General features: G+C 45.3%; 40 protein-coding genes. 28 read left to right on the top strand and 12 right to left on the bottom strand.

Annotated elements, in window-relative coordinates:
• Positions 1-196: 196 nt before the first annotated feature.
• Positions 197-1,888, bottom strand: a complete 1,692-nt coding sequence (locus tag NXS07_RS02100; protein WP_258086074.1) for a cholesterol oxidase substrate-binding domain-containing protein — start codon at positions 1,886-1,888, stop codon at positions 197-199.
• An 829-nt stretch (positions 1,889-2,717) separates the two neighbouring features.
• On the opposite strand from NXS07_RS02100, the gene NXS07_RS02095 reads away from it, so the two are divergent.
• From NXS07_RS02095 to NXS07_RS02070, 6 genes are all read left to right on the top strand, one after another.
• A complete protein-coding gene (locus NXS07_RS02095; RefSeq protein WP_258086104.1) occupies positions 2,718-4,505 on the top strand; it encodes a trypsin-like serine peptidase in 1,788 nt (595 codons plus the stop codon).
• A 24-nt stretch (positions 4,506-4,529) separates the two neighbouring features.
• Complete coding sequence (locus tag NXS07_RS02090; RefSeq protein WP_155271802.1) at positions 4,530-4,739, top strand: hypothetical protein; 210 nt, start codon at positions 4,530-4,532, stop codon at positions 4,737-4,739.
• Between the two features lie 91 nt (positions 4,740-4,830).
• Positions 4,831-5,382, top strand: coding sequence for a SecY-interacting protein (gene syd, locus NXS07_RS02085; RefSeq protein WP_258086073.1), 552 nt, complete (start codon positions 4,831-4,833; stop codon positions 5,380-5,382).
• A 578-nt stretch (positions 5,383-5,960) separates the two neighbouring features.
• Positions 5,961-6,287 carry a YqcC family protein gene (locus tag NXS07_RS02080; protein ID WP_046337552.1) on the top strand — a complete coding sequence of 109 codons (327 nt, stop codon included), beginning with the start codon at positions 5,961-5,963 and terminating at the stop codon, positions 6,285-6,287.
• Position 6,288: 1 nt separating this feature from the next.
• Positions 6,289-7,041: a tRNA pseudouridine(65) synthase TruC gene (truC, locus tag NXS07_RS02075; RefSeq protein ID WP_258086072.1), complete on the top strand. Its 753-nt coding sequence runs from the start codon at positions 6,289-6,291 to the stop codon at positions 7,039-7,041.
• 34 nt (positions 7,042-7,075) lie between these two features.
• On the top strand, positions 7,076-7,528 hold the full coding sequence (locus tag NXS07_RS02070) for a flavodoxin (protein ID WP_038195310.1): 453 nt from the start codon (positions 7,076-7,078) through the stop codon (positions 7,526-7,528).
• 56 nt (positions 7,529-7,584) lie between these two features.
• On the opposite strand, the gene NXS07_RS02065 is transcribed toward NXS07_RS02070, so the two are convergent.
• From NXS07_RS02065 to map, 4 genes are all read right to left on the bottom strand, one after another.
• The gene (locus tag NXS07_RS02065; protein WP_038195309.1) at positions 7,585-7,971 is read right to left on the bottom strand and encodes a DUF3461 family protein; all 387 of its coding nucleotides are present in this window, start codon (positions 7,969-7,971) and stop codon (positions 7,585-7,587) included.
• Between the two features lie 79 nt (positions 7,972-8,050).
• A complete protein-coding gene (gene dapD, locus NXS07_RS02060) occupies positions 8,051-8,893 on the bottom strand; it encodes a 2,3,4,5-tetrahydropyridine-2,6-dicarboxylate N-succinyltransferase (RefSeq protein ID WP_038185217.1) in 843 nt (280 codons plus the stop codon).
• Positions 8,894-8,934: 41 nt separating this feature from the next.
• Entirely contained in the window at positions 8,935-11,589 is a 2,655-nt protein-coding gene (gene glnD / locus NXS07_RS02055) for a bifunctional uridylyltransferase/uridylyl-removing protein GlnD (RefSeq protein WP_258086071.1), read from the bottom strand.
• Between the two features lie 157 nt (positions 11,590-11,746).
• Complete coding sequence (map, locus tag NXS07_RS02050) at positions 11,747-12,544, bottom strand: type I methionyl aminopeptidase (RefSeq protein ID WP_038185212.1); 798 nt, start codon at positions 12,542-12,544, stop codon at positions 11,747-11,749.
• Positions 12,545-12,926: 382 nt separating this feature from the next.
• Here map and rpsB point away from each other — a divergent pair, with 382 nt between their 5' ends.
• From rpsB to NXS07_RS22520, 20 genes are all read left to right on the top strand, one after another.
• A complete protein-coding gene (gene rpsB / locus NXS07_RS02045; RefSeq protein WP_038195305.1) occupies positions 12,927-13,652 on the top strand; it encodes a 30S ribosomal protein S2 in 726 nt (241 codons plus the stop codon).
• 147 nt (positions 13,653-13,799) lie between these two features.
• On the top strand, positions 13,800-14,657 hold the full coding sequence (gene tsf / locus NXS07_RS02040; protein WP_038195304.1) for a translation elongation factor Ts: 858 nt from the start codon (positions 13,800-13,802) through the stop codon (positions 14,655-14,657).
• Between the two features lie 130 nt (positions 14,658-14,787).
• Complete coding sequence (gene pyrH, locus NXS07_RS02035) at positions 14,788-15,516, top strand: UMP kinase (protein ID WP_012987189.1); 729 nt, start codon at positions 14,788-14,790, stop codon at positions 15,514-15,516.
• Positions 15,517-15,648: 132 nt separating this feature from the next.
• On the top strand, positions 15,649-16,206 hold the full coding sequence (gene frr, locus NXS07_RS02030; RefSeq protein WP_038195303.1) for a ribosome recycling factor: 558 nt from the start codon (positions 15,649-15,651) through the stop codon (positions 16,204-16,206).
• Between the two features lie 140 nt (positions 16,207-16,346).
• A complete protein-coding gene (gene ispC / locus NXS07_RS02025) occupies positions 16,347-17,543 on the top strand; it encodes a 1-deoxy-D-xylulose-5-phosphate reductoisomerase (RefSeq protein WP_258086070.1) in 1,197 nt (398 codons plus the stop codon).
• A 308-nt stretch (positions 17,544-17,851) separates the two neighbouring features.
• Positions 17,852-18,547 carry a (2E,6E)-farnesyl-diphosphate-specific ditrans,polycis-undecaprenyl-diphosphate synthase gene (gene ispU / locus NXS07_RS02020; protein ID WP_230578377.1) on the top strand — a complete coding sequence of 232 codons (696 nt, stop codon included), beginning with the start codon at positions 17,852-17,854 and terminating at the stop codon, positions 18,545-18,547.
• A gap of 9 nt (positions 18,548-18,556) precedes the next feature.
• Positions 18,557-19,420: a phosphatidate cytidylyltransferase gene (gene cdsA, locus NXS07_RS02015; RefSeq protein WP_258086069.1), complete on the top strand. Its 864-nt coding sequence runs from the start codon at positions 18,557-18,559 to the stop codon at positions 19,418-19,420.
• Between the two features lie 9 nt (positions 19,421-19,429).
• Positions 19,430-20,782, top strand: coding sequence for a sigma E protease regulator RseP (rseP, locus tag NXS07_RS02010; RefSeq protein ID WP_038207891.1), 1,353 nt, complete (start codon positions 19,430-19,432; stop codon positions 20,780-20,782).
• 34 nt (positions 20,783-20,816) lie between these two features.
• Positions 20,817-23,198 (top strand): outer membrane protein assembly factor BamA, encoded by a 2,382-nt coding sequence (bamA, locus tag NXS07_RS02005; protein WP_038207889.1) that lies wholly within the window; start codon positions 20,817-20,819, stop codon positions 23,196-23,198.
• A gap of 98 nt (positions 23,199-23,296) precedes the next feature.
• A complete protein-coding gene (gene skp / locus NXS07_RS02000) occupies positions 23,297-23,794 on the top strand; it encodes a molecular chaperone Skp (protein WP_038207887.1) in 498 nt (165 codons plus the stop codon).
• 4 nt (positions 23,795-23,798) lie between these two features.
• Positions 23,799-24,827 carry a UDP-3-O-(3-hydroxymyristoyl)glucosamine N-acyltransferase gene (gene lpxD / locus NXS07_RS01995; protein ID WP_038195293.1) on the top strand — a complete coding sequence of 343 codons (1,029 nt, stop codon included), beginning with the start codon at positions 23,799-23,801 and terminating at the stop codon, positions 24,825-24,827.
• A 122-nt stretch (positions 24,828-24,949) separates the two neighbouring features.
• The gene (gene fabZ, locus NXS07_RS01990; RefSeq protein ID WP_038185194.1) at positions 24,950-25,402 is read left to right on the top strand and encodes a 3-hydroxyacyl-ACP dehydratase FabZ; all 453 of its coding nucleotides are present in this window, start codon (positions 24,950-24,952) and stop codon (positions 25,400-25,402) included.
• Between the two features lie 3 nt (positions 25,403-25,405).
• Positions 25,406-26,203 (top strand): acyl-ACP--UDP-N-acetylglucosamine O-acyltransferase, encoded by a 798-nt coding sequence (lpxA, locus tag NXS07_RS01985; protein WP_258086068.1) that lies wholly within the window; start codon positions 25,406-25,408, stop codon positions 26,201-26,203.
• Positions 26,204-26,207: 4 nt separating this feature from the next.
• A complete protein-coding gene (gene lpxB, locus NXS07_RS01980) occupies positions 26,208-27,392 on the top strand; it encodes a lipid-A-disaccharide synthase (RefSeq protein WP_258086067.1) in 1,185 nt (394 codons plus the stop codon).
• The gene (gene rnhB, locus NXS07_RS01975; RefSeq protein WP_038195288.1) at positions 27,392-27,982 is read left to right on the top strand and encodes a ribonuclease HII; all 591 of its coding nucleotides are present in this window, start codon (positions 27,392-27,394) and stop codon (positions 27,980-27,982) included. Before lpxB ends, rnhB begins: the two co-directional genes overlap by 1 nt.
• 16 nt (positions 27,983-27,998) lie before the next feature.
• On the top strand, positions 27,999-31,481 hold the full coding sequence (dnaE, locus tag NXS07_RS01970; RefSeq protein WP_258086066.1) for a DNA polymerase III subunit alpha: 3,483 nt from the start codon (positions 27,999-28,001) through the stop codon (positions 31,479-31,481).
• 12 nt (positions 31,482-31,493) lie between these two features.
• Positions 31,494-32,453 carry an acetyl-CoA carboxylase carboxyl transferase subunit alpha gene (accA, locus tag NXS07_RS01965; RefSeq protein WP_038207879.1) on the top strand — a complete coding sequence of 320 codons (960 nt, stop codon included), beginning with the start codon at positions 31,494-31,496 and terminating at the stop codon, positions 32,451-32,453.
• Between the two features lie 226 nt (positions 32,454-32,679).
• Entirely contained in the window at positions 32,680-33,597 is a 918-nt protein-coding gene (locus NXS07_RS01960; protein ID WP_238125501.1) for a DMT family transporter, read from the top strand.
• A 32-nt stretch (positions 33,598-33,629) separates the two neighbouring features.
• The gene (gene tilS / locus NXS07_RS01955; protein ID WP_238125500.1) at positions 33,630-34,976 is read left to right on the top strand and encodes a tRNA lysidine(34) synthetase TilS; all 1,347 of its coding nucleotides are present in this window, start codon (positions 33,630-33,632) and stop codon (positions 34,974-34,976) included.
• 844 nt (positions 34,977-35,820) lie between these two features.
• Complete coding sequence (locus NXS07_RS22520) at positions 35,821-36,009, top strand: VapA/VapB family virulence-associated protein (RefSeq protein WP_491631007.1); 189 nt, start codon at positions 35,821-35,823, stop codon at positions 36,007-36,009.
• Between the two features lie 323 nt (positions 36,010-36,332).
• Here the strand turns inward: NXS07_RS22520 and rof are convergent, their stop codons facing one another.
• Positions 36,333-36,590, bottom strand: coding sequence for a Rho-binding antiterminator (gene rof, locus NXS07_RS01950; protein WP_038213873.1), 258 nt, complete (start codon positions 36,588-36,590; stop codon positions 36,333-36,335).
• A 314-nt stretch (positions 36,591-36,904) separates the two neighbouring features.
• Here rof and nlpE point away from each other — a divergent pair, with 314 nt between their 5' ends.
• Entirely contained in the window at positions 36,905-37,615 is a 711-nt protein-coding gene (gene nlpE, locus NXS07_RS01945; RefSeq protein ID WP_308686588.1) for an envelope stress response activation lipoprotein NlpE, read from the top strand.
• An 86-nt stretch (positions 37,616-37,701) separates the two neighbouring features.
• Here nlpE and proS read toward each other — a convergent pair whose 3' ends face one another.
• The 6 genes from proS to metN all read right to left on the bottom strand — a co-directional run bounded on the left by proS (position 37,702) and on the right by metN (position 43,431).
• Positions 37,702-39,423 carry a proline--tRNA ligase gene (gene proS / locus NXS07_RS01940; protein ID WP_258086065.1) on the bottom strand — a complete coding sequence of 574 codons (1,722 nt, stop codon included), beginning with the start codon at positions 39,421-39,423 and terminating at the stop codon, positions 37,702-37,704.
• 115 nt (positions 39,424-39,538) lie between these two features.
• The gene (tsaA, locus tag NXS07_RS01935) at positions 39,539-40,246 is read right to left on the bottom strand and encodes a tRNA (N6-threonylcarbamoyladenosine(37)-N6)-methyltransferase TrmO (protein ID WP_038207865.1); all 708 of its coding nucleotides are present in this window, start codon (positions 40,244-40,246) and stop codon (positions 39,539-39,541) included.
• Positions 40,247-40,265: 19 nt separating this feature from the next.
• Positions 40,266-40,658: an envelope stress sensor lipoprotein RcsF gene (gene rcsF, locus NXS07_RS01930; RefSeq protein ID WP_038213866.1), complete on the bottom strand. Its 393-nt coding sequence runs from the start codon at positions 40,656-40,658 to the stop codon at positions 40,266-40,268.
• 156 nt (positions 40,659-40,814) lie between these two features.
• Positions 40,815-41,630, bottom strand: a complete 816-nt coding sequence (locus NXS07_RS01925; RefSeq protein WP_046337540.1) for a MetQ/NlpA family lipoprotein — start codon at positions 41,628-41,630, stop codon at positions 40,815-40,817.
• Positions 41,631-41,753: 123 nt separating this feature from the next.
• Entirely contained in the window at positions 41,754-42,407 is a 654-nt protein-coding gene (locus NXS07_RS01920; protein WP_038195275.1) for a methionine ABC transporter permease MetI, read from the bottom strand.
• Positions 42,400-43,431: a methionine ABC transporter ATP-binding protein MetN gene (gene metN / locus NXS07_RS01915; protein WP_038222228.1), complete on the bottom strand. Its 1,032-nt coding sequence runs from the start codon at positions 43,429-43,431 to the stop codon at positions 42,400-42,402. The genes NXS07_RS01920 and metN overlap by 8 nt, the downstream gene beginning before the upstream one ends.
• Positions 43,432-43,610: 179 nt before the next feature.
• On the opposite strand from metN, the gene gmhB reads away from it, so the two are divergent.
• The gene (gmhB, locus tag NXS07_RS01910) at positions 43,611-44,177 is read left to right on the top strand and encodes a D-glycero-beta-D-manno-heptose 1,7-bisphosphate 7-phosphatase (protein WP_038222225.1); all 567 of its coding nucleotides are present in this window, start codon (positions 43,611-43,613) and stop codon (positions 44,175-44,177) included.
• The last annotated feature ends 341 nt before the right edge of the window (positions 44,178-44,518 follow it).

Here is a 44,518-nt window from a genome sequence, read left to right as displayed (position 1 = left end):
GGATAATAAGCGGATAATAAGCGGATAATAAGCGGATAATAAGCGGATAATAAGCGGATAATAAGCGGATAATAAGCGGATAATAAGCATATAATAAGCATATAATAAGCATATAATAAGCATATAATAATTAATATTTTTTGGATTTAATAAATAGCAGATATGATTTTATATCTACTATTTATTGACGTAATAATTAACCAGAAATTAATTTTTCCAATAAGGGTGATCTGAATAGATGATGAGGATCATATTGTTGCAATGCTGCAACGGATGAAGCCCAATGATTATCAGCAGGCAAGCCATCATTAAATGAAGCCGGGATTGTTTTGGTCAGTGTATCATTATCTTCCCACGCGGCATTTGGGCTATAGGCCCAGCCTTTACTCCATTCAACACGGGCTAAAGCGTACGAGCCATCGAATTCTTTAAATAGCCATTGTTCAAACTTGCGACAAAACTCAATGGCATACGGGGTTCCGGGAAAGGTTAAAACATCGAGCCAAACAGCGACATCCCAATGAGGTTGATCCAAACGTGGGCGTATGGCAGACAAACTTGGCACGACAGCGGCTTCCTGCATAACGTCTTCAGGCGTGTCTAATCCGGTTACCCTGACTTCAAGAGGGCCATTTATTGGGTATTGATTTTTATATTGAAACTCTTTCATCAAGGATTGCCATTCAGAATAAAACTCATGCAGCACTCGCTGAATATCTGCCCGGCGCGTTAATACTGCATAACCATTTGCTGTCACCCGTAATGTCGTGGGTTTCACATATAGCAACAGGTTTTTACTCCAGCCCCAGATATCTTTTCCATTCTTTGGCAGAGTGGTATTCACCAAGGTATATTGCAGAGCGCCTATAGACGGCGTTAGCTGAGGAATACCAGAAAGCATCTCGTTGACAAGTTGAGATAACGAAGATGAGATATTATCGGAAAATGGATAGTTATAAGGTTCTGTCACTTCAACGCTGGAAGCCGGTTTCTCTGGTGCAACACTCCAGACCTTTAACCAGGGCTTATTGGTAAATGGAAATAAGATAACTTCTGCCCGACCACTTTTATCAAGAAAGTGGCTAAGAGTCCTCTGAGTATTTTTGCTTTGCACAGGGGAAAACAACTCAGCAGCAGGGATGTGAGTAAAACTTTCACACCGGAGGCGTTGATTCTGGCCTGCCTGAAGCTGGACTTCCAAAACCATTGAACACCCCAAATGGGTTAACAGAGAAGCGCAGCTGGGTTCATGTCGCTCAAAACGCTTAATGATATATTGCTGGCTTTCTGTATCCCATATGACGGCAGATAAGGCCAATATTGTGTTGCTGAGGGAACCGTAAGTGTACCCAGGCAGGCATGTTTCATTGAGTGCTTTGATTGCGGTTCCATGCCCATTTATTGCCAGAACGGCACCCAGCGTTAAATCTCCGGGGGCAGGGGTTGCGGTAAAGCCTAGCCCGTGTTTCTCCATTTCAGCCATTAGCGTTTCCATCAATATGCCAGTCTGTGCCGTAACGATAGAGAACTGCGAGCGGTGTTCGATGCTTACCTGAGTAAAATACTGGCTGAGATCCATTAACATAACCCGGGATTCAGGCCGCTGTTTTTGCGGAAGTATCAGCGGCGACCAATTATGAGATTGCCCAACGGGTCTCAGCTTATAATTTTCCTTCCAGGCCCAGTTAACGACGGCAAGAATTTCTTCAACAGAGCGTGGTATGCAACAGGGAATGTTATGTTGCTCAATTTCACCTGACCAATTCTTAAAATGCCTATTTTCCCATTTTATCCCGTTGGGAAAGCTGATTAAGTTATATTCTGGTTTAACATGGGGACATTCACTAGCTAAAATATTCTCTTTTCTCATTATATTTGATGAGTTCATATTTTTTATAACCTTAATAATGAAATTATTAGTTTGGATTCTTTTTCGGGTGTAAATAAAAAAAGAATTTTTTTCTAACGGGGTGTAATATATTTTTTGTGAAAGAGGTTCGATGTTACTCGATTAATATTAACAGGATAATTCCGCTTTTATTATCTTATTTGTTTTTTATATTAATTATGGTCGTGATTAATTTATTTGAATTAATTTATGAGATTATGGCATCATTTTCCGGGAGAGCACAAAATCTATGGTTCCCCCAGTTTTTGCAATACTCATTTTGATGTATGGTTGGCTTGCGTAAATCTATCCGGCATCACTCTAGGCAAGGATGCCTGCGCCTTGATGGGTTCCGTGTCTGATGTACCTAAAAATCTGTTCGGCTTCAAAGAGCCATTTTTTATGTTAGGTTTGTCATCAAGCCGTTCATGTCATCAATAATCAGTCTTCGCAAAACCAGATGGTAACTATTTAAATCAACGATAAAGTTGCTGATTAGGGTAACTTTATCGTTATCTTTCAAATACGGTTTGACGGGTTGTTATGGCCTAGGCTATCCGAGCTAACTTGTTTGCCAATGCACATGCGACAACGCAGAAATGCTTTTTCGTCAGCTGATTTCTGACCCAATCCGCTCATCGCATTATTTTTTGGATCATTTTATGAATGGCAACTATTATTTATAGTGATCATATTATATTGTAATTATTATGGCGGTAACTGTTATGAATAGTAACTATAATGACATGGGCTTGCCATCAAGCCGAAATAACCCTGTTGAAAAAGCAAGTCCGGGTGTGTTTGTGTTCAGGGGACCTGATGCCCCCATATCCCGTGGGTCGTAAAAATTATTAGGCAAGAACGTGATGAGCACGGTGCAGTGTGTCCTGATTACGTGCACTCTAGCACTGGCTTTTTGGTATCGGATATGTGGCTTTTGACCGCCCGCCATGCTGTCGAGCAAGGGGGGAGGCCTGTCAGGCCAGAAGACGTGTCCGTTAGGGGCTTTTACAGGACTCAAGAACCCGGCACACCCGTCTCTCAAGTTATGCTGCAAATCGATGCGATTGAATTTTCGCCAAACGGCGGAGATATCGCCGCGCTTCGATTGACTGCGCCCTACAGACTGAACGACTATGCGCCTGTTAATCTACTGCATTCTGCTCAAGGCATGATCGGCATACGTGTCCGTCTGTACGCGTATGCTGATGCAAACAATTACCGTTTGGGAACCGCATTCGGAACGGTATCTCGCGTATATCCAGATCCACAATATCCCCCAACGCAGCAATTATTAGTTCACTATGATGTGGGACAGGGCAGTGGAGTTTCAGAGGCAGGGGATTCCGGCGGGCCGGTGCTCTTGGGTTACCCGATCGACATCGGCCCACGTTCCTATGAAATGGTTGTTGGTCTGCATGTAGGTGGGGAGCCTCTTCAGGCTGAGGGAGATTTTGTGCTACTATCGGATCATCGAGATTTTATTGAGCCTCTCTTGATGCCACAGCTGATAGCCAGCATCTCGGAGTCAAACTATCAACTAGTAACTGCGCTTCATCTGTTAAATAATTGTAGTTATTTTGAACGTCTCGCAAGAGAGCCGTTCAGCCGCGAGGCCGTGCTGTCAGATGATGGGGGTACGACCCCCACTTCCTGTAATGCATTTGATTCGTACCGTTTCTTCTATAAAAAAGCGAGTGACGGTGACAGTTGGGACAACGCGACTGCGTATGAAGTCGACATTTCCGGTCAGTATCAAATATACGAACTTCCGATGGATCCTCCGTTTAAAGCGCACCTGCACAGCGATAGCGAGCTGTGGGATATTACGGCGCTCCCGGTCGGCCCTGGCGGGTGGAATGGGAAAGTATTTGGAGCGGGGAAAAATGGCAAGCCACTGCCAGGAGCCCAAAGTAACTTCTTTGTCAGAACAACCCCGACGGTTTCCCTGCCGACTAATCTGACGGTTAGTGAACAGCCGGGTATGCCCGGAATGGTTAAAGTTTCATGGAAGAATTCTGAATCCCCCATTTCCGGAACGATCAAAGGTTATACGCTATTCTCTATGCCTGCTGACCAGATCCCTTCCTCTTGGGCGGGATGTGAGGGCATTTCTGTTGCTCCGACCTCTTACGAAACGACCTCGGTGGTCATCCCCGTATCGACATCAAGTAACTATGCTTTGCTGGTTTTACCCGCTGTGGGTGATGGGGTTGTGGGTACGCAAGAGAATGGTACGCCTTACTCCGGAACGTATAGTGGTGATCAGGTTACGCTGATTGGCCCACCTGTCGTGCGATATCAAATTCCGAAGGGGGGTGAAAACATGCACATCGATCTCAATAGTCATGGCTATGGGATCATGGCCAATGTCAGCTTCGATGATCAGAATGATTACGAATGGGTTTGGTGCAAAGACAAGCCGGACGGTAATTACTCATCGGGAGGCGACTGGAGCTTCACCAGTGGGAAAAAATCCTCGATCCTCATCTTTGGTTCGCCCGAGAAACCCGCCAGATCAGCAGATTCCGGCTGGTATAAACTGAAGGTGGAAAATGCATTTGGTGTAGTGGAAACGAAGCCGGTTTTCGTCAGAATCGAACCGCCGCCCATGTAGGATAACCTTCATGTCGGAAGCCGCGTGCTGATCAGTAAGATCACCATGAAGTCACGGGAGAAGTCGGCTAGTCTGGCTTCTCCTTTTTTGGCGAAGCGAATGCACTGTTCGCGTACCGAATATCCATTTATGATCTCATTTTCCGGTTGTTATTTTGCTGAAAACTATATACACCCAATGGATTTTAAGATGCAGCGCGACGGCAAGGGAACGAATCCCCAAGCGCATAGATAACTATGTGATTGGGGTGAGTGAACGTAGCCAACAAAGCGGCAACTTGTAAGACGACAGGTATAAACCTAAAAATGATGGATGAAAGAACTCTATGACCTTCAATGTGGCAGAAGCACTTACTGATTTTACCCGACGTTATGTTGAATTGTGGCAGGAGGAGACAGGGCTGCCGCCAGCCAGCAGTGACCTTTATGGTATCCCTTCTTCGTGTATTGAGCGGACAGGGGATGGTGTGGTGTACTGGTTGCCCAAGCTGTTTTCTGTTCACGAAAAACTCAGCAAAGTGGAAACCGCGCTGGACATTCGCTTGCAGGATTCGATTCATGATTACTATGTTACGCAGCTCGCCGGTGACATGCCCGCCAGTTTTGAGGGGCAGAATCTCAGCCTGATTCAGGTATGGAGTGACGATGATTTTATCCGTTTGCAGGAAAACCTGATTGGGCATCTCGTGACACAGAAACGGCTTAAGCTTTCCCCGACGGCATTTATTGCGACGATTGATTCGGAGATGAGCATGATATCTGTGTGTAATTTGACTGGGCAGGTCATTCTTGAACAGTCTGGTAAACCTAAGCGGGTGATCTTATCTGCTGATTTGGCGAGTTTTCTGTCGGTTATCAAGCCAGCCACATCGTTGTAGGTGCAGACATCAGTTTGTTTTTTTGTGAGAGATGTCTCACATGGGGCGTGAGATATCTCTATTAATCATGAAATGAATATTATTTGCGAATATTATTTTTATTTTATATCAATAGCATGAAAATGATGATCACGATCTCCATTTTGTAAAGTCACTGACTGGGCCAATTCAGGTGGCTTGTTTCAACTCTCTGAATAATAGATCCTTTCAGTGTTCCATAAGGAACCACAGTAAAAAATAACCAGGGAATGATACCAACAGGAAGTGGGTTCAAGGATGATAAGGTATAGGCAGGAGCGCCAATACTATCAATATAATGATTTTGTAAGGAATAACTGACAGGGACGTATTTTGTCAGGGAATGAGCAGGGAGCGACCAATTTAGCCGGATTGCTATGACAATCAGTAAGAGGGGAGATTTTATCTCCCCTCTTTTTGTTTCATTTTATCCTGTTCTATTTCATTTTATCCTGCCGCAAGTTTTCCGATGAAATCATATCAGTGATACTCTTACTGCCCCAATGACGTGGTGGCAGCTTCTGTCATCTGATCAATAGCCAAGTATCAGACGAAATATCATGAATACCGAACAACAAATTCTACTTAAATTACAGCTAATTGAAGCTGACATGAAAGCGGCTGGCCTGTGGCGAAGTCATCCTCCCAAGCCGGAAGCTTTTGAAAGCACTGAGCCCTTTTCGCTAGATACGATGTCCGCAGAAGAGTGGCTTCAGTGGGTTTTAATTCCAAGAATACGAGCTATGATAGAACAAAACGCCAACCTGCCGACGGCATTTGATATCACACCTTATTTCGAAGAAGCCTATAAGGAAGAAGCAGAACGTTATCTACCGCTGCTTGAACATCTTCGGGAATTGGACAGCCTGTTTACACAGGATATTTGATATGCTGGATATCATTTATCAGGACGATCATATTGTTGCGGTCAATAAACCTGCGGGTTGGTTAGTGCATCGCAGCTGGCTTGCCCGCCATGAAACGGTCTTTGTCATGCAGACGCTGCGTGATCAAATCGGGCAACATGTTTTCCCCGTCCATCGACTGGATAAACCGACATCCGGCGTTTTGCTGATGGCGCTGTCAAGTGAGGTGGCGAGAACGCTTTCCCAACAATTTGAATGTCACCATATACAAAAAACATATCACGCCATTGTACGCGGTTATGTTGAAGGTGATGGTATTATCGACTACGCACTAATGGAAGAGCTGGATAAAATTGCTGATAAATTCGCTGATACTGACAGGGAAGCACAATCAGCAATCACTCACTATCGTTCATTGGCAAAAGTTGAATGTCCGGTAGAAATAGGACGTTACCCAACATCACGGTTCAGCCTGCTGGAGCTGATGCCAAAAACCGGGCGTAAGCATCAATTACGACGGCATATGTCGCATCTCCGGCATCCCATCATTGGGGATACCACACACGGTGATTTGCGACAAAACCGCGGGGTTGTTAAATATTATCAGACTGGCAGGTTAATGCTGCACGCCAGTCAACTCCAATTGGCGCATCCTGTGACAGGAGAGAATCTTCTTCTGACAGCCCGGTGGGAAGCTTCGTGGCAGCATTTGCTGAAGCAATTTGGCTGGCAGGGTATTTTACCTGAGTTGGAATGTCCAACCACTCATGAATGAACGCAGTACAAACAGGCTAAAGAGATCAATATTTATGGCAAAGATTGGTGTTTTCGTTGGTACAGTTTATGGCAATGCGCTGGCAGTTGCGGAAGAGGCGCTACAGATCCTTCAGCAGCAGGGGCATGAAGTTGAGGTTTTTGAAGATGCGACCTTGACGCAGTGGCAGAAATACCTGCAACAGGTTGTTCTGGTGGTCACATCGTCGACCGGACAGGGTGAATTACCCGATAATATCCAGCCACTTTATTCAGATTTGAATGATAAGTTGGGCCATCAGCCCGACTTACGTTATGGCGTTATCGCTCTTGGTGACAGTAGCTATGACTTCTTTTGTGGCGGTGGCCGCACATTTGACAAACTGTTACAGGAACAGGGAGCAAAGCGTGTGGGCGAAGTCCTGCTGATTGATGGTATTGACGTGGTTGAACCAGAAGTCTTTGCCCAGAACTGGGTTGAGGAGTGGGGCGCTTTACTGACAGAATAGATGTCACACCGCTTATGCCGAGCAGGATAAGCGGTGTAATGACACGGCTGGCGTGATTACTTGCGAGTCAGTTTTTCTAAATCCGCTTCGATTTCTGCAATCTTATTGGCAACAACATGCTCAAGATGGCGGAGATCGTCGAGGATCTTGTGTTTCAAATCGACTTCTACTTGATCACGTTTACAAATTTGATCCAGTTCTTCAATTACATAACGCAAATTAGTGTTAATCTCTTTGACTTCTTTGTAACCTTGCGCTGAATTGTCGTCAGAGATAGTTTTGAGTTGGCGTGGATATTTGAATTTAACACTTTTGGCAAAAAATTCGCCTTTATCCTTACGGAAATAAATCTTCAGAATATCGTTATTCGCTTCCTGACGGAGGCTATAGCGATCAATATCTTCAGGATGTGTGATCCCCAAACTTTTCAAGTTATCGTACATAGAGCGCCTCACCTAATTGAGTGCTAAAAAATAGAGATATCAAAAAAAATAGCGGATTTATTATCCGCTATTTTAAAATTTAGTCTATGTTTCTGAGCAGCTCATTAAGGCCAACTTTACCGCGTGTTTTGGCATCGACCTTTTTCACGATGACTGCGCAATACAGGCTGTAACTGCCATCTTTGGAAGGGAGATTACCTGATACCACAACAGAACCCGCAGGAACCCGGCCGTAATGGATTTCACCTGTTTCACGATCATAAATTTTGGTGCTTTGGCCAATGTAAACCCCCATTGAGATCACGGCACCTTCTTCTACGATAACGCCTTCTACAATTTCAGAGCGTGCGCCGATAAAGCAGTTGTCTTCAATGATAGTCGGATTGGCTTGCAATGGCTCCAGAACGCCACCAATGCCCACACCGCCAGACAAGTGAACGTTTTTGCCGATCTGTGCACAGGAACCTACGGTGGCCCAAGTATCCACCATCGTGCCTTCATCCACATAAGCACCGATGTTGACGTAAGATGGCATCAATACACTGTTGCGGGCAATATATGCCCCTTGGCGAACTGCGGCAGGAGGAACGACGCGAAAACCTTCTTTTTCGAAACGAGCTTGATCATAATCAGCGAATTTCATCGGAACTTTGTCGAAATAGCGACTTTCAGCCCCTTCGATGACCTGATTATCATTAATGCGGAAAGAGAGTAATACGGCCTTTTTTAGCCATTGATGCGTTACCCATTGCCCTGCGATTTTTTCAGCGACACGTAATTTGCCGCTGTCCAGCATCTGAATCACCTGATTGACGGCGTCACGGGTTGCTTCATCAACAGTGCTGGGGGTAATGTCAGTGCGGTTTTCAAACGCATTGTCGATAATGGCTTGTATTTCGATAATGGATTGTAATTTCTGCATCAGTATGGTGTTCCTAATTGTCAGTCAAATTGAGAATATTGTTATACTTTATCCTTGGTGTTGAGGGTTTCTGTCAACCTTTCTGATAATTCTCCCTTGATTTTGTTATCCAGCTCCTGATGGTCTTTATCTGCCAGCACAAAGAAGTCTTCAACGCGCTCACCAATGGTGGTAATCCGCGCGCCATGCAGGGAAACGCCCAGTTCGGCGAAAATATTGCCCACGCGTGCCAGCAGACCGGGTTGATCCAGTGCAACCAGCTCCATATAAGAGCGGCGGGCATTTTGTGCTGGTAAAAAACTCACTTTGGTCGGCACATCAAAATGACGCAGTTTAGCGGGAAGATTACGCGCTTTGGGCGCTTTCGGATGCGGATCGTTCACGACTTTTAATAATGCCCGGCGGATAGGTTCATGACGATCGAGCGCCAGCGGATGACCATTGGGTTCCAGTACAATAAAGGTATCCATCGCCATTTCATCGCGATTGGTAAAGATCTGAGCATCGTGGACACTGAGGTTACGTCTGTCCAACTCTCCGACTACAGCCGCGAAAAGCGAAGGTCTGTCCTGACACCAGATAAAAATTTCGGTTCCACCGTGGGAAAATGCGGTGCTGATTAACACCATGGGCTGCGCAGATTGATGTTGGATTAAATGGCCGGCATGCCAGGCCAGTTGATCCGGCGTATGGCGCAGGAAATAATCCGCATGGCAGCGGCTCCAGATATTGTGTAATTGTTCTTCGTCGGTTCCTTCCTGTCGCAGTAAAGCTAATGCCTGTAAACGATTATGGCGGACACGTTCACGCAGGTCAGGCGTATTCTGTATACCTTGGCGTAACTGGGTTTCAGTGGCGAAATAGAGTTCGCGTATCAGGCTCTGCTTCCAACTGTTCCACAATTTGGAGTTGGTGGCGCAGATATCTGCGACGGTAAGGCAGAGCAGGTAATTCAGCCGGTTTTGATTTTTGACTTGGCCGGCAAATTGCTGGATGACGTCAGGATCTTGAATATCCCGCCGCTGTGCAGTGACTGACATCAGCAAATGGTCGCGAACCAGCCATTCCACTAATTCGGCCTCACGGGTAGTCAGACCATGTTGGCGTGCAAATGTAAACGCATCTTTGGCGCCCAGTTCAGAATGATCGCCATTACGCCCCTTGGCGATATCATGGAAAAAGGCCGCCAGCCGTAAGAGTTCCGGCTGAGGAATGCGGGGATACAGTTCGACACATAAGGGATGGATCACCCGGTTGTTTTCATCGGCGAAACTTTCGAGTTTTTGCAGTACCCGAAGGGTGTGCTCATCAACGGTATAAGCGTGGAAAAGGTCAAATTGCATCTGGCCGACAATATTGCTCCAGAGCGGCATATAAGCACCTAGAACGCTATGGCGGTGCATCGGGAGCAGTGCGTTTTTAACGGCACGAGGATGGCGCAGGATATTCATGAAAAGTTTTCGTGCTTCGGGCAACTCACACAAAGGATATTTGAGGTTTCTACGGGCGTAGCGAAGCTGGCGTAATGTGGTGGAATAGATCCCCTTAATTTCCCGATGTTCAGCCATGTGGTAAAACATTTTTAAAATTGAGGTTGGATCTTGGATAAACAGGGTTTCATCGCTTAAGTCGATAAGATCTCCCCGCAACTGAAACGCTTCATTCAAGGGACGTGGTTTTTCATCGGGCTGTAATGTCAGGATCGCTTCATCAAAGAGTTGAAGTAGCATATCATTCAATTCACTGACACGGCGGGTCACTCGGTAGAAATTTTTCATCATCCGTTCGACAGGTTGATTGCGTTCTCCTTCATAACCGAGCAATTGGGCAACATTGAACTGACGTTCAAACAGTAGCCGATTGTCATAGCGCGTGACGACCAAATGGAGGGCAAAACGGATGCGCCAGAGAAAATCCTGGCATTCATTTAATTCATTGCGCTCCTCGCGGGTCAGGAAGCCGAAATCCACCATTTCATCCAGCGAAGCTGCCCCAAAATGGCGGCGAGCAACCCAAAGCAGGGTATGAATATCCCGGAGCCCGCCGGGGCTGCTTTTGATATCCGGCTCTAGATTATAACTGGTGCTGTGATAACGCTGGTGGCGTTCCCACTGTTCGCGGAGTTTTGCTGCGAAAAACGTTGCGGAAGGCCAAAAGTCATCGCTGAAAATGTGCTTTTGTAACCGCAGGAACAGAGGCAGATCACCGCAGATCAAACGTGATTCAATCAGATTTGTGGCAACGGTTAAATCCGATAACCCTTCATGCAGGCACTCTTCAAAGGTTCTGACACTATGGCCCACTTCCAGACGGATATCCCAGAGCAGGGTTATGAATTGCCCGATATTGTGGGCTTGATCTTCAGTCAGTTGGCTCTCGCTGAGAACCAATAAATCAATATCGGAGAGGGGATGCAATTCGCGTCGGCCATAACCACCTACTGCAATCAGGGAAAGTGAAGTGAGCTGATCGAAACCGTAAGCCTGCCACAGGCGCATCAGGAGACGATCAATATAATCACTGCGGGCTGAAATCAGTGCTTCTGGCGAGATCCCCGCTTTGAATGCCTGCTGAAGCCACAATTGAAATTCATCAACATGCTGTTTCAATGCCGGGCGTTGAAGATCATTGAGGGAAAATTCCGCAGGAGAGAGGGGAGGAATGGGCGCGTGTGCAAAGGTGATATCAACTGACATATGCAGAAACCTATGATGAGAAAAACGTGAGATGAACAGACGTTATTGGCAGATAATGAAGCCCTTGGGGACAGTTTATGTACAAGGGCTTCGATTATCAACGCCGTCTTATCTACGTGATTTCTGCCAATGATTGCAAAATCGCGCCAGCAGGCAATTATTCGTTAATCAGCACGGCTGAGATATGGGGTTCTTCTTCTTTGCGCAATGTCATGATTTCACAGCCATTGTCGGTGACGACGATGGTGTGCTCATACTGAGCAGACCAGCCGTGGTCTTTGGTTTTGACTGTCCAGCCATCTTTCATGGTGCGGATACGGGAATCGCCGGTATTGACCATCGGTTCAATCGTGAACGCCATCCCTTTCTGCAATACAACGCCACCATCATCGGCATCATAATGGAGTACATGGGGTTCTTCGTGGAAGACCCTGCCGATACCATGGCCGCAGTATTCGCGGACGACAGAGTAATCCTGCCCTTCCACATACTGTTGGATCGCTTTGCCAAGGCTGCGCAGGCGGATGCCGGGTTTCACCATTTTCAGCGCAAGGTACAGGCTTTCCTGGGTAACGCGGCACAGACGCTCGCCCTGAATAGTCGGTTTGCCGACAATGAACATTTTGGAGGTATCGCCGTGAAATTCCTCTTTGATGACAGTGACATCAATGTTGACGATATCGCCTTCTTTCAGCGCCTTGTCATCGCTGGGAATACCGTGACAAATCACATCATTGACGGAGATGCATACGGATTTCGGGAAACCGTGGTAGCCAAGACAGGCAGAAATTGCCTGCTGTTTATGGGTAATGTGATCGTGGCAAATACGATCAAGCTCACCTGTGGTCACACCAACCTTAACGTAAGGTTCGATCATTTCCAGAACTTCGGCTGCCAGACGTCCGGCAACGCGCATTTTCTGGATGTCTTCATCTGTTTTGATAGAAATAGCCATGAAATCGGTCCATTCAAGTCGGAAATTTACCCGACTGTTTGATGTTAACTAAGGAAAAATGCTGGTAGTTATGGTATCAGTCCACAGAATATCTGCCAATAACCGTTGACAGATCTGCCTACCAGAAAGCGGTAACAAATGTTGGAGTTTGGAGGCTATTTGTGGTATAAAGCGCGCCGGCATTCTGCATAATTGTTTCTGCCAGATTCGGTTTTTCAGCGATGCTAAATTAACTCATTTGTGTAAATAACACACACGGATCGACACATATACCGGGGTGCTCTCATGTGGTTCGCTCTTCTATGAATAGCTTCGCAGTCAAAGAGTCGGTGTTATGGGATCTGTGGAGGCATAACCCCAATTAACTTTATAGAGGTTTAAAATGGCAACTGTTTCCATGCGCGATATGCTGCAAGCGGGCGTTCACTTCGGTCACCAGACTCGTTACTGGAACCCAAAAATGAAACCTTTCATCTTTGGCGCTCGTAACAAAGTTCATATCATCAACCTGGAAAAAACTGTTCCAATGTTCAATATTGCATTGGCAGAGCTGAACAAAATTGCTTCCCGTAAAGGCAAAATTCTGTTTGTTGGCACCAAGCGTGCGGCCAGCGAAGGAATCAAAGAAGAAGCACTGGGCTGTGACCAATACTTTGTTAACCACCGTTGGTTAGGTGGTATGCTGACTAACTGGAAAACTGTGCGTCAGTCAATCAAGCGTCTGAAAGATCTGGAAATTCAGTCTCAGGACGGTACTTTTGACAAGCTGACCAAGAAAGAAGCGCTGATGCGTACTCGTGAGCTTGGCAAACTGGAAAACAGCCTGGGCGGTATCAAAGACATGGGCGGCCTGCCTGATGCTCTGTTTGTTATCGATGCTGAACACGAACACATTGCTATCAAAGAAGCAAATAACTTGGGTATCCCAGTATTCGCTATCGTTGATACTAACTCTGATCCAGACGGCGTTGATTTCATCATCCCTGGTAACGACGACGCAATCCGTGCAGTAAAACTGTACTTGGGCGCTGTGGCTACTGCTGTTCGTGAAGGTCGTTCACAAGATCTGGCTGTTCAAGCTGAAGAAGGTCTTGTAGACGCTGAATAATAAGGCATGCTCATTCTTGAGCCCTTATTGACCAGGTATTGAAATATATTGGTTAGGGGGCCTGTCACGGCCCCCTTTACATATCTGATATAGAACTATCCACGCGGAATATTATCTTCCCGCGAGACACATCGAGGAATAAAACAAATGGCTGACATTACCGCTGCTCTGGTAAAAGAACTGCGTGAGCGTACTGGCGCAGGCATGATGGAATGTAAAAAAGCACTGGTTGAAGCAAATGGTGATATCGAGCTGGCTATCGATAACATGCGTAAATCAGGTCAGGCAAAAGCTGCTAAGAAAGCAGGCCGTGTTGCGGCTGAAGGTGTTATCCTGGTTGAAGTTGCAGCTGACGCTAAATATGCGGGTATTGTTGAACTGAACTGTGAAACTGACTTCGTTGCTAAAGACTCTGGCTTCCTGGCGTTCGGTAAAGAAGTGATTGCTGCCGTTATGGCTGACAAAAATGCTGACATTGATGCACTGAAAGCTCAGTTCGAAGAACAGCGTGCTAACCTGGTAGCGAAAATCGGTGAAAACATCAACATCCGTCGCGTAACTATCCTGGAAGGTGACGCAGTAGGTTCTTACCTGCACGGTGCTCGCATCGGTGTTCTGGTTGCTGCTGAAGGCGCAAGCGAAGAACTGATCAAGCACGTTGCAATGCACGTTGCTGCAAGTAAGCCAGAATACGTGAACCCAACTGACGTTCCTGCTGATGTTGTTGCGCGTGAACACCAGATCCAGATGGATATCGCAATGCAATCAGGCAAACCACGCGAAATCGCAGAGAAAATGGTTTCTGGCCGCATGAACAAATTCACTGGCGAAATCTCTCTGACGGGTCAAAACTTCGTGATGGATCCAAGCAAAACGGTTGGTGACCTGATGAAAGAAAATAATGCTAAAGTTATCAACTTCATCCGTTTTGAAGTCGGTGAAGGCATTGAGAAAGTTGAAGCTGATTTCGCAGCAGAAGTTGCTGCAATGAGCAAGCAGTCTTAATGTTTTGAACAGAACCGCCAATCGGCGGTTCTGTTTTATTTCATGATGAATTTTTACATCTGGGCTGCATAGCATGGATGTGTAATTGTAATAAATCCCCAATATCCTTATCTGCTTAGGACTGAACACCATGGCAACCAATGCAAAACCCGTATATCAGAGAATCCTGCTTAAGCTCAGTGGAGAAGCCCTGCAAGGCGCAGAAGGTTTTGGTATCGATGCCAGCGTCTTAGACCGCATGGCTCAGGAAGTCAAAGAACTGGTTGAGCTGGGTATTCAGGTCGGTGTCGTTATTGGCGGAGGTAACCTGTTTCGTGGAGCCGGTCTGGCCGAAGCAGGAATGAACCGTGTAGTCGGCGATCACATGGGCATGTTGGCAACCGTAATGAACGGTCTGGCGATGCGCGATGCCTTACACCGCGCCTATGTGAACGCTCGTTTGATGTCTGCCATTCCACTGAATGGAGTGTGTGACAATTATAGCTGGGCTGAGGCTATCAGCTTACTGCGTCACGGTCGTGTTGTTATTTTCTCTGCAGGTACTGGCAACCCATTCTTTACGACAGATTCCGCAGCATGCTTGCGCGGCATTGAAATTGAAGCGGATGTTGTGTTAAAAGCAACCAAAGTTGATGGGGTCTATTCTAGTGACCCTGCTAAAGATACTGAAGCTGTTCTTTACAGTAAGCTCACTTATCAGGAAGTATTGGAGCGTGAACTGAAAGTCATGGATCTAGCCGCCTTTACTCTGGCTCGTGACCATAGTATCCCAATTCGTGTCTTCAATATGAACAAGCCAGGCGCACTTCGTCGTGTTGTGATGGGGGAAAGTGAAGGTACGTTGATTTCTCACGGATAATGCTCAGAGACACCGATGAAATTTGACGGTATGATCAGCGTACTGATGCTCCAAACTTAATGATACAGGGCCATGATATCTTATTTTGATATTCGTGGGCTACAAAATAACCAGTTCCCAAGGGTTTGTAACGTGATTAATGAAATCAAGAAAGACGCACAAGACCGCATGGAAAAAAGCGTCGAAGCACTGAAAAGCCAAATCAGTAAGATTCGTACAGGCCGTGCCTCTCCCAGCCTGCTGGATGGTATCAACGTCGAGTATTACGGCTCTGCGACCCCATTACGTCAGATTGCCAGCGTCGTTGTTGAAGACGCACGTACTTTAGCGATAACGGTTTTTGATCGTTCCATGACGCCTGCTATCGAAAAAGCGATTATGGCTTCCGATCTGGGTCTGAACCCATCTTCTGCTGGAACCATTATCCGTGTTCCACTGCCAGCACTGACAGAAGAGCGTCGTAAAGATCTGATCAAAGTTGTGCGTGGCGATGCAGAACAAGGCCGTGTGTCCGTGCGTAATATCCGTCGTGACGCCAATGATAAGGTTAAGGCACTGCTGAAAGACAAAGAAATCAGTGAAGATGAAGAACGCCGTTCACAAGACGAAATTCAGAAACTGACTGACAATTTCATCAAGAAAATTGATGAAGCATTGGCAAGTAAAGAAACTGAATTGATGGATTTCTAATTGCCATTTCACGAATATAACGCCGCAGTCCTTGCGGCGTTATTCTTTGCATCACATTTCTTTCTCAAGCGATGGACATACCGATCGGGACGGCTCAAACTATTGACATTTTATGTCAGTAGAATACTCAGAGTATTAAAATGAAACGCTTAACTATCCTTGGCTCAACGGGTTCGATTGGGAAAAGTACCCTCTCTGTTGTCAGAAATAACCTGGATAAATTCCAAGTTGTGGCACTCGTCGCTGGGAAAAATATTGAAATCATGGCACAGCAGTGTCTGGAGTTTCGCCCTCAATATGCGGCAATGGCGGATGCGCACTCAGCAACGGTATTACGGCAGTTATTGCAAGAGCAGGGAAGCCAGACAGAAGTGTTGTCCGGTAGGGAAGCCATTTGTGATTTAGCTGCGTTGGACAATGTTGATCAAGTCATGTCCGCGATTGTCGGTGTTGCCGGGTTATTGCCGACGCTGGCGGCTATCCGCAAAGGTAAGCAAGTCTTGTTGGCCAACAAAGAATCACTCATTACCAGTGGGCGTTTGTTCATGGAGGCGGTGAATCAATATCAAGCGCAACTGTTGCCCATCGATAGTGAACATAATGCCATCTTCCAGAGCTTGCCTGAATCTGTTCAGCACAATCTTGGAAATGCAAGTTTAAAACAACATGGTATCTCCAGTATTATCCTGACGGGATCAGGTGGGCCGTTCCGCAGAACCCCCCTGGAGAAATTGCTTGATGTCACACCTGATGAAGCCTGTGCTCACCCCGTCTGGTCTATGGGACGCAAAATTTCTGTTGATTCCGCAACCATGATGAACAAAGGGCTGGAATATATCGAAGCCCGTTACCTGTTCAATGCTTCTGCTGATGAAATTGAAGTGCTGCTCCATCCTCAATCAGTGATCCATTCGATGGTTCGTTATCAGGATGGCAGCATCATTGCTCAGTTAGGAACGCAGGATATGTGTACCCCAATAGCCTATGCAATGGCTTATCCTAATCGCATTGCTTCTGGTGCAAAACCTCTGGATTTTACTGAACTGAGCACACTCACTTTTGAAGCGTTGGATTATCGGCGTTACCCTTGTCTGAAACTGGCCATCGATGCCTGCCATGAAGGTCAGGCGGCAACAACCGCGTTGAATGCCGCCAATGAAGAGACGGTCAGTGCTTTCTTGAAAGATGGGATCCGTTTCACCGATATCGTGATGATTAATCGGCTGGTCGTCGAAAAATTAAATTTGTCTGAACCTCAAAGTATCGAAGAGGTCTTAGAAATCGATAAAGTCGCTAGAAAATTAGTAAAAGAAACGATTAAGACCTTTTCCAAATAGCGAATCTTGCTAATAAGTATATATTTGTTTGCGTTTTGGCAAATGGTATAGTTCGCGGGTAAATAATAGTTGTTATAATAGCCGGTTCAATATTTGTCACACGTTTTCCGAGTGTGTGCCAAAGATAGAGGCTTTCATTCGGGCCATGCCCCAGAAATAGCCGTGGTAATTGTTGACACGGCTTTTTCATGTTTGAAAGTATTTGAACCCATAGAAGAACCAGCTTAGTTATTTAAGGATCATTTTGAGTGATATCTTCCAGTGACTGTAACTCATTGCTAACGTTACCCAGACATGTTGCCATTATTATGGATGGCAATGGCCGCTGGGCAAAACAACGTGGGAAGTTAAGGGTTTTTGGCCATCGCGCCGGTGTTAAAGCTGTGCGGGTTGCCGTGAGTTTTTCGGTTAAACACAATATTGAATCACTGACGTTATATGCTTTCAGCAGTGAGAACTGGAATCGCCCACAGCAGGAAGTCAGTTCATTAATGGAGTTGTTTGTTTTTGCTCTTGATAATGAAGTGAAGAGCTTGCATAAGCACAATGTGAAATTGTCTGTTATTGGTGATATCAGTCGGTTTAGCTCACGGTTGCAGGAACGTATTCGCCGTTCAGTTGAATTGACGGCGGGCAATACCGGATTGCAGCTTAATATTGCCGCCAATTATGGCGGGCGTTGGGATTTGGCTCAGGGCGTTAAGCAAATCGCTGAAAAAATCAGGGCGAATGAGCTGGAGCCCGAGGAAATTACTGAAGCCACAGTGGGCAGCTTCATCAATTTGAGTGAGCAACCTGAAGTTGATCTGGTGATCAGGACGGGCGGCGAACACCGTATCAGTAATTTTCTGTTATGGCAGATAGCTTATGCAGAATTGTATTTTACCGATATACTTTGGCCTGATTTCGATGAAACTGTTTTTGAAGGTGCCATTAATGCCTTTGTTAAACGAGAACGCCGATTCGGCGGAACAATACCAGACGATGCCGAAGTGGGATCATAGGAGGAAAACTTGCTGAAGTACCGTCTTTTAACTACGTTGATATTAATTCCAATTGTTATTGCAGCACTGTTTTTACTTCCTCCATCCGGGTTTGGATTGGTTGTTATTACAGTATCAGTACTTGCCGCATGGGAATGGGGGCAATTTGCTGGGCTCTTCACACAAGCTAAACGTATTACGCTGGCCGTGTTATTTGCCGTAGGGCTACTGGCCTTACAGTATTCTTTGTCAGATCTTTCCCATCTTATTGAAAAGCCACTGATTGTATATCTATTGTGGGCTGGCATGATTTGGTGGGCTGCGGCTATCCTGTTGGTCATCACTTATCCTGCTTCTGCCTCAATCTGGAAGTCATCAACTGCACTGCGCCTGTTGTTTGGCGTTCTGACTATCGTGCCATTTTATTGCGGAATGATGGTGCTTCGAACTCAGGGATATGAAAACAACCCCTATCATGGTGCATGGTGGCTATTGTATGCGATGCTGCTGGTATGGGGAGCCGATTCCGGTGCCTATATTTTTGGCCGGACACTGGGTAAACACAAAATGGCACCGAGAGTATCTCCGGGCAAAACACTTGAAGGTTTGGTCGGAGGAGTACTGACTGCTACGCTTATTTCGTGGTTGTTCGGTAAATTTGCGCCAGTACCGGTAATACCTGAAAACTTATTATTGATTTCGGCTGTGGTTGTGATTGCCTCTGTCTTCGGTGACTTGACCGAGAGTATGTTCAAAAGAGAATCAGGCATCAAAGACAGCAGCCTGCTGATCCCCGGGCATGGTGGGGTTATGGACAGGGTAGATAGCCTGACAGCAGCAATTCCTGTGTTCGCGGGATTGGTACTGTTAATTTCTTCTGGATTTGGTCTCTGAGGGTACGTAATGGATATTCTCTGGAATCTGGCTGCATTTATTGTTGCATTGGGTATTCTTATCACAGTGCATGAGTTTGGTCATTTTTGGGTTGCCAGACGGTGTGGCATCTACGTTGAACGCTTTTCCATCGGGTTTGGTAAAGCGCTCTGGCGTCGCACAGATAAGCAGGGAACCGAATACGTTATCGCTCTTATCCCTCTGGGGGGATATGTCAAAATGCTTGATGAGCGGGTTGAGTCTGTCTCTCCCGAACGTCGTCATATGGCATTCAACAATAAAACCATCGGCCAGCGCGCGGCAGTCGTCAGTGCTGGGCCAATCGCTAACTTTATTCTGGCAGTCATTGCTTATTGGCTGGTTTTTGTGATTGGCGTGCCTTCTGTGCGCCCGGTGGTTTTGGATGTTAAGCCAGATTCTATTGCCGCCCAGGCAAATATTTTGCCCGGAATGGAACTAAAAATGGTTGATGGTATCGAAACCTTTGATTGGAATTCGGTACGTCTGGCCTTAGTGAGTAAAGTGGGTGAATCTTTTGTGTCAATGGATGTGATGCCAGTGGGTGCTTCTGCCAGCACGCAAAAAACATTAGATTTACGTGACTGGGCATTCGATCCATCCAAGCAGGATGTCTTGCTGTCTTTGGGTATTATGCCTGTCGTACCACGAATCAGCTCTCAGGTAGAGAACGTTTACCCGGGCTCTCCTGCTGAAAAAGCAGGTTTACAACGTGGAGACAGGATCGTTAAAGTCAATGGCCAGAATGTGGATGTCTGGCACACTTTTGTATCTTTTATCAGGAAGAATCCGAATGTTCCTCTAAAATTGGACGTTGCGAGGGCAGATAGCATAATCCCCCTGTCTTTGACACCAGAGGCCAGGCAGTTGTCCAATGGGCGTGAAGAAGGCTTCGCTGGCGCCGAACTTCAAGTTATTCCACTGGCGGATGAATATAAGGTAATTCAACAATATGGGGCTTTCTCTGCCATTTATCAGGCAGGAGACAAAACTTGGCAATTGATGAAGCTGACTGTCAATATGATCGGTAAATTAATTGTGGGGGATGTGAAACTCAATAACCTGAGTGGCCCTATTTCCATTGCCAAAGGCGCTGGAGTGTCGGCTGATTCTGGCTTGGTGTATTATTTGATGTTTTTGGCGCTGATTAGCGTCAACCTTGGGATCATTAATTTGTTCCCATTACCCGTACTAGATGGTGGACACTTGCTTTTCCTTGCTATTGAGAAGATCAAGGGAGGGCCAGTCTCCGAGCGTGTACAAGACTTCAGTTATCGCATTGGTACTATATTACTGGTGTTATTAATGGGGCTTGCACTTTTCAATGATTTCTCCCGCTTCTAAGGTGGGAGACCGGTTAGGAAAACGCATAACAACGATGGCGATGAAAAAGTTGCTCATAGCGTCGCTGCTGTTCGGCAGCGCCACTGCATACAGTTCAGACGGATTCGTGGTTCGGGACATTCAGTTTGAGGGTCTTCAACGTGTCACTTCTGGTGCAGCATTACTGAATATGCCAGTTCGCGTAGGTGATACAATCAGCGATGAGGATATCAGTCGCACGATTCATACACTGTTCGCGACTGGAAACTTTGAAGATGTCCGTGTCTTGCGTGATGGCAATACACTCGTCGTTCAGGTTAAAGAACGGCCAACCATCGCCAGCATTACTTTCTCCGGTAACAAATCGGTGAAAGATGACATGCTCAAGAAAAACCTTGAGTCCTCTCGTGTTAGTGTTGGTGAAGCTCTTGACCGCACCATGTTGTCTAATATGGAAAAAGGGCTGGAAGATTTTTACTACAGTGTTGGTAAATACAATGCTACGGTGAAAGCCGTTGTCACGCCGCTGCCCCGTAACCGTATTGATCTGAAACTCATATTTTCAGAAGGGATCTCAGCTCAGATCCAGCAGATTAATATTGTCGGCAATAAAGCATTTTCTACAAATGAGTTGCTCAACCGCTTCCAGCTCAGGGATGATATTCCTTGGTGGAACTTTATGTCTGACCAGAAATACCAGAAACAGAAATTGGCGGGTGACCTTGAAACCCTGCGCAGTTTCTACCTTGATCGAGGTTATGCCCGTTTCAGTATTGATTCGACTCAAGTTAATCTGACGCCAGATAAAAAAGGTATTTATATCACCGTGAATATCAATGAAGGCGCTCAGTACAAGATCGCCAGTATTGATTTGAACGGTAACTTGGCAGGTTATCAGTCTGAAGCCACAAAACTGACCAACATTCAGCCTGGGTCGCTGTATAACGGTACAGAAGTGACCTCGATGGAAAAGGCAATTAAAAACCTGCTTGGTCGCTATGGCTATGCCTACCCGCGAGTTATTACACAGCCTGAAATCAACGATACAGACAAAACGGTTAAGTTACATGTTAATGTGGATGCAGGTAACCGTTTCTATGTGCGTAAAATCCGGTTCGAAGGTAATGATGTTAGCACAGACTCTGTGCTTCGCCGCGAAATGCGTCAAATGGAAGGGGCATGGCTAGGCAGCGATCGTGTTGAACAGGGCAAAGAGCGTCTGGACAGACTGGGCTTTTTTGAAACGGTTAATGTGGATACAGAACGTGTAGCCGGCAGCCCAGATTTGGTTGATGTGGTTTATAAAGTCAAAGAACGCAATACGGGTTCCATGAACTTTGGTGTTGGTTTCGGTACTGAAAGTGGCATGAGCTTCCAGATCGGCCTTCAGCAGGAAAACTGGCTGGGAACGGGTAACTCTGTAGGGATCAGTGCCAGCAAAAATGACTATTCGACCTCTGCGGATTTGTCCTTTACCGATCCTTACTTCACAGTGAATGGCGTAAGTCTGGGCGGTCGTGTGTACTATAACGACTTCCGTGCAGATGATGCTGAACTTTCTGGTTATACCAATAAAGCCTACGGTACTGAAGGTATTTTGGGCTTCCCGCTAAATGAAAATAACAGGCTGGCCATGAGATTGGGCTATGCCCATAACTCACTGTCTGACATGCGTCCACAGGCAGCGATGTGGCGTTATTTGAAAAAAATGGGCAAAGAGCCGCCTTTTGAGGGCAAGGCATCGTTCGATTCCAATGATTTCCCACTGACATTCAGTTGGATATATGGCAACTTTGACCGTGGTTTCTTCCCAACTTCTGGTTTCAAGTCTTCAGTGGATGCCAAAGTGGCTCTGCCAGGCTCAGACAACCAGTACTATAAACTCACTTGGAGCGCTACAGGTTATTATCCGATTGATGATAAGAATTCATGGGTAATGATGGGGCGCACCCGCATGGGCTATGGTGGCGGTTTAGGTGGCAAGGAAATGCCATTCTACGAAAACTTCTATGCTGGTGGTTCTAATAGTGTCCGTGGTTTCCGTTCGAATAATATCGGTCCAAAAGCGATTTATTTAGGTAAGGACAAAGAACCAGAAAAAAATAGTCCATCCCGTGATGCTGTGGGGGGGAATGCGTTAGCGACTGCCAGCTTCGAGTTGATTACGCCAACCCCGTTCCTGGATGCGAAATATGCCAATACTGTACGGACTTCCTTCTTTGTTGATGCGGGAACCGTGTGGGATACCAACTGGAACAAAATTTACCCTGGCCTGCCTGACTACAGCAAGCCAAATAATATCCGTGTTTCGGCCGGTATTGCATTGCAATGGTTGTCACCGTTGGGGCCATTGACCTTCTCTTATGGGAAGCCAATCAAGGAATACGAAGGTGATAGAGCGGAGCAGTTCCAATTTAACATCGGCGGCACTTGGTAGTAATTAATCGTTTTTGGCGGAAAATCGCCTTATTATTAGATAAGGTGATTGTTAATTTTCCAACATGTAAAAAATAGCGTGGGTCAAAGGAGTTTATAGTGAAAAAAGTATTGTGTGCGGCAAGCCTTGGTATCGCATTAGCTTTCTCTGCGGGTGTTCAGGCAGCAGACAAAATCGGAGTCGTGAACGTTGGTGAAATCATCCAAAAGTTACCGGCTCGTGAAGCTGCTGTAAAACAGTTGGATAGTGAATTTAAAGGCCGTATATCCGAGTTGCAGAGTATGGAAGCTGATATGCAGGCCAAGGTGCAGAAACTGCAGCGTGATGGTTCAACCATGAAAGCCAGCGACCGCACAAAATTAGAGAAAGAAGTGATGGCACAGCGTAACGACTATGCCCAGAAGGCGCAGTCTCTTGATAACGATAGCCGTCGCCGCCAGATGGAAGAGCAGAACAAACTCCTGACCCGCATTCACGATGCCGTTAAAGTGGTTGCAGGTAAAGAAGGTTACGACGTTGTTCTTGATGCTAATACCGTATTATATTCCGTATCGGGTAAAGACATTACCGCAGATGTACTGAAACAGGTTAAATAAGTAGATGGTTTCAATTCGATTAGCTGATCTCGCTCAGCAGTTGAATGCGCAATTACATGGTGATGGCGATATCGTCATCACCAGCATTGCGCCAATGTATTCAGCAAATAGCGAACAAATTACATTTTTATCTGACAGCCGTTACACTGACAAACTTGCAGAATGTCAGGCTGCGGCTGTTGTGCTGCGTGAATCTGATCTTACTCATTGTAAGGTCGCCGCACTGGTTGTTGATAATCCCTATCTTGCCTATGCACGTATGGCACAAATCATGGATACGACGCCACAACCTGCACAGGATATTCACCCATCAGCCGTGATATTTTCTGAAGTGCAATTGGGGAAAAATGTGGCGGTTGGTGCAAATGCCGTTGTCGAATCTGGCGTTGTTCTGGGTGATAATGTCATTGTCGGTGCGGGTTGCTTTATTGGCAAAAATACGCGTATTGGTGCAGGAACCCGCCTTTGGGCCAATGTATCAGTATACCATAACGTTGAAATTGGCGAACAGTGCCTTATTCAGTCAGGCACCGTGATCGGGTCGGATGGTTTTGGCTATGCCAATGACCGTGGCAACTGGATTAAAATTCCACAGTTAGGCTCAGTGATCATCGGTGACCGCGTTGAAATCGGTGCTTCTACGACTATCGATCGCGGAGCGCTGGATAACACAGTTATCGGTAATGGTGTTATCATTGACAACCAGTGCCAAATTGCTCACAACGTCATAATTGGTGACAACACAGCAGTGGCTGGTGGTGCCACTATGGCGGGTAGCCTGAAAATTGGTCGTTATTGTATGATTGGTGGAGCCAGCGTCATTAATGGGCATATAGAAATCTGTGATAAAGTGACCGTGACCGGTATGGGCATGGTGATGCGTCCAATTACAGAGCCTGGTGTATACTCGTCTGGTATCCCATTACAACCGAACAAAGTTTGGCGTAAAACTGCTGCTTTAGTCATGAATATCAATGAAATGAATAAACGGCTTAAATCTGTAGAACGCCAGCTTGAAGGTGAAAACGAGTAATCATACAAACGTTTTTGGTTATGTTTTTATTTTTGCGGCCTGCCTGATAACTCTGCATTTGGAGTTAACGCAGGCCGTGTCGTTAATACTATGATTCTTATATAGACAGGAAGAGTATTTAGATGAGTGATAATCGTACTCTGCAAATTGAAGAGATTTTGGATTTGCTACCTCACCGCTACCCGTTTCTGCTGGTAGACCGTGTTTTGGATTTTGAGGAAGGTAAATTCCTACGCGCAGTCAAAAATGTATCATTTAATGAGCCATTCTTTCAGGGACATTTTCCGGGTAAGCCAATTTTCCCAGGCGTCCTGATCCTTGAAGCAATGGCTCAGGCAACCGGAATTCTGGCATTCAAAAGCGTTGGCTCACTGGCACCGGGTGAGTTGTATTACTTTGCCGCTATTGATGGTGCTCGTTTCAAGCGTCCGGTTCTGCCAGGTGATCAAATGATTCTGGAAGTTGAATTTATTAAAGAACGTCGCGGTGTTGCGCGTTTTAGGGGCGTAGCAAAAGTCGATGGAGAAGTGGCTTGCGAAGCTGAAATGATGTGTGCTCGCCGTCGTGAGGCTTAATATATGATTGATCAAACTGCTGTTATTCATCCCTCTTCCATTGTTGAAGAGGGTGCAGTTATTGGTGCCAATGTCCGTATTGGCCCATTTTGCTATATCGGCTCTCAGGTTGAGATCGGTGAAGGGACTGAAGTTAAATCCCATGTTGTGATCAACGGGATCACCAAGATTGGCCGTGATAACCAGATTTATCAATTTGCCTCTATTGGTGAAGTAAATCAGGATCTCAAATATCAGGGTGAACCGACTCGCGTTGAGATTGGTGATCGTAACCGTATTCGTGAAAGCGTATCGATTCATCGTGGCACCGTTCAGGGTGGCGGTTTGACTAAAATTGGCAGTGACAATCTGCTGATGATTAACACCCACATTGCTCATGATTGCATGCTTGGTGATCGCTGTATCATTGCGAATAACGGCACACTGGGTGGGCATGTCATTCTGGGCGATTACGTCATTATTGGTGGAATGACGGCTGTTCATCAATTCTGTCAGATTGGCGCTCATGTTATGGTCGGTGGTTGTTCTGGCGTTGCGCAGGATGTCCCGCCTTACGTCATTGCACAGGGAAACCATGCCACACCTTTCGGATTGAATATTGAAGGTTTGAAGCGCCGTGGCTTTGATAAAGAATCACTGCATGCAATCCGTAATGCCTATAAAGTACTTTACCGTAGCGGAAAGACGCTGGAAGAAGCCAGAATAGAAATTGAGCTTCAGGCGGCAAATAACCCACATGTGAAAGCATTCAGTGATTTTCTGGAAAATTCAGCAAAATCCAACCGTGGCATCATTCGTTAAGTAGATGAAGGATACTCCTTTGGCTACCTTTTCTTCTGTTAGTAATCAGCGTCCGCTGACAATTGCTTTGGTTGCCGGAGAAACGTCCGGTGACATTCTTGGTGCCGGGCTGATTCGCGCATTGAAAGCTAAAATTCCTGATGCCCATTTTGTGGGTGTTGCTGGCCCTCTTATGCAGGCGGAAGGTTGCGAAGCCTGGTATGAGATGGAAGAGCTGGCGGTCATGGGGATCGTTGAAGTATTGGGACGCTTGCCCCGTTTGTTGAAAATCCGCAAAGATTTAACGGCACGATTTACCGCGTTGAAGCCGGATGTCTTTATTGGTATCGATGCCCCTGATTTTAACATCACGTTGGAAGGGCGGCTGAAACAGCGAGGGATTAGGACGATTCATTACGTCAGTCCATCAGTATGGGCATGGCGTCAGAAACGGGTTTTCAAAATCGGCCGGGCAACGGATCTGGTACTGGCATTTTTGCCATTTGAAAAAGCGTTCTATGATCGATTTAGCGTTCCATGCAGGTTTATTGGCCACACGATGGCTGATTCGATGCCACTGCAAACGGATAAAGCGGCAGCCCGGGAGGCTTTGGGTGTTCCCTTAAATGCCCATTGCCTAGCGATACTGCCCGGTAGCCGCCATGCAGAAGTTGAGATGTTGAGTGCCGATTTTCTTAGAACCGTGCAGTTGCTGAGGAAAATCCTTCCTGATCTGCATGTATTGGTTCCATTGGTGAATGCCAAGCGGCATCAGCAGTTTCAGCGTATTAAAGATGAAATTGCGCCAGATTTATCTGTCCATTTGTTGGATGGTAACGCCGGTAAAGCCATGATCGCCAGTGATGCGACTTTACTGGCCTCAGGTACGGCAGCGCTGGAGTGTATGCTGGCCAAATGCCCGATGGTGGTGGGCTACAGAATGAAACCTTTTACATTCTGGCTGGCAAAGCGGCTGGTAAAAACGCCGTATGTTTCTCTGCCTAACCTGCTGGCAGGCAAAGAATTAGTTAAAGAACTATTACAGGACGAGTGTGAGCCACAAGCATTGTCTGGGGCATTGTTGCCTCTCTTGCAAGGTGGTGCTGATGTAGAATCGTTGAAACAAACGTTTCTGCATTTGCATGAAAGCATTCGCTGTGATGCCGATGAACAAGCTGCACAAGCGGTTCTGGAATTAGCGAGAAGATAATGGATTTTGTTTATCCTCAGGCGAATTTGATTGCCGGTGTTGATGAAGTTGGGCGTGGCCCACTGGTCGGGGCAGTGGTTACTGCGGCAGTCATTCTTGATCCTGCCAAACCGATTACAGGCTTGATGGATTCGAAAAAACTCACAGAAAAGCGGCGTGAAGCACTTTATCTGGAAATTAAAGAAAAGGCGCTGTGCTGGAGCCTTGGCCGCGCCGAACCAGGAGAAATTGATCAACTCAATATTCTCCACGCTACCATGCTCGCCATGCAGCGAGCGGTGGAAGGTTTAGCTATCACACCGGATTATGTCCTGATTGATGGGAACCGTTGTCCTGCATTGCCGATGTCGGCACAGGCGGTGGTTAAGGGGGATAATCTGGTGGCAGAAATAAGTGCTGCTTCCATTTTAGCAAAAGTGACACGCGACAGAGAAATGGCCGAACTGGGTAAGCAATTTCCTGATTATGGCTTCGCGAAACACAAAGGTTATCCGACCGCCCTGCATCTGGAAAAACTGGCTTTGCTGGGCGCCACGGAACACCATCGTAAAAGCTTTGCGCCGGTCAAACGAGCGCTGGGTCTTGGATAAGTAATCTGGGCAAACTATGACAGAACCACGTTTTGTACACTTACGTGTTCACAGCGACTATTCAATGATTGACGGCTTAGCCAAAACGGGGTCACTGGTAAAACAAGTGGCTAAATTGGATATGCCTGCTTTTGCGATCACTGATTTTACTAACCTGTGCGGCTTGGTGAAATTCTATGGCAGTGCCCATAGTACAGGTATCAAGCCGATTATAGGCGCTGATTTTTATGTGGAAAGTGATCTGCTGGGGGATGAATATGCCCATCTGACGATCCTTGCCCGTAATAACGAAGGTTATCAAAACCTAACTTTTCTGATTTCTGAAGCTTATCAGAAAGGTTATGGTGCGATTGGGCCGACGATTAAACAAGAATGGCTGATAAAATACAAAGCCGGCTTGATTCTTCTGTCTGGTGGGAGAATGGGGGATGTTGGTAAATTCCTTCTGCGTGGCAATCGGGCGATGGTGGATCAGTGCCTCGATTTCTATCAGGAACACTTTCCAGACAGCTATTACCTTGAATTGATCCGTACTGGGCGTCAAGACGAAGAAAATTATCTTCATGCTGCCGTTGAAGTGGCAGCAGAAAAAAACCTACCTGTTGTGGCAACCAATGACGTTTGTTTTCTGGAAAGTGACGACTTTGAGGCCCATGAAATTCGGGTTGCCATTCATGATGGCTATACGATGGCTGATCCCAAACGCCCTAAAAACTATAGCCTTCAGCAGTATCTGCGCAGTGAACAGGAAATGTGCGAGCTATTCTCTGACATTCCTGAAGCGCTGCAAAATAGCGTAGAAATTGCCAAACGCTGCAATGTGACTATTCGCCTCGGTGAATATTTCCTGCCACAGTTTCCAACAGGGGATATGAGCACTGAAGACTATCTGGTTGAAAAATCGAAGCAAGGTCTGGAAGATCGCCTGAACTTTCTCTATCCCGATCCTCAATTAAGAGCGGAAAAACGTTCCGAATACGATGAGCGTTTGGATATCGAGCTGGCAGTTATCAACCAGATGGGCTTCCCCGGCTACTTCCTGATCGTGATGGAATTTATCCAATGGTCGAAAGATAATGGCGTACCTGTAGGGCCGGGGCGTGGTTCCGGTGCGGGTTCCCTTGTCGCCTATGCCTTGAAAATTACCGATATTGATCCGTTGGCATTTGATTTGCTGTTCGAACGTTTCCTCAACCCTGAACGTATTTCGATGCCCGACTTTGACGTCGATTTTTGCATGGAAAAACGTGATCAGGTGATTGACCACGTTGCGGATATGTACGGGCGGGATGCGGTATCGCAGATCATTACCTTCGGTACGATGGCGGCAAAAGCAGTTATCCGTGACGTTGGGCGCGTATTGGGGCACCCATATGGATTTGTTGATCGAATATCGAAACTGGTGCCTCCTGATCCTGGCATGACGTTGGAAAAGGCGTTTGCGGCTGAGCCTCAGTTGCCTGAAATCTACGAAGCAGATGAAGAAGTCAGGGCGCTGATTGACATGGCGCGCAAACTGGAAGGTGTCACCCGTAACGCCGGTAAACATGCGGGTGGTGTGGTCATTGCCCCGACCAAGATCACTGACTTTGCACCGATTTACTGTGATCCGGAAGGCCTGAACCCCGTCACTCAGTTTGATAAGAACGATGTGGAATATGCGGGTCTGGTGAAGTTTGACTTCCTTGGCCTGAGAACCTTGACCATCATCAACTGGGCGCTTGAGATGGTGAACGCCCGTCGTACTCATAAAAATCTGGAACCGATTGATATTACGGCAATTCCGCTGGATGACCAGATAAGTTTCGATATGCTGCAACGCTCTGAAACTACGGCGGTGTTCCAGCTTGAATCCCGTGGGATGAAAGATCTGATCAAACGTCTGCGTCCCGACTGTTTCGAAGATATGATCGCATTGGTAGCGTTGTTCCGTCCGGGGCCATTACAATCCGGTATGGTGGATAACTTTATCGACCGTAAACATGGCCGCGAAGAGCTTTCATACCCAGATGTTGAGTGGCAGCACGAATCCCTGAAACCCGTATTAGAGCCAACATACGGTATCATTCTGTATCAGGAACAGGTGATGCAGATTGCTCAGGTGCTGGCAGGTTATACCCTCGGTGGTGCAGATATGCTCCGTCGCGCAATGGGTAAGAAGCAGCCGGAAGAGATGGCTAAACAGCGCTCGGTATTTGAAGAGGGCGCGATAAGCCAAGGTGTTAATGGCGAACTCGCCATAAAAATCTTCGATCTGGTGGAAAAATTCGCGGGTTATGGTTTCAACAAATCTCACTCTGCTGCCTATGCGTTAGTTTCTTACCAAACCTTATGGTTAAAAGCGCATTATCCGGCAGAATTTATGGCGGCCGTGATGACGGCGGATATGGATAACACAGAAAAAGTCGTTGGGCTGGTGGATGAATGCTGGCGTATGGGGCTTAAGGTTTTACCACCGGATATCAACAGTGGTCTGTATCATTTCCATGTCAATGACGAAGGCGAAATTGTTTACGGCATTGGTGCGATTAAAGGCGTGGGTGAAGGGCCGATTGAAGCAATCCTCGAAGCACGTCAAAAAGAGGGGCATTTCAAAGAACTGTTTGATCTGTGCGCGCGTGTTGATACCAAAAAGCTGAACCGTCGTGTGATGGAAAAGCTGATTATGTCAGGTGCGTTCGACAGGCTGGGGCCACATCGCGCGGCCTTGATGTCTTCGTTGGAAGACGCGCTGAAAGCGGCTGACCAACATGCTAAAGCAGAAGCCATTGGCCAGACAGATATGTTTGGAGTACTGGCTGAAAAACCAGAACAGGTTGAGCTTTCATATGCCAGTACACCGAAATGGCCAGAGAAAATCGTGTTAGATGGTGAACGGGAAACGCTGGGGTTGTATTTAACGGGTCACCCGATCACAAGTTATTTGAAAGAGATTGAACGATATACGAATGGATTGCGTCTAAAAGATGTGAGCCCGACACCTCGTGGTCAAGTAACGACTGTGGTAGGTTTGGTGCTGGCCTCCAAAATCTTGACAACCAAACGGGGCAACCGGATTGGCATCTGTACTTTGGATGATCGTTCAGGACGGCTGGAAATCATGCTGTTTTCTGATGCACTGGAAAGATATCAGCATTTATTGGAACAGGACAAAATTTTAATTGCTACCGGACAAGTCAGCTTTGATGACTTCAACGGCGGCCTTAAAATGACAGTCCGTGAATTAATGGATATCAGTGAGGCGCGTGAAAAATTTGCACGCGGGATAGCTATCTCGTTGTCAGACAGGCAAATTGATGAGCAATTATTCAATCGTCTCCGTAGCGTATTGGAGCCACATCGTTCAGGTACGATACCAGTTCATCTTTATTACCAGCGAGTAGATGCCCGTGCCCGTTTACGATTCGGTGCAACATGGCGGGTAACGCCGACGGATACCCTTTTGACAGATCTGCGAACTCTGCTGGGTAACGAGCAGGTAGAATTAGAATTTGACTAAAATAGGAACGTTATGAGTCTGAATTTTCTGGATTTTGAACAGCCGATTGCCGAGTTGGAAGCGAAAATCGATTCGCTCAACGCAGTTAGCCGTCAAGATGAAAAGCTAGATATAAATCTGGATGAAGAAGTCCAGCGTCTGCGAGAAAAAAGCCTTGAATTAACCCGCAAGATTTTCTCTGATCTGGGGGCATGGCAAATATCTCAACTGTCACGTCATCCGCTCCGTCCCTATACGCTGGATTATATTCAGCGCGTTTTTACTGACTTTGAAGAGCTGGCGGGTGATCGTGCCTATGCGGATGACAAGGCGATAGTCGCTGGTTTGGCGCGCCTTGATGGGCGTCCGGTCATGGTGATTGGTCATCAGAAAGGCCGTGAGACGAAAGAAAAGATCCGCCGTAACTTTGGTATGCCATCGCCAGAAGGCTATCGCAAGGCACTGAGGTTAATGGAGTTGGCAGAGCGTTTCAAACTGCCGATCATTACCTTTATTGACACTCCTGGCGCGTATCCGGGTGTGGGGGCTGAAGAGCGTGGTCAATCAGAAGCTATTGCCCGCAACCTGCGTGAAATGTCCCGCCTGTCCGTACCTGTCATCTGTACAATTATCGGTGAAGGGGGTTCTGGTGGTGCGTTGGCACTCAGTGTGGGTGACAAGGTGAATATGTTGCAATACAGCACCTTTTCTACCATATCTCCTGAAGGTTGTGCCTCCATCTTATGGAAGAGTGCCGACAAAGCCCCACTGGCAGCCGAAGCGATGGGCAATACAGCGCCACGTCTGAAAGAGCTGAAATTGATTGATTCCATTATTCCAGAACCACTGGGCGGGGCACATCGTAACTATGATGCGATTGCTGAAGCATTGAAAGCGCAATTACTGGCTGATTTTGCCGATTTGGATCATCTGAACAGCGAAGAATTAGTTAATCGTCGTTATGAGCGTTTAATGCAATACGGTTACTGCTAAGTTCCGAAAGCTGTTTTTATTACAATACCGTTTTATTTTTAATATCGTTATTTGCAGGTGGACAGTACTGGGGAGTGATAAATTCTCAGTATTTCCACCTATTTTATTGTTTATAGGTAATGAAATCAGCACGCTCCATACTGTCTGGTATTATCATTCTGACAACATTGGGATGAAATAGGCTGTTTTATCAGCTAGACTCGAAAAATAATAAATTGGGTTTTCTATGGCCAAATATAAAAATATCATTTATGCGTTTTCCTGTGTATTGATCTGGAGTTTTGTTCCCTCCATATCCCGTTTGGGTCAAAAAGAGATGGACCATTTCCAATATTTGTTCTGGTCAAATATTCTGTCCGTTCTGGCGGTTTTCTTTGTTGCTATCCTGATGGGTAGAAATTTAAAACAACTTTTATTTATTTCCTTTCCAGTTATGCTTAAAGTTTTGATATTAGGTGCTCTGGACTGTTTCTTCTATTTATTGCTCTATTACGGTTATTCCATCGAGAATGGGGTTGCTGTCTTGGTCGTTCAATATAGCTGGCCACTGATGATCATCGGGTTGTCGTTTTTCCTGTTCAAAGAAAAATTATCAATCAGGCAGATGATTGGCATCACGCTTGGTTTCATTGCCGTTTTGATCACGTTTACGCAAGGAAATATTACCCAGATTGCAGTAGAACATCCGCAGGCTCTGTTGCTGGTATTCAGTGGGGCATTTTGTTTTGCCTTGATGTCCGTGCTATCGAAACATTTCTCGATTGACCCTTATATCAGTACATTTTGGGTATTCACTTGCTCTACCTTAGTGTCGGCGGTGTTTTTATTGGCATTTAGCAGCTTCAATTGGCCAGTGGGTGATTCACTGATGCCAACGCTGCTCAACGGCATCATATTGAATGGCGTATCCTATATTATCTGGTTTAAGGCTATGAATAGCCCTGATTCGCCTAAAATTGCCTCAATCTTATTTTTATCACCGGTGCTGTCGATGATATGGCTTATTCTGTTCTTTGGTGATGCGTTTGTCCCTGCTTATGTTGTGGGATTAGCGCTTGTTATCATATCGGGGCTGCTCTGCATCAGTGCAAAAACCAAGACAGCGACACAGAATAAATTGAGCGATGATTTGATTGAGGATTGATATCGCCAAATGAAAGAAGGTTTTCACTCACAATGAGCAATATTCATGAGCCTCTGTTAACGATGTTAATCGATCAGCTAGGGCGATATAAAAAAATCTTGATTGGATTTAGCGGTGGATTGGATTCCACCGTATTGCTGCATTTGCTGGTTCAGTTACGTTACCAATCCCACAAAGTCATTCGTGATCAAATAGAGCTAAGGGCAATTCATATCCATCACGGTTTAAATCCAAAGGCGGATAAGTGGGTTGAACATTGTCGCCAGATTTGTGCCGACTGGAAGGTCGATTTTCGGGTCGAAAAAGTCAGCCTGGATATCCGGCAAAATGGCATTGAAGCGGCGGCTCGTGACGCCCGTTATCAGGCATTCCAGCATGAATTGCAACAGGGTGAAATTTTGGTCACGGCGCAGCATCTCGATGATCAGGCAGAAACCTTTCTGCTGGCACTGAAACGGGGGAGTGGCCCTGCCGGACTATCATCTATGCCTTTTTCCATGCCATTTGCTGGAACAACACTGATTCGCCCATTGCTGAATGCCAGTCGTGCAGAACTCGAAACGTATGCACACACACAGAGGTTGCAATGGATCGAAGATGATAGTAACCAAGATGATCGTTATGATCGTAATTTTTTGCGTTTGCATATCATGCCATTGCTTAACCAGCGCTGGCCTCATTTCCCTCAAGCCGCTTCTCGTAGTGCCAGCTTGTGTGGAGAGCAAGAACAATTGTTGGATGAATTGCTTAATGAATCGTTGAGTGAGCTGATAACCCCGGAAGGCGCGATAGCCATTTCACCGTTGGTGGATTGCTCTGAGGCCAAGCGTAATGCTTTGTTACGCAGATGGTTCAATCAGCATGGTGTGAAGATGCCTGCGCGTGAACAACTCCAGAGAATTTGGTCGGAAGTGGCGCTTTCCAGACAGGATGCCGAGCCACGTTTTAGATTGGGGCAGCACGATGTTCGCCGTTATCGGCAACAACTCTGGCTGGTTCCTCAATGCCAATCGCTGGCAGGAACCCTACTTGAATGGGATATAGCACAAGAACTGCGATTACCCGATGGTTTGGGCATGCTGGTGTTGTCAGAAGAAAGTGGTATTAATGTCAGAATGCCTGGTAGAAATGAGCGGGTAACCATTCGTTTTGGTGTACAGGGAAATATTAGCATCGTGGGTCGTAAGCATTCCCGGCACAGTAAAAAATTATGGCAGGAATTAGGTATCGCACCTTGGCTTAGGGAAAGAACACCATTGCTTTATTATGATGAAACATTGATTGCAGCATTGGGGGTTTTTGTCACCAGGGAGGGGCAGCCTTTGGCGGGAGAGGAGATACTTTCAATCAAATGGGACAGAATGCCGTATTCTGCTTAATGTACCTATATCCTTCATCTTTCAAGTTGTCGCTGACGAAACAGCAATTCATCATTGCTGGCAGTTTAATATAAAAAATACCTATGAGAGATTACATTAGAAATTATGTAATCTCTTTTTTATTCAATATCATAGTTATGTTTGGTGGAAATCAGGTGTAAAATATTTGTTAAAAATTCTGTAATTTATAATTGAAATTATTACATAATGTACTATCTTTTAAAGTGTAATAGGATTTATTGAGTGGCAATTATATCGGAATAGCTTTTAGGGGGGAGCACACCGTTGGGGGAGTTAAGATATATTGTACAGAGAATAATATATCTTTTTCAATGTTAAATTCACAGTAATAAGTGAAAACAGAATAAGTTAAATTCTGTCGGATTATTAATTTATTTTAAATAACTATTGCTGAGTTTTATGCTTTTTAGTATTTCTCCAATAAATAATAATGATTTTAATTATTTTATAATAAATAAAATAATGATATTTTAATTATATGTGGTTAATGTAATAGCTATCTAATTATCTTAGGTTAATTGTATTTATTTACAATAAGGTTGGTTGTTATGAAAAATAAATAAAGAGAAAAAATTTTGAAATTACAGATGTAATGAAACTGGATATCGTTAAGGTTTTTAGTGATTCCATGAATGGAAAATTGCCCTCTAAAGATATTGATAAAATATGTAAAAAGTTATTATTAATGACAATGAAGTTTTTCTTGAGGCAACATAGCTATCCAGACTCTGGCCCTTTATTCTACGGTGGTTTTAAAACTTGACGATTATAACAAAGGATTTTCTGGAAAAAACTGGGGGTTGGGTAGCCTGGGAATTGGGGAATATTTGGAGGTATATATGATGAGGATTTGGATAGTCTTGATGCTAAGACAACTCAATGTTGGGTCTACGCATTGTCAATTACTACAACAATTATATTTTATGATGATGATAATAATAATTTGGGAAATTTTGTAGGAGTAGGAGCAGAAACCGTTAGTGGAGTTTTTTCAGCAAGTGGTCATTTTTAGCCTTAAATTAACGCAACCTCCTATAAAGGTCTCCATAAACACTTATATTCTGGATTTACGTATCATGCTTAATCTATCAATTTATCCTCAGTATCTATTAAAGGTTACTGAGGGTAAATTTTATCCTTTACTGAATATATATTATGGGATTTGATTTATACCACAGTGATAAATGAGCGAATTGCTGGAGTCATAGCTGGAAAAACCAAACGTAGATAAAAAATAGTCATTTGGAAAAGAAAGCCCTCATTTTATATGAGGACTTTGTGTGTGATTTTGTGTATCAATGTGAGCTTTCTGAACGCGGTCAGGACGAGCAATGCTCAATGCTCAATAACAATCGTACCAATTTCTGGGTTGCTGAAACTGATGATGTGATCCAACCTTAATTCACGGGTTTCTTCATTTGATTCTACGAGAATATATTCGACTTTTTTTCTTAAAATCAGCTTATTAGCTTTTCCTTCAAATACGTCACCACCTTGCAGTTGGATGTGTAAATGAAGCTGGTGCTGGCAAGCTAGCTCAAGGTTATCATAATCATCACAATTAATTGGTTGATATTCAGTATCTATAGACATATTTTCTCACCACTATGTTAGTGGCGGTTATTGTGCCGCCCGTGATTGACCAAGATCAAACGCAAAAATGCTACCTACGACTATAGCACAGTAAACTTTCCGTGATTACTGAATTAAGTCTGTTGAATTGCGTTGGAAAGCAAGTAGATTAAATCTAAGTCTTATCATTACGCAACGAAATTACATCATATTATTTGATTTTTTTCCCCATGCATTTTGAGATACGGTACAGTAATGTCAATCTTATTAAGAAAAGTTCATGTTTTACATGAGATGGACGTTATGAATATTAGGTTATCTGCTGGATTTATTGGATGAAAATGATGATGAATAAAAAAATATTGCTCGCCTTGGTCGCTGTGGGAGTGTTAACCGCGGTTGGGTGTCAGAACAAAGTGGCCTCTCAGGATAATGCTACGCTTCAGGAGAATGCACTTCAGAATAAATTGCAGACAACTGAGAGCGTGTTTACTGGCGTTGTACCTTGTGCGGACTGCACCGGTATTGAGACTACTTTGCAGCTTTCAAGCGATGGCTCATATATATTGGGACAAATTTATCTGGAAGCGAAAAATGAAGAAAACACCTTTTTCGAAACGGGTCATTGGATAAAAAACGGTAAAAAGATAGATTTGACGCATGAGGATAGTAAGAAATCTTATTATCAGATGAAAGGTGAAAATCTGGTCATGCTGGATATCAACGGTGAACCAATTCAGTCAAATTTCAATTATGAATTGGGAAAAGTTACACCAAAAAAGATGGCGGGGGAATACAGCTATATAGCTGACAGCGCGACATTTACAGAGTGCCGTACCGGAAAACTCTATGATGCGTCTGAAAATATCGATTTGGAACGTGGCTACAGTGCGACAGGTGTGGAAGGGGGAGAGCCTGTTTATGTGGAAGTCGAAGGTTACTACTCGCTTCGGCCTTCGATGGAAGATGGTATGTTTGATCATGCACTGATTCAAACAGGCAAAATCCATTTTGACAAGTCAGCCTCTTGTCAGACCAGGAAATAACAAAACTTAGCCGTCATACAGAAAAAAACCTGCGCATTGAATACGCAGGTTTTTTTCTGAACTTGAACAACGGCGCTTAAACAGTATTAATGCTGCTGAATTTGCCCTTTCAGATATTCAACAATACCTTCCAATTTCAGCATTTGCTTATCACCATTACGGCGGTATTTGTATTCAACTTCGCCGTTATCCAGATTGCGATCGCCAATAACCAGAGTATGCGGCACACCGATCAGTTCCATATCAGCAAACATGACACCTGGGCGCTCTTTGCGATCATCGAAAATCACATCAATACCATTGGCACGTAAGTCCGCATATAATTTTTCAGCAACTTCCTTCACCCGATAAGATTTGTGCATATTCATAGGTAAAAGAGCGACTTGGAATGGAGCAATGGCATCTGGCCAGATAATGCCACGATCATCGTGGTTCTGTTCAATAGCTGCGGCAACAATACGGGTTACGCCAATGCCGTAACATCCCATTGAGACAACTTGATTGTGACCATCTTCATTTTGCACAGTGGCTTTCAGGGCATCGGAGTATTTGGTGCCTAACTGGAAGATATGACCGACTTCAATACCTCGTTTGATTAGCAGTGTACCTTGACCGTCTGGGCTGGCATCACCTTCAACGACATTACGGATATCGGCGATTTCTGGCAGGGGTAAGTCACGTTCCCAGTTAATGCCGAAATAATGTTTATCATCAATATTTGCGCCTGCGCCAAAATCGCTCATGACAGATACGCTACGGTCAATGATAACAGGCATAGGCAGGTTTACTGGTCCTAAGGAACCTGGGCCTGCCTGTACAACGGCACGAATTTCTTCTTCGGTAGCGAAATTCAGCGGACTTGCCACTAATGGTAGTTTTCCCGCCTTGATTTCATTCAGTTCATGGTCACCACGTACCAGCAATGCGACCAGTTGATGACCGCTTTCTTTTGCCGCATGGACGATCAGAGTTTTGACGGTTTTCTCAATCGGCAAGTTGAATTGTTCGACCAGTTCAGCAATGGTTTTAGCATTGGGTGTCTCTACCAAATGCATATCTTCTGATGGGACAGCTCGCTCGTGGGATGGCATAACGGCTTCAGCCAATTCAATATTAGCCGCATAGTTAGATTCTGTGGAGAAGGCAATATCATCTTCACCGCTGTCAGCCAGAACCTGAAATTCATGGGAAGCACTCCCGCCGATAGAACCGGTATCTGCTAGAACAGCACGGAAATCCAGCCCAATACGAGTAAAAATTTTGCTGTAGGCAGCATACATTTTATCGTAAGTCTCTTGCAGAGACTCTTGGTTGGTATGGAAAGAATAAGCATCTTTCATAATGAATTCGCGTGAACGCATAACACCGAAACGCGGACGGACTTCGTCACGGAATTTGGTTTGGATCTGGAACAGGTTCAGTGGAAGTTGTTTATATGAAGTCACTTCATTACGAACCAGATCGGTGATGACTTCTTCATGAGTCGGCCCGAGAACGAAAGGACGGGCACCCCGATCTTCAAAACGCAGTAATTCTGGGCCATATTGTTCCCAACGGCCACTTTCCTGCCACAAATCTGCCGGTTGAACTACCGGCATGGAAACTTCAATCGCCCCAGCATTATTCATCTCTTCACGAACAATGTTTTCGACTTTTTTTAATACACGGACACCTGTAGGCATCCAGTTGTACAGACCTGAGGCGAGTTTACGTGTCATGCCGGCACGAAGCATCAGTTTATGACTGACAACCTCCGCATCAGCAGGCGTCTCTTTTAAAGTAGAGAGCAGATATTGGCTAGTACGCATAGTAAGTTTCCATTGGACAGCAAATTGCTTCTGGGCGACAAGATTGTGCCACCCAACCCAGAAAATAAAGATAAACCGCTAGTCTACCAGCGAGTTTGCTATGTCAAAAGGGGTTTTAACGGTGTTCAATAGAAACCACTTCCGTCATGGCGTCACGTATCTGCCAGCGAACATTGAAATCCAAGATATGAACTGCATATATCCGGTTTTCCTGTTCTTTCTTACGATAGGCCGGGCGAGGATCCTGCGCCAATATCTGACTGATGAAACGTTGTAAATGAGGGTAATTTGCCTGATGGGACGACAGTTGATGTTCAGCTATTGGCAAGAACGAGACTTCCATTCCGGTATCTGGCGCCTCCTGTGCAAAACCCGCTCTGGCTTCTGGGCGAGATTCGGCGAAAGGCAGATAGGGCTTGATATCGATAACGGGTGTACCATCTACTAAATCCAGACTGCCGAGTTCCAGAATGACCCGATTGTTCTGGCATTGAATACCTTTCAATTCTACCAGCGACATACCAATCGGATTGGGGCGGAATGTCGAGCGGGTAGCAAACACGCCCATTTTGGCATTTCCCCCCAAACGGGGTGGGCGAACTAATGGATTCCAGCCACCATTCATCGTTTGGTGAAAAACAAAAATAATCCATAAATGACTGAATTGTTCAAGCCCACGTACCGCATCAATCTGGTTATAAGGAGCCAGCAACTCTAGCTGCCCCGTCCCATCTTCTACCAAACCCGGTTGGCGGGGAATGGCAAACTTCTCTTTATAAGGAGAATGGATGGTTCCTATTTGAGTAAAATGAAAATCTGCCATGAGCTTTTTTTAGTCATCATTATTTAGTGGTAAGCAGGGCAGAGCCTTCACAAATCGCAGCCTGGTAGCAGTTGTGATTAGACAGTATTGCGCATTGATGAAGTAATACTGCATTAGCTTTCAGAGATGCGGCTTTTGCCAGCATGTTTTTCCGTGCAACTGCAATGCTGGCAGGAGGATCTTGTTGCGTAGTGCGACAGGATTCCCCGAAAACGATGCCTAAATCTTTAAATGGAGTGCCTAACAGTTCTTCTGTCTTAGTGTATAGCTCAATGTAAGACGACACTTTACTTTTCTTGGCTGGCTGATGTTTCAACTTTGAGCCTACCTGAGTAGGTTTTTCGACCTGAGTTGACAGAGAAGTACACCCAACCATAAATAGCGCCATGAAACAGATAGGTAGCATACGCATCGCGTTGAATCCTTATTCTGGTAAGGTCGGTGAGTGGGGGGCTGTGAATGTCGATGCATGAAACTGCGATCAAAAGCGTTTGGCTCCCCCAGTCAAAATGGGCGGATAATAATACCCGCCCGATGATTTTAATCTTGATTGACTGAAGATGAAAGGTTACCAGCCTTTTAGCGCACCACCTTTGAAAATTGTCTGGGCGGCTTGTTCTACTTCCTCAGATTGATAAGCTTTAACAAACTTTTGAACATTTTCCGCATCTTTATTGTCTTCACGGCTAACGATGATATTAACGTAAGGTGAATCTTTGTCTTCCACAAATAAACCATCTTTTTCCGGTGTCAGACCAATCTGGCCAGCATAGGTGTTATTGATGATAGCCAAGGCAATTTTCTGATCGTCCAGTGAACGTGGTAATTGTGGTGCTTCTAATTGAACGATGTCCAGATGCTTTGGATTCTCAGTAACATCCAAAATAGTTGGCAACAGACCAACGCCATCTTTCAGTTTAATCAAACCTTGCTTCTGCAATAACAACAGTGAACGGCCCAAGTTGGTCGGATCGTTTGGTAGAGCGATTTGAGCACCATCCTGCAATTCATCCAGAGATTTTATTTTCTTGGAATAAGCTGCTATTGGGTAGATGAAAGAGTTACCAACAATAGCCAATTTGTAGTTGCGTTCTTTTATTTGTTGATCTAAATAAGGTTTATGCTGGAAGACATTCGCATCAATATCACCCTTGCTCAGTGACTCATTTGGCAGAACATAGTCATTGAACGTAGTCAGCTCAACATCAAGTCCATATTTCTCTTTGGCCACTTTTTTGGCAACTTCTGCAACTTCAAGTTCAGGCCCAACAATGACTCCAACCTTAATGTGGTTTGGATCTCTTGGTTCCTGACCGCAGCCTGCAAGAATTAATGTTCCTAATAATGCACTGATTGCAACGATGGATTTCAATTTTACTGACATATTTTCACCCCTATTGAATACTGATTTAGAACCTGTCTTACCAGGCTACTGCGTACTACTCATGAGGCTTTTAGGTATAAGCCCTTAAAAGGTGCCGTAACAGACACCATAATTGAAATAAGGTTATTTACGGTTAGCCGCTTTGGCCAAATGATCACCGCTTAATTGAATCAAGAAAACGAGAATAACCAGCAACGCTAATACGGTATTCATCACAGTTGCATTGTAGCCAATATAGCCATACTGATACCCAATCTGGCCCAGACCGCCTGCACCAACAGCGCCTCCCATTGCGGAATAACCAACCAGAGTAATTAAGGTAATCGTAGCGGCATTAATCAAACCCGGTAATGCTTCCGGCAACAGAATTTTTTTGACAATCTGAAGCGGTGTCGCTCCCATTGCGCGAGCCGCTTCAATTAAACCTGACGGAATTTCCAATAAGGCATTTTCCACCATACGTGCAATAAAAGGTGCTGCGCCGACCGTTAAAGGAACAATCGCCGCTTGCAACCCGATGGATGTTCCCACAATGAGTCGAGTGAATGGGATCATCCATACCAGCAAAATAATGAACGGGATTGAGCGGGTAATATTCACCAGAGCAGATAATATGCGATAAAGTGCCCCATTCTCTATAATCTGCCCTGGACGGGTAACATATAAAAGCACACCTGCCGGTAAACCAATAACAAAACCAAAGAAGCCAGAAACAAAAGTCATCACCAGAGTTTCCCAGACGCCTTTAGCCAGTAATAAAATCATTCCTTCAGACATAACCGAGAACCTCTATTTTCACATGGTGTTCTTCTAAGAACGCAATTGTTGATTCAATACTACTGCTTTCACCGTCTAATTCAGCCAGCATAACGCCAAATTTCACGCCACCGGCGTAATCCATTTGGGAACTTAAAATGCTGATATCGATATTAAAGCGGCGTACTGCCATGGAAATTAGGGGAGCATCAACTGATTTACCCGTGAATTCCAGTTTCACTAGTGGACAGCGATCAGGCGCTGATTCAGGCTGCAATTTTTGTAGATAATCTTCAGGAATATCCAAATGCAGCGTAGATTTAATAAATTGTTGAGCAACAGGTGTTTTAGGATGTGAAAATATTGCGCTCACTACATCCTGCTCGATTAATTGTCCACCACTAATTACTGCAACTTGATCACAGATGCGTTTAACAACATCCATTTCATGAGTGATCAGAAGGATCGTTAACCCTAACCGGCGGTTAATGTCTTTTAATAATTCCAGAATAGAACGCGTTGTTGCTGGATCCAGAGCGCTGGTGGCTTCGTCACACAAAAGTACTTTCGGTGAATTTGCCAGTGCTCTGGCAATAGCTACACGCTGTTTCTGACCACCAGATAAATTAGCAGGATAAGCATCATGCTTATCAGAGAGACCGACCAATTCCAGTAATTCATTGACTCTAGCGTTTATCTCGGCTTTTGGTGTGTTGTCCAATTCTAAAGGCAATGCCACATTGTCAAACACAGTTCTGGAAGATAGCAGATTAAAGTGCTGGAAAATCATACCGATGTGACGACGGGCACGCGTCAGTTCGCGCTCTGAAAGCGATGTCAGATCCTGCCCATCAACCAATACCTGACCTGAGGTTGGGCGTTCAAGCATGTTTACGCAACGAATTAAGGTACTTTTTCCAGCGCCAGAAGAGCCAATAACACCATATATTTGCCCCAGCGGGACATGCAAGTCGATATCTGAAAGCGCTTTTATTGAGCGCGCTCCTTGTTGAAATACCTTATTTATCTGAGTCAGTCTTATCATTTTTTTCTTATTAGATGTAAAGATGAATGACTTGAGAACGTTTGCAACAAGTCATGAATTAATGTGGATGTTAAGGCGTCTAGACGTCTAAGTCAACTGCGAATAAATTAAATGCTGGTTTCTCATTCAGTAACAAATCATGCGATACTGTCTGCTTCGTACGTTCTTGGAGTAATCAAGTGACTCAAGGTATTCCCGCCGTATTTTTGGATCGTGACGGCACGGTTAACATCGATCATGGCTATGTTCATGAAATAGACAATTTTCAATTTATTGATGGCGCGATTGAAGCCATGCTCGAATTGAAAAAAATGGGCTACGCACTGGTATTGATAACTAATCAGTCCGGTATTGCTCGGGAGATGTTTACAGAAGATCAATTTTTGCAGTTAACAGAATGGATGGATTGGTCGCTGGCAGACCGAGGTGTCGATCTTGATGGCATCTATTATTGCCCGCATCACCCCGAGGGGAGTGCTGACGCATATAAGAAGAACTGTCATTGTCGCAAACCGCAGCCAGGCATGTTGTTGGATGCACAGGAAGAATTAAGCATCGATATGTCAGCTTCTTATATGGTGGGAGATAAAATAGAAGACATGCTGGCAGCAAATGCAGCCAATGTTGGAACCAAAGTACTCGTTCGTACTGGAAAAGCGGTAACAGAAGCAGTAGAACAGACTGCTGATCTGGTTATTAATAGCCTTGCAGATCTCCCAGATGCGATAAAAAATAGGCAAAAATAGCCTTTTTGCCCAAATTATAAGCGTTTGGGTAAATAATTACAAAAAAGGCTTGCCTAAATCAGACGGCTCCCTATAATGCGCATCCGTTGTCACGACAAACATACAAACGCGTCGAGATGACAAGAGAGAACAGCCCGGAAATAAAGGCTTGACACTCAGCGAGGAAAGCGTAAGATACGCAGCCTCACGACCCGGAGGACAGCTTCGGTCGGACCGTTCTTTAACAATTTAATCAGACAATCTGTGTGGGCACTCACAAGACATTATCGACAGCATCGCAAGATGCCGAAAACTTTAAAGTCTTAAAGAGTGACTAAAACAGTTAATTCATGACGAACTAA

The sequence above is a fragment of the Xenorhabdus bovienii genome, from assembly GCF_024721015.1.
Taxonomy (GTDB): Bacteria; Pseudomonadota; Gammaproteobacteria; order Enterobacterales; family Enterobacteriaceae; genus Xenorhabdus; species Xenorhabdus bovienii.
Note: the sequence above shows the minus strand (reverse complement) of the source record. Positions and strands in the feature narration are given on the sequence as shown.

Coding starts and splice junctions, on each gene's coding strand:
- NXS07_RS02100 (WP_258086074.1), bottom strand. CDS start 1,888: ATGAACTCATCAAATATAATGAGAAAAGAGAATATTTTAGCTAGTGAA.
- syd (WP_258086073.1), top strand. CDS start 4,831: ATGACCTTCAATGTGGCAGAAGCACTTACTGATTTTACCCGACGTTAT.
- NXS07_RS02080 (WP_046337552.1), top strand. CDS start 5,961: ATGAATACCGAACAACAAATTCTACTTAAATTACAGCTAATTGAAGCT.
- truC (WP_258086072.1), top strand. CDS start 6,289: ATGCTGGATATCATTTATCAGGACGATCATATTGTTGCGGTCAATAAA.
- NXS07_RS02070 (WP_038195310.1), top strand. CDS start 7,076: ATGGCAAAGATTGGTGTTTTCGTTGGTACAGTTTATGGCAATGCGCTG.
- NXS07_RS02065 (WP_038195309.1), bottom strand. CDS start 7,971: ATGTACGATAACTTGAAAAGTTTGGGGATCACACATCCTGAAGATATT.
- dapD (WP_038185217.1), bottom strand. CDS start 8,893: ATGCAGAAATTACAATCCATTATCGAAATACAAGCCATTATCGACAAT.
- glnD (WP_258086071.1), bottom strand. CDS start 11,589: ATGTCAGTTGATATCACCTTTGCACACGCGCCCATTCCTCCCCTCTCT.
- map (WP_038185212.1), bottom strand. CDS start 12,544: ATGGCTATTTCTATCAAAACAGATGAAGACATCCAGAAAATGCGCGTT.
- rpsB (WP_038195305.1), top strand. CDS start 12,927: ATGGCAACTGTTTCCATGCGCGATATGCTGCAAGCGGGCGTTCACTTC.
- tsf (WP_038195304.1), top strand. CDS start 13,800: ATGGCTGACATTACCGCTGCTCTGGTAAAAGAACTGCGTGAGCGTACT.
- pyrH (WP_012987189.1), top strand. CDS start 14,788: ATGGCAACCAATGCAAAACCCGTATATCAGAGAATCCTGCTTAAGCTC.
- ispC (WP_258086070.1), top strand. CDS start 16,347: ATGAAACGCTTAACTATCCTTGGCTCAACGGGTTCGATTGGGAAAAGT.
- ispU (WP_230578377.1), top strand. CDS start 17,852: ATGGATGGCAATGGCCGCTGGGCAAAACAACGTGGGAAGTTAAGGGTT.
- rseP (WP_038207891.1), top strand. CDS start 19,430: ATGGATATTCTCTGGAATCTGGCTGCATTTATTGTTGCATTGGGTATT.
- bamA (WP_038207889.1), top strand. CDS start 20,817: ATGGCGATGAAAAAGTTGCTCATAGCGTCGCTGCTGTTCGGCAGCGCC.
- lpxD (WP_038195293.1), top strand. CDS start 23,799: ATGGTTTCAATTCGATTAGCTGATCTCGCTCAGCAGTTGAATGCGCAA.
- fabZ (WP_038185194.1), top strand. CDS start 24,950: ATGAGTGATAATCGTACTCTGCAAATTGAAGAGATTTTGGATTTGCTA.
- lpxA (WP_258086068.1), top strand. CDS start 25,406: ATGATTGATCAAACTGCTGTTATTCATCCCTCTTCCATTGTTGAAGAG.
- lpxB (WP_258086067.1), top strand. CDS start 26,208: ATGAAGGATACTCCTTTGGCTACCTTTTCTTCTGTTAGTAATCAGCGT.
- rnhB (WP_038195288.1), top strand. CDS start 27,392: ATGGATTTTGTTTATCCTCAGGCGAATTTGATTGCCGGTGTTGATGAA.
- dnaE (WP_258086066.1), top strand. CDS start 27,999: ATGACAGAACCACGTTTTGTACACTTACGTGTTCACAGCGACTATTCA.
- accA (WP_038207879.1), top strand. CDS start 31,494: ATGAGTCTGAATTTTCTGGATTTTGAACAGCCGATTGCCGAGTTGGAA.
- NXS07_RS01960 (WP_238125501.1), top strand. CDS start 32,680: ATGGCCAAATATAAAAATATCATTTATGCGTTTTCCTGTGTATTGATC.
- tilS (WP_238125500.1), top strand. CDS start 33,630: ATGAGCAATATTCATGAGCCTCTGTTAACGATGTTAATCGATCAGCTA.
- rof (WP_038213873.1), bottom strand. CDS start 36,590: ATGTCTATAGATACTGAATATCAACCAATTAATTGTGATGATTATGAT.
- nlpE (WP_308686588.1), top strand. CDS start 36,905: ATGAAAATGATGATGAATAAAAAAATATTGCTCGCCTTGGTCGCTGTG.
- proS (WP_258086065.1), bottom strand. CDS start 39,423: ATGCGTACTAGCCAATATCTGCTCTCTACTTTAAAAGAGACGCCTGCT.
- tsaA (WP_038207865.1), bottom strand. CDS start 40,246: ATGGCAGATTTTCATTTTACTCAAATAGGAACCATCCATTCTCCTTAT.
- rcsF (WP_038213866.1), bottom strand. CDS start 40,658: ATGCGTATGCTACCTATCTGTTTCATGGCGCTATTTATGGTTGGGTGT.
- NXS07_RS01925 (WP_046337540.1), bottom strand. CDS start 41,630: ATGTCAGTAAAATTGAAATCCATCGTTGCAATCAGTGCATTATTAGGA.
- NXS07_RS01920 (WP_038195275.1), bottom strand. CDS start 42,407: ATGTCTGAAGGAATGATTTTATTACTGGCTAAAGGCGTCTGGGAAACT.
- metN (WP_038222228.1), bottom strand. CDS start 43,431: ATGATAAGACTGACTCAGATAAATAAGGTATTTCAACAAGGAGCGCGC.